Here is a 55,933-nt window from a genome sequence, read left to right as displayed (position 1 = left end):
TCGTGGACGGCGAAGCCTTCTGGGGCGCCGACCGCCTGTCGCAGATCGAGAAGTGGCTCGCCGAAGGAGGATTCTGAATCCGCACGGAACTTGGCCGCCGGCCTGTTGCCAATCTTGAGGCGCCGGCCATGGATAATGCGGGGCATTGAACGCCGCCCCACGACCCCGGAGACCTGGATGTCCGCCCCGATCGACTTTTATTTCGACTTTTCCTCGCCCTACGGCTACCTGGCTTCCGAGCAGATCGACGCCATCGCGGAGCGGCACGGCCGTGCCGTGATGTGGCACGCCATCGTCCTCGACGCCCATTTTCAGCCCCAGGGTGGCATGCGCATCCCGTCCGCGCTGATGCGCTCCGAATACGTGCGGCGCGACGTGGAGCGTTCGGCAGCCTTCTTCGAGATCCCCTTCAAGGAGCCCAGCCCCTATCCGCTGCACACCGAGCACGCGGCCCGCGCCTTCCAGTGGCTCAGCGACCGCAACCCGGACGAGGCGCGGGCGTTCGCCCACGCGGTGTATCGCGCCTACTTCGTAGACGGCCGCAACATCGCCGAGACCGCGGTGCTGCTCGAGATCGCCGATGCGCGGGGCCTTAACCGGGACGACATCTCGGCGGCCTTTTCCGACGCCGGCACCAAGGCCCGCCTGAAGGCCGAGGTCGACCTGGCCGAGGCGCGCGGCGTGTTCGGCTCGCCTTTCTTCATCGTCGAGGGCGAGGGCTTCTGGGGCAACGACCGCTTGCCCCAGCTGGAGCGCTGGCTGGCCAAGGGGCCGTATTGAGGAGCGGGGAGATGCGGCGTATCTGCGTGTTCTGCGGTTCCCGCATGGGTGTCCGGCCGGTGTACCGGGAAGTGGCGGAGCTGCTCGGTCAGACCCTGGCCGAGCGCAACGTCGAGCTGGTGTATGGCGGCGGTAACGTCGGCCTGATGGGCGCCGTTGCCGATGCCTGCCTGGCGGCCGGCGGCAAGGTGGTGGGGGTGATCCCGCGTGCGCTGCTGGAATGGGAAGTTGGCCACGAGGGCCTGACCCGCCTGGAGGTGGTGGACTCCATGCACACCCGCAAGGCGCGCATGGCCGAACTGGCCGACGGCTTCATCGCGTTGCCCGGTGGGCTCGGCACCTTCGAGGAGCTTTTCGAGATCCTGACCTGGGCTCAGCTGGGCTTCCACGCCAAGCCGGTCGGCCTGCTCAATGTGGAAAACTATTACTCGCCCTTGATCCAGATGCTCGACAGCGGCATCGCCGAGGGCTTCATGAAGGCCGAGAACCGCGGCCTGCTGCAGATCGAAGACAACGTCGTGGCGCTGCTGCGGGCCATGGGCCAGCACCATCCGCCGGCCGTCGGCAAGCGCATCCGCGACGAGAAACAGCTGTAAACGGCTACCCCAACCACGACCCGCCGCCACGCAGTGGCGGGCATGTCTTTACCCAGAGAGTGTGTCATGAGTCTTCCTTCCCCCTGTATCAACGTCTGCCGCATGGATGAGGCCAACGCCTATTGCGAAGGCTGTTTCCGCACCATTCCCGAGATCACCGAATGGAGCGGTGCCAGCGAGGCCCGCCAGCAGGAGATCATGGACCTGATCGCCACGCGCCAGGCGGCCCTGTTCGACGGCTCGACGGCCGGCACGCAGCCCGCCTGAGACGCCGCGATGAGCGACGACAATCCCTGCGTCGGCATCTGCCAGATCGACGAAAGCGGCTACTGCATCGGCTGCGGCCGCAGCGCCGACGAGATTTTCGGCGAGACCGACTCCGCGGCTGGCGGGCAGGACAGCGCGACCGACAGCCTGAAGCCCGTCGCCGGCCAGCCGGCCGACGAGTCCGACTGAGCGCCGGCCATGCCCGCCTGTGTGTTGCCACCCGGCATCCGGGTGCTGGAGCGGGGCTGGCTGTCCGCCAACAACGTGCTGCTTTTCGACGGTGACACGGCGACGCTGGTGGACAGCGGCTACGTGACCCATGCCGGGCAGACCGTCGCGCTGCTGCGCGAGGCCCTGGACGGACGGCGCCTCGGGCGCCTCATCAACACCCATTCCCATTCCGACCACATCGGCGGCAACGCCGCGGTGCAGCGCGCCTTCGGCTGCGCCATCGGCGTGCCGGCGGGCATCGCCGAGGCCGTCCACGCGTGGGACGAAGCAGCTCTGCTGCTCAGCGTCGCCGCCCAGCAGGGCGAGGCCTTCCGGCACGATCACGTCATCGAGGCCGGCGAGCATCTGCAGATGGGCGGCTACGAGTGGCAGGCCTTGGTGGCCCCCGGCCACGACATGGACGCGCTGGTCTTCCACGCACCCGACGCGCGCCTGCTGATCTCCGGCGACGCCCTGTGGCGGGACGGCTTCGGCATCCTGTTCGCCGAGATCATCGGTGCCGGTGGTGGCCTGGAGGGCGCGCGCTCCACGCTGGAGGCCATTGCCCGCCTGCCGGTGGAGCGGGTCATTCCCGGCCATGGCGCGCCTTTCGTCGAGGTGGAGGAGGCGCTGGAGTCCGCGTTCGCCCGTCTGCGCGCCTTCGAGGAAGACGGTGCGCGGATAGCCCGCAACGCGATCCGCGCCTGCGTCACCTTTGCGCTGCTGGAGCAGCGGAGCCTGGAAATCGACGGTCTGCCGGACTACCTCGCCGCGGTGCCCCTCTATCGGGAAGCCAACCGGCGCTTTCTCGGTCTAAGCTTCGGGGAGCTGGCCGAATGGCTGGTGCGCGAACTCCTGCGGGCCCGGGTGGCCAGGCTCGACGGCCGGCTTTTGATAGCCGGTTAATTTGATAAAATCAACGAGTTTTGCAAAATTGACGCGATTCGCGGGAGAGGCAGTATTCGCGCCGTTGCCGAGTCAGCGAACTTCTCGTCATAGGGCGTGTCAGGCTGTTGCCCGCCGCCATCCGTTGTTCTAGAAACAGGATCGTCTGAAGTCATGCAACTTGTTCTGATCAGTGGTCTGTCCGGTTCCGGCAAGAGCGTCGCGCTCAATGTCATGGAGGACTGCGGCCACTACGTGGTGGACAACCTGCCATCGGCGCTGCTGCCGCAACTGGTGTCCCACCTGCGGGGTGCCGGTTACCAGCGCATCGCGGTGGCCGTCGACGTGCGCTCGGGGGCCGGCATCGCCTCCCTGCCAAAGCAGGTCGAGGCGCTGCGCGGCATGGTGGACGACCTGCGCTTCCTGTTCCTCGATGCGCGCGACGACGTGCTGATCGCGCGCTTCTCCGAGACCCGCCGCCGCCATCCCCTTGGCGACGCCTACAGCACCCTCGGCGAAGCCATTGCCCGCGAGCGCGAAGAACTGGCGCTGATCGCCGAGCTGGGCCAGCGTATCGACACCAGCGACCTGGCGGCCAACACGCTGCGCAACTGGATCAAGAGTTTCATGGACCTGGAGGCCGGTAGCCAGATCGCCGTGCTGTTCCAGTCCTTCGGTTTCAAGCACGGCATTCCGGTGGACGCCGACCTGGTCTTCGACGTGCGCTGCCTGCCCAACCCCCACTACGATCCGCTGCTGCGGCCGCTGACTGGGCGCGACCAGCCGGTCATCGACTTTCTCGAAAAAGTGCCTGAAGTGGGGCAGATGGTGGATGACATCTATGCCTTCGTGGCCTCCTGGTTGCCGGCCTACGTCAATGACAACCGCAGCTACCTGACCATTGCCATCGGCTGTACCGGCGGCCAGCACCGCTCGGTGTATGTCGCCGAGCAGCTGGCCGCGCGCTTCCAGGACAATGTGCGGGTGCAGGTACGCCACCGTTCCTTCAAATGAACCGGGCCGTCGCCCTGCAGCGCTGGCTGGCCGCCTGGGCGGCCTACCTGCGGGCGGGCGACTTGCTGGTCCTCGGCGGTGCGCTGGCGGTGTGCGTGCTGTCGGCCATGACGCTGTGGCAGGGCGGCCATCCGGACAAGGCCGTCATCCGCGCCGGCGGTCGTGTGTTTGCCGAAGTGGATCTCCATGCGCCGCGCATCGTCGACGTGCCGGGCCCGATCGGCACCACCCGCATCGAGGTGCAGCCGGGCCGCGCCCGCGTCGCCTCCGACCCCGGCCCGCGCCAGTACTGTGTGCGCCAGGGCTGGCTGAACAGCGCCGGCGCGGTGGCGATCTGCGCTCCCAACGAAGTCAGCCTGTCCCTGTCCGGGCGCAATGCCGACTATGACTCCCTCAACTACTGAGATCGAACTCAAGCCGACGGCGGACGACCACCGGGTGGCTCGCCACGCCGCGGCGGCCATCGTGCTGACCGTCGCCGAGGCGGCCATTCCGCTGCCGCTGCCGGGCATCAAGCCGGGCCTCGCCAACATCATCACGCTGGTCGTGCTGGCCCGCTGGGGCTGGCGCGAGGCCGCCTGGGTGGCGCTGCTGCGGGTGCTGGTCGGAAGCCTGCTGCTTGGCCAGTTCCTGGCGCCGGGCTTCTTCCTGAGCCTGACCGGAGGCGTGATGAGCCTCGTCGTGCTGGGCGTTGCGATGCATCTGCCGAAGCGCTGGTTCGGCCCGGTCAGCCAGAGCGTGCTGGCGGCCTTCGCGCACATCGGCGGCCAGGTGCTGGTCGCGCGCGTGTGGCTGGTGCCCCATGACGGGGTGTTCTACCTGGTGCCGATCTTCGCGCTGGCGGCGACGGTGTTCGGCCTTGCCAACGGCCTGATCGCCGCCCGCCTGCTGTCCGAGGAGCTGGCCGACCCGGGCGTCAGCGCCGCCGCCGCGAAATAGGCCGCGGTGCCGGCTTGTCCGGCAGGCCCAGGGCGGCCCGCGACAGGCGGTCGGCGTCCGGGTTGCGGTGGCGCGGTACCCATTCCAGGCTGACGCTGGCGAAGGTCTCGAGCTGGGCCTGCAGCCGTTCGATGATGCAGCCGAGGCGGACGATGTCGGTATGCGCGTCGCCGTTCAGGTGGCGCACCACGAAGTCGCTGTCGCCGCGCACCCTCAGATGGGTGGCGCCCGCTTCCCGGGCCAGCTGCAGGGCCTGTTCGAGGGCCAGCAGCTCGGCTTCGTTGTTGCACCCCGTGCCGTGGACGGTGGTCGATAGTTCGATGTGCTGCCCGTCCGGGCCGCGCACGACCGCCCCCAGCCCCAGCCGCCCCGGATTGGGGTAGGCCGAGCCGTCGAACCAGAGCTGCCATTCGGTGCGGGGAGAGTGTGTCGGAACCATCGCGTGTGGGGGATTGATGCGCCTGCGGGACGGGGCGCAAGCATGCGGTAAAACGGGCCGTGCGGAAAGGCTGCTGCCCGTCATCCTCCCATCACTTCGCCGTAACACCGGTGCAGCATCGCGCCGTGACACTGGCGAAATGGACCGCGCCGGACTTATCTGCCAAGAACTCACGAGCCACCAGACTTCCCTCCGGGTTGCGGTGGTGACCGAGACTTATCCGCCCGAAATCAACGGAGTGGCGATGACCACCGGCCGCATGGTCGACGGCCTCGTTGCCGCCGGCCACCGGGTGGACCTGATCCGCCCGCGCCAGGCCCACGAGGGCGGCTCGCTGGCTGTCGATGGCGGAGCCGACGGTGTCGAGGAGATGCTGTCCCGCGGTATTCCGCTGCCGCGCTACGCCAACCTGCAGCTCGGTCTGCCGGCCCGCAAGGTGCTGCTGCGGCGCTGGTCGCACCAGCGCCCGGACGTCGTGCAGGTGGTCACCGAGGGCCCGCTGGGCTGGTCGGCGCTGACCGCCGCGCGCAAGCTGAACCTGCCGGTGATCAGCGAGTTCCACACCAATTTCCATCGCTACAGCGGCCACTACGGCGTCGGCTGGCTGAAGCGCCCGATCGCCGCCTACCTGCGCAAGTTCCACAACCGGGCCGACCTGACCCTGGTGCCGACCCGCGCCCTGTGCCACGAGCTGGCCGGGCAGGGCATTCCGCGTGTGGATGTGGTGTCCCGCGGCGTGGATACCCAGCTTTTCGATCCCGTCCGCCGTAGCGGCATCCTGCGTCACAGCTGGGGCCTGGCGCCGGACGACCTGGCCGTGGTGTATGTCGGCCGGATCGCCCCGGAAAAGAACCTGGCCCTGCTGGAAAAGGCCTTCGAGGCGATCCAGGCCCGCCAGCCGCGGGCCCGCCTGATCATGGTCGGCAGCGGCCCGGCGATGGCGGCCATCCGCGGCCGCCAACCGCGGGCCATCTTCACCGGCCCGCAGACCGGCGAGGCGCTGGCCGAGCACTACGCCAGTGGCGACCTGTTCCTCTTTCCGAGCCTCACCGAGACCTACGGCAACGTGGTCGCCGAGGCGCTGGCCAGCGGTCTGCCGGTGGTCGCCTACCGGGACGCCGCCGCCCAGGAGCTGCTCAGCCACCAGGTGCAGGGCTGGCTGGCCGCGCCGGGGGATGAGGCGGCCTTCGTGGAAGGCGCCGTGGCCCTTGCCGAAGCCCCCGAATTGCGTGCCCGCCAGCGTCTCGCTGCGCGGGAGCGGGTGGCCAGCCTGGCCTGGCACGCCATTGTCGACAGCCTGGTCGCCCTGCAGCGCCAGGTCATCCTGAGTTCCCCCGTCGCCGCCCGGAGGTAAACCATGTTCGTGCTGCCCGCCCGCCTGCAATTGCTCGACGACCGCCTGGCGGTTCGCTCCAACCGCCTGTCCCGTTACCGCGGGCTGCGCGACCTGATGCGTGCGGTCAGCCGGCTCGGCGACGGCGTGGCGTGGTACACGCTGGCGGCCTGCCTGTTCGCGCTGTTCGGCGCCGAGGCCCTGCCGGCGCTGCGTCAGATGCTGGCGGCCGGCGTGGCCGGGGTGATCGTCTACAAGATCCTCAAGACCCACACGCTGCGTCCGCGCCCCTTCGAGGTGGTCAGCGACGTGGTGTGCGCCGGCTCGCCCCTCGACAAGTTCAGCTTCCCGTCCGGCCACACGCTGCACGCGGTGAGCTTCTCCCTCGTGCTGGCCCAGCACTTCCCGCCGCTGGCGCCGGCGGTGTTCGGCTTTGCGGCGCTGGTGGCGGTGTCCCGCCCGGTGCTCGGCCTGCACTACCCCAGCGACGTGCTGGCCGGCGGCGCGATCGGCGCCACGCTGGCCTACGGCGCCATCACGCTGCTCTAAGCCTGGCTGCGCTTGCCGGCCGTGCCGCCGGCGAGGGACTAGACTGGAAGCATCCCCGGCAATCAGGAGATGCGCATGAGCACGCCGACCCGATCCGAGCGGGACGCCTTCGGTCCCATCGATGTTCCCGCCAGCGCCCTGTGGGGCGCCCAGACCCAGCGCTCGCTGCACCATTTCGCGATCTCCACCGAACGCATGCCGGCCGCGCTGATCGCCGCGCTGGCTGAGGTCAAGCGCGCCTGCGCGGTGGTCAATGGCGAGCTCGGCGTGTTGGCGGTGGACAAGGCGGCGGCCATCGTCGCTGCGGCCGACGAGGTGCTGGGCGGCGATCATCCCGACGCCTTCCCGCTGTCCGTGTGGCAGACCGGCTCCGGCACCCAGACCAACATGAACATGAACGAGGTGCTCGCCAACCGGGCCTCCGAGCTGCTCGGCGGCGAGCGCGGCATGGGGCGGCGGGTGCATCCCAACGACCATGTGAACCTCGGCCAGTCGTCCAACGACGTCTTTCCGACGGCGATGCACGTGGCGGCCGTGCAGGTGCTGGCCGACGGCGTGCTGCCGGCGCTGCGCGCGCTGTCGGCGACGCTGGCGGCGAAGGCCGCGGAGTTCGCCGACATCGTCAAGATCGGCCGCACCCATCTGCAGGACGCCACGCCGCTGACCGTCGGCCAGGAGATGGGCGGCTGGGTGGCCCAGCTCGACCTGGCGGAAGCGGCTATCGCCGCCAGCCTGCCGGCGTTGCAGGCGCTGGCCATCGGCGGCACTGCGGTGGGCACCGGGCTCAACGCGCCGCCGGGCTTCGGCGAGCGGGTTGCCGCCGAGTTGGCCGGGCGTACCGGCCTGGCCTTCCGCAGCGCGCCCGACAAGTTCGCCGCGCTGGCCGGCCACGATGCGCTGGTCGGTGCCCACGGGGCCCTCAAGCAGCTCGCCACGGCGCTGATGAAGGTCGCCAACGATGTGCGCTGGCTGGCCTCGGGGCCCCGTTCCGGCCTCGGCGAACTGCTGATCCCGGAGAACGAGCCGGGCAGCTCGATCATGCCCGGCAAGGTCAATCCGACCCAGTGCGAGGCGCTGACGATGCTGTGCTGTCAGGTCTTCGGCAACGACGTGGCGCTGACCCTTGGCGCCGCCTCCGGCAACTTCGAGCTGAATGTCTTCAAGCCGCTGGTCACCCACAACTTCCTCGGCAGCGCGCGCCTGCTGGCGGACGGCATGGCCAGCTTCGACGCGCACTGCGCGCGGGGCATCGATGTGAACCGCCCGCGCATCGCCGAGCTGGTGGAGCGTTCGCTGATGCTGGTGACGGCGCTGAGCCCGCACATCGGCTACGACCACGCCAGCGAGATCGCCAAGCTGGCCCACCATCGCGGCACCACGCTGCGCGAGGCGGCGCTGGCGCTGGGTTACGTGACGGCGGAAGAGTTCGACGCGTGGGTGCGGGCCGAGGCGATGGTCGGGCAGTAGTTCGCGTGGGCCTGGGCGACGAACAGGTCTTCCGGCAGCGGCAGGCAGGCGCGCAGCAGGCGGCGCGGTGCGGTGATCAGCTTGGCGCGGGCTTCGAGCGGTTCGACTTCGGCCAGCCAGCCGGGCTGCTCGCCCTCCAGCAGGCGGCCGAGCTGGCCGAGGCGGCGGCCGGTGTGGCCGAGGTAGAGGTTGAAGCGGCGCTGCACACGGCGGTCGATGAAGCGCGCGGCATGGTACAGGCCGGCGTGCAGGCCGCTGCTGCGCAGCCAGGTTTCGCCCTTGGTGAGGGTCGCCAGGGCCTGGCCGACCTTGTCCGGATGGCAGTGGAAGGCGCGCCCCATCAGCGGCGCGAGCACGTCCCGCTCGCTACGCATCAGGTCCGCCGGGCGGGCGAACAGCTGCGGCGCCACGTGGCGGTCCATGGCCCATTCCACGGCCACGTGGGTGGCCAGCTCCGACTCGAACCACAGCCGTTCGTGGGCGGGTACGAAGTGGTTGTGGGCGATGATGTCGGCCATCAGGTGGCTGGCGTAGCCGAGCACCGCGGCCTGCTCGGCATCGCCGCGGGCGGCGTCCATCAAGGCGTGCAGCTGGGGCCAGCGGTGGCTGGTGGCCAGCGCCTCGGCGCCGGCGCTGCGGGCGGTGAGGGCCACGTCGGGCAGGCAGGCGCCGGCCATCACCAGCTTCGGGTGGCGGCGCGCCAGGCGGCGCAGGGCCGGGTCGGCGAGGGGGATCGCCCACAGCAGCAGCTGGGCGAAATAAACGTGGGTGTACAGCCCCCAGGCCAGCGCGTCGGCACTGGTCAGCAGCAGGGCCGGCAGCCACAGCAGCATGTGTGCGGCGAGCCGCCAGCGGGCGGGGCGCAGAGGGAGGGTGTCCATGCGTGACAATGTGCACGCTGCCTGTGACGAAAGCGTGGTGTCAGGGTGTCAATGCCGTGACAACTGCCTTCAGACTTGCAAGGGCCTGCCGTTAGACGCCGGTGCGCCGTTTTGAACCTTGTCCGTAGCGGCGCTTTTTGGGTTTGCTCATGAAACTGCCGTCCTTCGCGTTCATTCCTGCTTCCGTTCCCGGACGGTTCCAGCGCCTGTTGTTGGTCGCCGTGGTCCTGACCAACGTGGCGGCGATCGCGCTGGCAAGCTTCAACCTGAGCCAGAGCCGCAACAAGGCGGAGGCGCTGGCGGCCCTGACGACGCGCAGCCTGGTCGAGGCCGTCGAGCACAGCCTGGTCGGCACCAGCCGGGCCGTCGACGTGACCTTGCTGGCGCTGGCGGACGAGATCGAGCGGGCCGAGCGCCAGGGCGCCAACTACCTGTCCAACGCGGAGGTGCTGGCCCTGCTGGCCCGCTACAAATCCTGGCTGCCCGAAACCGACGGCTTCCGCATCTTCGACGCCAGTGGCCGGCCGCGCTGGTGGTTCAGCCGAACCGGCTCGGCCGCCGGCATCGACGTGTCCGATCGGGATTATTTCAAGGTCCTGCGCGCCGAGCCCGAGCGTGGCCTGTTCGTCAGCCGCCCGGTACTGAGCCGGGTGACCGGCACCTGGGTGATCACCTTTGCGCGTCGCCTGCGCCATGGGGACGGATCCTTCGCCGGCGTCGTCACCGCGGTGGTGCCGCTGGAGCATTTCAACCGGCTGTTGCCGCGGCAGCAGTTCGGGGCGCTGGGCGGCGCGACGCTGCGCTACGAGGATCTGAGCCTGATCGTGCGGGCGCCCCCGGCCCCGGGGCCCGCAGGGGAGATCGGCAGCACCAAGGTGTCCGACGAGCTACGGGCTCTGGTCGCCAGCGGCCGGCCGGAGGCAAGCTACCGGACGGTCACCGTTTCCGACGGCATCGAGCGGCTCAACACCCTGCGCCGCGTGGCGGGCTTACCCTTCATCCTGGTGGTCGGCATGGCTACCGATGATTACCTGGCCGACTGGCGGGGGTCGGTACGTCATTCCGTCGAGTTGCTCGCGGTCTTCCTGCTCGTGTCGATGGGCTCCGCGGTGCTGATCTCCCGGCTCTACCGGCGCCAGTTCCAGAATGCCGAGCACCTGCGCCAGAGCCATGCGCGCCTGGAAGGGACCCTCGCCGACCTGGGCAATCGCGACCGGGTTCTCGGCGCCACCGAGCAGGTGGCCGGTCTGGGCGTGTTTTCCTTCGACCTGTCCAGCGGCGAGGCCTACAGCTCGGCGCAGTTGCGCCGGGTGCTTGGCGGGCAGCCCGAGGACGCACTGAGCGTCGATATCTGGGCCGAGCGCGTCCATCCGGACGACCGTGCCCGTGTCGTGCCGCGCTTCCGTGAGGGCCTGATGGAGCGCGGCGAGCCTTTCGACGAGGAATACCGGATCGTGATGCCGGATGGCGCGATCCGCTGGATCCACGGCATCGGCGGTGTGGACCTGGATGCCGGGGGGCGGCCGGTGAGTGTGTACGGTGTGTCTCAGGACATTACCGGGCGCAAGCAGGCAGAGGCTTCCCTGCAGGAGGCTCTGGACGAATACGAGAAGCTGGTGGAGCGCATGCCGGCAGGCGTCTTCAAGCAGCGGGTGTATGCCGGTGGTGATTTCAGCTTCATCTACGTGAGCCCGCGCTTCTGTGAACAGATCGGTATCGACGAGGCGACGATCCTGGCCGACCCCCGCAGCGTCACGCGGAAGATCCATCCTGACGACTATCCCGGCTACGCGGCGCGCTGCCGCACCGTGCGCGAGAGGCCGGGCCCCTTCGACTGGGAAGGGCGCGTGGAGGTGAATGGTGAGCTCCGCTGGATGTCGGTGCTGTCGCGCCCGACGCGCCTGCCGGATGGCGACATCCTGTGGGAGGGGGTGCAGTCCGACATCACCGACCGCAAGCGGGCCGAAATGGCCCTGCGCGAGAGCGAGGCGCGCTACCGCTTGCTGCTGCAGTTCTCGCCGGTGGGCATCCTGCAGTACGACAGCGAACTCAAGGTCAGCTACTGCAACGTACAGTTCGCCGAGATCATGCAGGTGCCCTACGACTACATGGTGCACGTGGACTGCAGCAAGCTCAGCGACCGGCGTGTGCAGCCGGCGTTGCAGGCGGCGCTGGAGGGGCGTCTCGGCGAATACGAGGGGCCTTACCAGACGACCTTTGCGGGCAAGGAACTGAACATCGCGATGCACTGCGCGCCGCTGCGTGGCGCTGCCGGAGGGCCGGTCGGCGGTATCGCGATCCTGCAGGACATCACCGAGCGGGTGGTGAAGGACCAGGAGCTGGCGCGTTACCGCGACCATCTGGAGGAGCTCGTCGAGGAGCGCACCGCCGACCTGGTGGCGGCCCGCGCCGAAGCCGAGCGCCTGGCCCAGGCGAAGAGCGAGTTCCTCGCCAACATGAGCCATGAGATCCGCACGCCGCTCAACGGCGTGCTCGGCCTGGCCCACATCGGTTACCGGGAAAGCCGTGGGCGTGACCGGGCACGGGACACTTTTGCGCGCATCGTGGCGTCTGGCCAGCTGCTGCTGGGCATCATCAACGACATCCTCGATTTTTCGAAGATCGAGGCCGGCAAGCTGCGCATCGAGGAGATTCCGGTGGAGCTCGCCGGCGTCATCGGCGAGAGCCTGGCCCTGATGGAGGGGCGGGCCCAGGTCAAGGGGCTGGTGCTGCGCTTCCGCCGGGCTACCCAGTTGCCGGAGCGCTGCATCACTGATCCGCTGCGGGTCGGGCAGATCCTGCTCAACCTGTTGTCCAACGCGATCAAGTTCACTGAGAAGGGCAGCGTCACGCTGGCTGCCGAGTTCGCCGACGGGCAGTTGGTTCTGCGGGTCAGCGATACCGGCATCGGTATGAGTCCGGAGGAGATCGCCAAGGTCTTCGCTCCCTTCGAGCAGGCCGACAACTCGGTCACCCGCCGCTTCGGTGGCACCGGCCTGGGGCTGGCGATCACGCACCGGCTGGTCGAGCTGATGGGTGGCACGCTCAAGGTGGACAGTCAGCCCGGCTGTGGCAGCACCTTCGAGGTGCGCCTGCCCTGCAAGCCGCTGTCCGGGGAGATGGCTCCGGTGCTCCCGTTGTTGCCCGAAGAGGTGTTGCCGGGCACCCGGCTGGCCGGCCTGCGGGTGCTGGTTGCCGAGGACAACGAGGTCAACCAGATGGTGCTGGAGGCCTTGCTGCAGGAGGATGGTGCCCGTGTGACGCTGGCTGGCAACGGCCAGGAGGCACTGGAGCGGGTGCGCGAGTGCGGCGGGGAGGGTTTCGACCTGGTGCTGATGGACGTGCAGATGCCGGTGATGGATGGTTACGCGGCGACCCGCGAGATCCATGCGCTGGCCCCCACGCTGCCGATCATCGGGCAAACCGCCCACGCCTTCGAGGAAGAGCGGACACGCTGCCTGGAGGCCGGAATGGTGGCCCACATCGCCAAGCCGGTGGATCCGGAGCTGCTGGTGCGGGTGATCCGCAAGCATGTCCGCAACCTGGTTGCAGCCACGCCGTAGCGCCCGTGGCGGCGCATGAGTCTGGCCCCGGAGGCGGGGGCCGCAGGTGGCTTATGAACGCGGCGCGAGCATGATGATGGCCATGCCGGCCAGGGCCACGCTGCCGCCAACGGCGTCCCACAGGGTCGGGCGGATGCCGTCCACTGCCCACAGCCACAGCAGCGCCACGCCGATGTAGACGCCGCCGTAGGCCGCGTAGGTGCGGCCGGCAGCGGTGGGGTGAAGGGTCAGCAGCCAGGCGAAGGCGGCCAGGCTCAGCGCGGCCGGCAGCAGCAGCCAGGCGCTGCGGCCTTCGCGCAGCCACAGCCAGGGCAGGTAGCAGCCGAGGATCTCGGCCAGCGCGGTAAGGGTGAACAGGGCCAGGGTCTTGAGTTCGGACATGTCGGATGGAGGCAGAAATGTGGATCAAGAGTAACCCGTCACAGCCGGAACCGCGCCCTTCGGCGACGATCCAACTCCTGCAGGCCGGCCCACCGGAGAGTCGTCCATGAACGAGAAGTCCCGTAGTGAGCTCTTTCCCGCCGGCGATGCGTCCTTCAGCCGGGTCGTCGAGTGGGTGCCGACTGCCATGGTGATGGTGGATCGCGAAGGCCGCATCGTGCTGGTCAATGCCCAGGCGGAACGCCTGTTCGGCTACAGCCGCGACGAGTTGCTGGGCGAGTCGGTGGACCGCCTGGTGCCGGCCCGCATGGCGGGCCATCATCCGGCCTACCGGGCCAGTTTCTTTGCCGATCCGCACTCGCGGCCGATGGGCAGCGGGCGCGATCTGTTCGCGCGGCGGCGGGATGGCAGCGAGTTCCCGGTGGAGATCGGCCTGACGCCCATCGAGGCCGGCGGCAGCTTCATGGTGCTGGCGGCGGTGGTGGACATCACCGAGCGCAAGCGCCAGGAGGAACGCTTCCGGCGCGTCGTCGAGTTTGCGCCGAGCGCGATGGTGATGGTGGACCGGGGCGGCCGCATCGTGCTGGTCAATGCGCAGACCGAGCAGCTGTTCGGCTATCCCCGCGAGGCGCTGATCGGCGAAGCGGTGGAGATTCTGGTGCCCGAGCGCCTGCGCAGCGAGCACCAGCACTTCCGCAACGGCTTCTTCCACACGCCGCTGGCGCGGCCGATGGGCGTCGGCCGCGACCTGTTCGCGCGGCGCGCCGACGGCAGCGAGTTCCCGGTGGAAATCGGCCTCAATCCCATCGATACCGACGAAGGGCCGATGGTGCTGGCCTCCATCGTGGACATCACCGAGAGGCGCCGCGTGCAGCAGACGCTGGAGAGCGCACTGCAGGAAAAGACCGTGCTGCTCAACGAGGTGCACCACCGGGTCAAGAACAACCTGCAGGTCATCTCCAGCTTGCTCAATCTGCAATCCACCCATGCCACCGATCCGCGCCTGCGCAACATCCTGGCGGAGAGCCAGAGCCGCGTGCGGGCGATGGCCCTGACCCATCAGCTGCTGTACGAGCGCAAGGATTTCTCGCGCATCGACCTGGGCGAATACCTCGACCGCCTCACTCAGTTGCTGCTCAGCAGCTACCGGGAGGACAGCGCCCGCATCGCGCTGCGCTGCGTGCTGCCGGGCGAGGCGCAGTTCCTTGACCTGGAGCGTGCGGTGCCCTGCGGTCTTATCGTCAATGAGCTGGTCACCAATGCCTTCAAGCACGCGTTCCCGGCCGTGCGCAGCGGCGCGGTGCAGATCGAGCTGAAGGCGGTGGGCGCGGAGCTCGACCTGGCGGTGAGCGACGATGGCGTCGGTCTGCCCGAGGGCTTCGACCTCGCCAGCGTGACATCCCTCGGCCTCCAACTGGTTCCACTGCTGGTGGACCAGTTGCGCGGCCGCTTTACCGTCGAGAGCGGAAAGGGCGCCCGTTTCGCGCTACGCTTTCCGCTGGCCCTGCCGACCCGGAGATCCCGATGATTGCCGAGAAGCCGATCAATCTGATGCTCGTCGAAGACGAGCGTGTCGTCGCCTTCGACCTCAAGAACCAGCTGCAGGCCCTCGGCTACCGCGTGGGCGCCATGGTCGGGAGCGGTGAGCAGGCGGTCAGCCAGGTGGCCGACGTGGCACCCGACCTGGTGTTGATGGACATCCACCTGGAAGGAGACATGGACGGCGTCGAGGCCGCCACCGAGATCCAGGCCCGCCACCGGATCCCGGTGATCTACCTGACCGCCTTCGCCGAGGACGACACCCTGCGCCGGGCCCTCGATAGCAGGCCTTTCGGCTACCTGGTGAAGCCCTGGGATGTGCGCGAACTGCATGCCTCGATCCAGATGGCGCTGGCCCGCCGGGAAGTGGAGGTGGCGGTGGAGCGCAGCGAGCTGCGTCTCAAGCTGGCGCTGGAAGCGGCGGCGCTGGGTGTGTTCGAATGGCAACCCGCGCAGCACCGCATCCAGGGCGACGGCTGCCCCAGTGCCCTGTTCGGCGAGGGCAGCCTGGTCACGGAGGGGGACCGGGAGGCGTCCTTCCTGGCCCGCGTCAGCCCCGACGACCGCGAACGGGTCGCCGCCGGCCTGAAGGCCGCCCTGCTCAGCGAGGACGCGCGGCGCATCGAGTTCCGCACCGCCCGCGACAACGGCGAGGCCCACTACATCGAGGCCCACGTGAAAGCCCACGCGTCGCGGCCGGCGCGCCGGGTGGTTGGCGTGCTGCAGGACGTGACCGAGAGGCACAAGACCGAAGAACGCCTGCGCCAGTCGAGCGTGGTCTTCCACACCGCCGCCGAGGCGATCCTGATCGCCGACCGGGAGCGGCGCGTGTGCGCCGTCAATCCCGCCTTCACGCGGATCACCGGCTACAACGAGGCCGAGGCGCGAGGCTTCGACGTGGATGTGCTGCTCCGCATCCAGCGCGGCGAGCAGGGCAATGCAGCCTTCTTCGCCGAGCTGGCGGCCAATCCGGACGGCTACTGGCAGGGTGAGGTGACTTGCCGCCGGCGCGGCGGCGAAGCCTTTCCGGCCTGGCAGAGCCTCAGCGTGGTGCGCGATGCCCAGGCCCAGGTCGGCAATTACGTGATCGCCTTTTCCGACGTCAGCGAGATGCATGTCGTCGAGGAGAAGCTGCATCACCTGGCCCATCACGACCCGCTCACCGGCCTGCCCAACCGCCTGCTCTTCGATGACCGCATCGAGCAGGTCATCGAGCAGGCGCGGCGGAGCCAGCAGCACTGCTTGCTGCTGTTTCTCGATCTGGACAGCTTCAAGGTGGTGAACGACACCCTCGGGCACGTGGTTGGCGACGAGCTGCTGCGCATCGTCGCCGGCCGCCTGCGCGGCGCGCTGCGCGGCACCGACACCATCGCCCGGTTAGGCGGCGACGAGTTCGTGGTGCTCACCGGCTGCAGCAGCCCCGAGTACGCCGCCGAGCTGGCCAGCAAGATCCTGCAGACCGTCAGTGCGCCGATCCGCCTCGGCCGGGACAACATCACCGTGTCGGGCAGCATCGGCATCGCCGTCTATCCGGAGGATGGTTGCGACCGCCACGCGCTGATGCGGGCCGCCGACATCGCGATGTATTCGGCCAAGGCGGCGGGGCGCAACCGCTACCAGTTCTATTCTCCGGAAATGGCGGAGCGCAGCAACGAGCGCCTGAACCTGGAGCAGGGCCTGCGCCGCGCCATCGAGGAAGACCAGCTGCTGCTCCACTACCAGCCGCAGGTGGAGCTGGCCGACGGGCGCATCGTCGGCGTCGAGGCGCTGGTGCGCTGGAACCACCCGCAGCACGGCATGATTCCGCCGGTGCGCTTCATCCCGGTGGCCGAGGAGAGCGGCGTCATCGACAGCCTCGGGCGCTGGGTGCTGGAGCGGGCCTGCCGCGAGGTGGCGGGCCTGTGCCAGCCCGGCGGCGAGCAGCTGCGCCTGGCCGTCAATGTGTCGGCGCGGGAATTCATGCGCGAGGACTTCATCGCCAGCGTGCTGGCCACGCTGGAGCGGACCGGCTTCCCGGCCTCGGCGCTGGAGCTCGAGATCACCGAGAGCACACTGCAGGCGATGGAGCGCAGCATGGAGATCCTCGCTGCCCTCCGCCAGCACGGCATCGCGGTGAGCATCGACGATTTTGGCACCGGCTATTCGTCCCTCAGCGTGCTGCGCGACCTGCCCATCGACCGCATCAAGATCGACCGCTCCTTCATCGTCCACCTCCCCGAAAAGCGGGAAGGCATGGCGATGATCGAGGCCATCGTGGCCCTCGCCGGCTCCCTCGGCATGGAGATCATCGTCGAGGGCATCGAGCGGCCCGAGCAGGCCACGCTGTTGCTGGAACTCGGCTGCGGCGGCGGCCAGGGCTACCTGTTCAGCCGCCCGGTACCCCATCCACAATTGCTCGACCTGCTGGCCGGCAAGGACTGAATCCCGTCGCTGGCGCGCACCGCCACCCGTACGCGAGCCCCGCCGCAAAAAAATGCGGCGGAATGCTTGCAAAGCGACGTTTGACGGCTATAATGCGCGCCCTTCCCCAGTGCAAAGCCATCAGCGCCGCGCACAGGCAGTCATTGCCCGGGTATGCGTCCTTAGCTCAGTTGGTTAGAGCGCCACGTTGACATCGTGGAGGTCGGCGGTTCGACTCCGTCAGGACGCACCAATCCTTCCCAGCAACTTCCCCCCGCTCACGCTCCCCGTTACAGTCCGGTTCCGTCTCCGCTGCGGCCCTGCCGACGATTCGCCATGACCCGTACTTCGACTTCGCCGAGCCCGCCTTCCGCGCCCCAGTTCGTGCCCGTCGGCATCGTGCCCACCGCTGAACAGCGCGAGATCCAGACCTGCCGCGCGCGCTACGTGATCGCCATGGCCAACGCCGGTGCGGCCAAGACCACCACGCTGGCCCTGCGCATCGCCGAGTCGATCAAACGCGGCGTGTGGCCGGAGAGCATCCTGGCGCTGACGTTTTCCGAAGAGGCGGCGCGGGTGCTGCAGGCCCGCCTGGTGGACATCGGCGTGGACGAGCGCAGCGCGCGGCGCGTCAAATGCCTGAGCTTCGACGAATTCGCCCGCCAGGTGCTGCTGAAGGCCGAAGGCGCGGAGGCGCCGCGGCTCGACACGCCGGAAGCCCTGGCGCCGCAGGTGCGCATCGCGGCGGGGCACTTGCGGGCCGAAAACGAGGAGAGGCGCCATCCGCGCGAGCTATGGTTGCCCGAGCACAACGAACCGATCTTCGAATTCCTCGAGCTGTCGCGCCGCCTCAAGGCGAGCCTAGTGGTGCCAGGAGGCGGCGAGGAGGAGAGCGCCGAGGACTGCGCCGAGCGCTGCGGCATCCCCCTCGCTGCCTTCCTGCTGCATGGCGCGCTGGAAGCCTGGCGTGCCGGCCCTGACGATGTGCCGCGCTGGCGCGCCGAGTTCGACGCGACCTACGACCTGGCCCGCCGCCTGAGCGACGTGGATCGCCCGATCGAGCTGCCGGCCTACCGCATCGTCGTGGTAGATGAGCTGCAGGACATGAACCCGGCCAGCTACGCGGTGCTGGAAGCGCTGCTGATGCGCGGCAAGGCCTTCTTCACCGGCGCCGGCGACTTCGACCAGGTGATCCACCGCTGGGCCGGCGCCGGCACCGATTTCCTGCATACCCGCTTCGGCCAGGGCTGGCCCGGCGTCGTGCGCCTGCCGCTGACCTGCAGCTACCGTTACGGTCCGCCGCTGGCGGCGGCCACCGCGGCATTGAAGAACAAGGTGGTGGATTCCGGCCGCGAGCACGAGACGGTGCTGCGCGTGCAGCCCTGTGCCGACCACCGGGCCGTCGCCGCGCAGGTGGCGGCGGACCTGGCCGACTGGAAGCGGCGCGGCGGCCGGCCGGCCGCCTGCGCGGTGATCCTGCGCGCGCCCTACCAGTCCATCCCGATCGAGAACGCGCTGCTGGAGGCCGGCATCGGCTGGCGCATGGAGGGCCTGGCGAGCTATCTGCTGCGCTCCGAGGTGCTGATGCTGCGCGGCGTCATCGCCTTTGCGCTGCAGGACTACGACTCCATCCCCGGCGTCGACAAGCGCCTACAGGTGCTGCAGGCCCTGCTGCAATGGCAGCAGTTCGAATGGGGCGCCGAACGCCTCGATGACGAGGCGCTGAAGACTGCTGCCGCCCAGCCCTCGCTGTTCGAGGACTTTCTCAACGGCACGCTGCTCAAGCCGCAGACCCGCGCCGACAAGCGCGCCGCCGGCAAATCGGGCGAGGCCCAGCTGCAGGAGGAATTCCGCTTCCTCGACAAGCTGAAGGCCCTGCGCCAGAGCGGCCAGCACCACGAGGCCAATGCGCTGCAGCACTTGCGCGAGGCGGAGGCGACGAGCGTCGATGAAAGCCCGGCCCAGCGCAGCGCCCGCGAGCGCCTCGGCCTCACGCTGGCCGCCTTGCGCGCCGCGCCGCCGGATACGCCGGCCGCCACGCTGCTCGAACAGGCGGTGACGTTGCTCGACCTCAAGGGCGTGGCCCGCCGCCTGTTCCTGGCGCCGGCCACTGCGGCACTGGTGGCCCGCTCCATCGACGGCTTCATCGACGTGGCGCGCCGCCAGAACCTGCCGCTGCGCGATTTCGCCCGCTGGCTGCACAAGGCGGAGACCAAGGCCGAGCGCCTGCGCAAGTCCGACACTGTGCTGCTGTGCTCCGTCGAGGCGGCCAAGGGCCAGGAGTTCGACGCCGTGCTGCTGCCCTTTCTGGAAGAAGGCGCCTTCCCGCTGGCCGGCAGCGACGCCCAGGAGGAGAGCAACCGCTTCTACGTGGCGGCGACCCGCGCGCGCGACGAACTGCACCTCTACGTGCCGGAGGCGGCCGAGCGGGTCAGCCGCTACGTGAAGGCGATGCGCATCGACAAGGCGGTGCTGCGCGGCCGCCACCAGCTGGCCAGCGGCCAATGGAGCTGAAGGACGCGGATCTGGCGCTGGCGCCGGGCGTCGTCATCGTGCATGCCGACGACGCGCTGATCGTCGCCGACAAGCCGTCCGGCCTGCTGACCATACCGGCCCGCGGCGAGGACCGGCAGGACTGCCTGGTGGCCCGCGTACAGGCGCTGTTCGCCGATGCGCTGGCGGTGCACCGCCTCGACATGGCGACGTCGGGCCTGATCCTGCTGGCCCGCGGCGCCGAGATGCAGCGCCGCCTGAACCTCGCCTTCGAGCAGCGCATCGTCGGCAAGCGCTACGAAGCGCTGGTGCATGGGCACATAGGGCCGGATGCCGGAGAGATCGACCTGCCGCTGGCCGCCGACCCGCAGCGCAATCCGCAGCAGATCGTCGACCGGCAGCACGGCCGCCGCGCGCTGACCCGTTACCGGGTCGTCGAACGCCGTGGCGCCGGGCCGGACGCCGTCACCCGCGTCGAGCTGAAACCGGTCACCGGCCGCACCCACCAGCTGCGCGTGCATCTCCAGTCCCTCGGCCATCCCATCCTCGGCGACCCCCTCTACGCGCCGCCGGCCAGCGCCGAGCGCCACCACCGCCTGCACCTGCACGCCGCTGCCATCACGTTGATTCACCCGCTACGGCGCGTGCCGCTGGGCTTCGACAGCGTGGTGCCGTTTTGAACCCATTCCCCGCCGGCCGGTCCGACACATGCTGTTTCAAAAGTTCACTTGAAGCAGGGAGGGGGGGCTAGCACTCTCGCCGGTCTGGCGCGGGGCCGTTTTTCCGTGCATTGGCGAGCGGGCCCTGTCCCCGGCGCAGTCGAAGGTAAGAAGTTCAAGAACATGCTGTTTCAAGCCCTGAAGGACATTCGCTGGACCTCGCTGGCCTGCTTGTGCGTGCTCGGCGGATGTACGGCGGTGGGGCCCAATTACAAGTCTCCGGAGCTGTCGGCGGCCGACGTGCCGAACAAATGGACGTCCCGCTCGGACGTGCCGGCGCCGGCATCCGTGAAGGGCGCCGGGGTGAAGGACATGCCGGTCAACTGGTGGGCGGAGCTGTCCGACCCGGTGCTCGACCACATGGTGGACAAGGCCTTTGCGAGCAGCCCGACGCTGGAGGCGGCAATGGCCAAGCTCAACCAGTCCCGCTCGCTGACCGGGCAGGCCAACGCGGCGGCCTCGCCGACGGTGGATGGTTCCAGCGGCGTGCAGGCCTCCGGTGCGTCGAACAGCAGGACGTTCACGCAGTCTTGGCTGTCGATGAATTCCTCCTGGGAGATCGATCTCTTCGGCTCGGTGCGCCGCGGCCGGGAAGGGGCGCTGGCGCGCGAAGCGGCGCAGGCGGCGACGCTGGCCGACGCGCGGGTCAGCCTTGCCGCCGACGTTGCGGACGCCTATCTGAGCTACCGGGCCTGCCAGTCCTACGCGGCGCTCAGCGAGCAGGACGTGGCCTCGCGGGAAGCCACCGCGCGGCTGACCGAGGCCAGCGTGAAGGAAGGTTTCACCGCGCCCTACCAGGCCATCCGCAGCACCGCCTCGGTGGCCGAGGCGCGCACCCAGTTGGCGGCGACGCGGGCCCAGTGCGAGCGCCTGGAGAACCAGCTGACGCGCCTGACCGGCATTCCGCGGCCCGAGCTGATGTTGGCGATGGCCGACAAACCGACCGGGCTGGAACGCCTGCCGGTGCCCAAACACTTCGACATTTCCATCCCCCGCGACGCGCTGATGCAGCGGCCGGACGTGCGTTCCGCCGAGCGCAGCCTGGCGGCGGCGTCGGCGGACATCGGCCTGGCCGAGGCGGATCGTTACCCGCGCCTGACCCTCAATGGGGATTTCGGCTTCACGGCGAACAAAAGCGGTGGCAGCGGCAGCGTGTCCTTCGGCTCGTGGTCCTTCGGGCCGTCGGTGAGCCTGCCGATCTTTGACGGCGGGCGGCGCAAGGCGGCGGTGGAGTTGGCCAAATCCCGCTACGACGAGGCGCTGGCCGACTACAAGGCGCGGATCCGCCAGGCCATCCAGGAGATGGAGGACGCCCTGACCCGGTATGCGGCGGCCCACGAAAGGGCGGAAAATGCGCGTATTTCCGGCAGCGAGTACCAGCGCTTCTTCGAATCCGTCGAGGTCCGCTTCCGCGAGGGGGCCAGCAATCTGCTCGAGCTAGAGGATGCCCGGCGCTCCATGCTCACGGCCCAGCAAACCTATCTGAGCGTCCAGCAGGAGCGTCTGCAGGCGTGGATCGCGCTGAACCGGGCGACCGGGGGCGGGGCGCACTATGCGTCGGCGGCCGACCCGGCCCACCGCACCGTGGCGGCCGATGCACCGGCTCCGAATTGAGGTTCCAATCTTGTCTTTCGCGAATCAATCCTTCCTGAAGAAATGCACCGTCTCGGCGCTGGCGCTGGCCACGCCGATGGCTTTGATGCTCGGTTCGGCGTCGTTCTCGAGCGCCGAGCAGGCGGTGGCGTCCCAGTCCGCAAATCCTGCCCCGCCGGCCAAGGTCGCACCTGCCGCCCCGGTGGTGGTTGCGCCGCCGCCCCCACCGCCGGCGCCACGTGTGGTGTCCTGCCTGCATCCCAAGTCAGCCGTGTGGCCCGACCTGATCCGCGCCAGCGGCAACGTGATGCCGTGGCAGGAGACGCGCATCGGTGCCGAAGTGGGCGGGCTGCGCCTGTCCAGCGTGATGGTGAATGTCGGCGATCAGGTCAAGAAGGGGCAGGTGCTGGCGCGCCTGGATACGGCCACGGTGGAAACCGATATCGACGCAGCCAAGGCCCAGGTGGCCGAGGCCGAGGCGACGCTGGCCCAGGCGGTCGCCACGCTGGAGCGCGGCAAACGCCTGGCGCCGTCGGGCGGCGTCAGCCAGCAGGAGCTGACCCTCTACGAAACCCAGAAGCACACCGCCGACGCCCGTGTGAACGCCGCGCGGGCGCAGGAAAGGCGCCAGCAGCTGCGCATGCAGTACGCGACGCTGGTGGCGCCGGATGACGGCCTGATCTCGGCCAGCTTCGCCGCCGAAGGCACCATCGTGCAGGCCGGCAGCGAGTTGTTCCGCATGATCCGCCAGGGGCGCCTGGAGTGGCGCGCCGAAGTGAAGGGCGAACTGCTCGGCAAGCTGGCGCGCGGGCAGGACGTGACCGTCGACAGCCCCCTCGGGCCCGACGTGAAGGGCCACATCCGCCTGGTGTCGCCGACCATCGACCTGACGAGCCGCAACGGCCTGGTCTATGTGGATCTGCCTGCGGATACCGATCTCAAGGCCGGGCTGAACGTCTCCGGCAGCATCCTGCTGGGCCGCCACAAGGTACTCGCCGTGCCGGTCGCTGCGGTGCAGCGCCAGAAGGGCAGCGCGCGGGTGTTGATCGTCGATGCGGACAACAAGATCCAGGCGGTCGAAGTCGGTGTCGGCCGGACCAAGGATGACTGGATCGAGATCACGTCCGGGCTCGATGAGCGCAGCCGCGTCGTGACCAAGCCCCAGGGCGAGCTCCATGTCGGCGACGTGGTCAAGCCGGTGTCCGATGATCAGGCTTAGAATCACGCCTTCGCAATCAATCCTCCGGCGTTTGCCCGCGTTCCGTGCGGGAATCGACGCCATCTTCGTGGCCCGGGGCCTGTTTCTGGCAGCTCAGGCGGCCCGCACCTAAACGCTTGCACAAGAAGTCCATGCCTTATCGTCACATCCTTCCAGGCCTGGCGCTGGCCGTCTCCCTTGGCGCCCAAGCCGCTACGCATGAAGCCGCACATCACGCGGCAACCCCCGCCACCAAGAGTGCTGCGGCCAGCAAGGCTGCACCGAAGAAGGCGGCCGTGAAGCCCGCTGCCCACAAGGAGCACAAGGAAAAGGCGTCCCCGCCCGTCGCCAGGAAGAGTATTCCGGCGCCGGCCCCGGCGATTCCGCCGGAAGTCGTCCGGCGGATGACCGAACTGGAAAACGCCAATCGGCAACTGGAGAGTCGCGTCGAGGAACTGGGCCGTCAGGTCGGTGGCCTCAGCCAGGCCCACTCCGAGCTGAAGCGCGCCCATGCGGCGTCGGCAACCCCGGCCATGCAGCCGGCCTCGCCGGTGCCGATCATCGGCTCGCTGGTGGCCAGCGTGTTCGGTGGTTTGTTCGGCTTTTTCGGTGCGCGCCTGGGGCGCGGCCTGAAGCTCCCGGCCAGGCCAAAGGCCGCGGACAAGAAGCCTGTGCCGTCCAAGGCCCAGGTGGCCGCGCGCATGGAGTCGACCGGCGAGCGCATCGAACCAGTGTTGATGTAGGTCGTCTGCCCGGGCTCTTGTGACCCGGGCTGCGCCGATTTGGGCGCCCGTGTGTCCGAAGCGGCTGCGCCGGGGGCGGCTGGGGGCTTATTCCGCGTGGGCGGAACTGCTGCGCTTGCGATCCTGCATGTAGGGGCTGCAGGCGGCGTCCGACACCAGCAGGTGATGCGTCGTCCAGTCTTCCATGACGCTCAACAGCCCGCTGCGGTCGAGATTCCCGGCCATGGCCTTCATCAGCAGGTCGAGGATCCGTTCGCTGAACGCGGCGTGTTCCTTCTGATGCGCCTCGAGCGTCGGGCAGCCGTTGCGGCGCAGGAGGGCTTCCTCGGTATGAAAATGCCTGGCGGCCAGCGTGGCCAGGTTATTGAGCAGGGTGTGAAACTCGCTCGAGTTGCCGCCACGGCTCTCGTCGAAGCGGCTCATCGCTTCGCGGGCGAGGGTCAGTATCTCCTGGTGCTGCTGGTCGATGATCTTGTTTCCGGTGATCAATCCCGGTCTGACGATTTCCATTTTTCTGTCCCCTTATTTGTTTTGGTATGTCTCATTCTTCCACGTGAGGATACATGGATACAAATCCATGGGGAGGATGGATTTGTATCGAAAATGGACAGTTTGGGTATGGAAGCGTTGTTTCACCAATCCTTCGTGGCGACGATGGCCTGGCACTTCGGGCAGCCTTCCCACGGCAGGCAGTCGCAGTCGAGTTCGAAGTAGCGCACCCCGACCTTCACCATAGCCGATGCCGTGGCGGGTTTGCTGCGAGGGGTGGGCTTGGATGGCGGCGCTGCTGCGGCGTCCCCGGGTGCGGGAAGCCAGCGGGCGAAGGCGGCCAGATCCTCGGTGTCCTTCACGTACCAGGTCTTGTTGACCGGGTCCCAGCGCGCGCCAAGGCGCTTGGCATCGTCCTTTTCGGCAAATGGTACTTGGAGGTTGGTGCGCATTGGCGTGGGTCCTTGTCTGTGATCCGGGTTGCCTGGCCTGGTGGATTGCCAAAGATTCTGTGGTCACGGTCGGCGCTTCCGGGTCGGCATCTTTTCTCCATCGATTGTACGTCCTCGCATCAGCCGGGCTGCATTCCGACTGATATTTCATGGTCGAATTGAATTCAGTGTTCAAAAAATTCCGCACTTTTGTTGCACTCTGAATTCAGAGTTTGTATAGTCGCTAAAAAACGGCCGTACCCAAAAGGAGAACAGCCCAGTGCCGCAGGTGGCGTCAGGGCTTGACATGGAGACATCGGAATGAACGCGAAAGACTGCAGTTGCGCCTGCTCGAGTCAGGCCTTGGGAAATGAAGATCGCCGCAGGGTCCTCCGTCTGGCTGCCGGTGGATTGGTGGCCGGCTTGACGTTGGCCGGGCGGAGCGCCCACGCGGGCCAGGGAAGTGTGGTTGCACGAGTGGTCCCTGGCGACCTGCTGGTGGAAGACGATGCCGACGGCGAGCCGACGCCGCTCAAGGTGGCGGATCTCAAGCCGGGCAAGCCGCTGCTGGCCTTCCCTTTCGATGCTGCCAAGAAGCAACCCCGCTCCGAGACGCGATTGAACAAGGTGGTGCTGATCCGCTTCGCCGAGTCGGAGCTGGATGCCAGGCTGAAAGCCGTTTCCGCAGGCGGCGTGCTGGCCTTTTCCTCCGTGTGTACCCACAACGGTTGTGACGTGAAGACCTGGATGGCCAAGGAGCAAGTGCTCGCCTGCTTCTGCCACGGTTCCAAGTTCTCTCCGACCCAGGCTGGCGCCGTGATGGGCGGACCTGCGCCGCGGCCCTTGCCCTTGCTTCCCCTTTCCCTCAAGGGCGACACCCTCGTCGTTGCTGGCGATTTCACCGCACCTCCCGGTTACGCGCCGGCGGGCTGACACCCTCAGATTTTTCGCACTGGCGGCCACCAAGAAGCCGCTCTAATCACAACTGGAGACAAACAAATGAAGCGAATCGTGACGCGCCTGGCTGTCGGTACGGCCTGTGTTATGTCATCGGCATTGGCGGTGGCGGCCCTTGGCGATTACCGGCCAGTGACGGATGCCCGGCTGAGCAACCCGGAGCCGGCCAACTGGTTGCAGTATCGCGGCAACTATGCGGGTTGGGGCTACAGCCCCCTGGCATCGATCACCGACGCCAACGTCGGCAAGCTGACCCTGGCCTGGGCTTTCGCCACCGGCCAGACCGAGGGCCATCAGTCGCCCCCGATCGTCAACAACGGCTATATGTTCGTCACGACGCCGGGCGCTCAGGTAATCGCGCTCGATGCCAAGTCGGGCAAGGAGCTCTGGCGCTACAAGAAGGAGCTGCCAGCCGAGCTGCTGCAACTGCATCCGACCAACCGGGGGGTGGCCCTGTACGGTGACAAGGTCTATGTCGCCACTGTCGATGCCTATCTGGTGGCACTGGACGCCAAGACCGGCAAGGAAGTGTGGAAGAAGGCGGTGGGCGACTGGAAGGCGCTCAACTACGTCACCCTAGCGCCGCTGGCCGCCAAGGGCAAGATCATGATCGGCTCCTCGGGCGGCGAAACCGGCGTCCGTGGCTTCGTCGCTGCCTACGATGCGGAAACCGGTACGGAAGCCTGGCGTACCTACACGACGGCGGCCCCGGGTGAGCCGGGCGGCGATACCTGGCCGGAAGGCGCCTACAAGAACGGTGGTGGCAGCATCTGGGTGACCGGCTCCTACGATTCCAAGACCAACCTGGCCTACTGGGGCACCGGCAACCCGGCGCCGTGGCCGACCGAAGGTCGCAAGGGCGACAACCTCTACACCGGCTCGACCATCGTGCTCGACGTGGATACCGGCAAGCTGCAGGGCCACTTCCAGTACAACCCGAACGATGCCTGGGACTGGGACGAAGTCTCCGCCCCGCTGCTGATCGACCAGGAAGTCAAGGGTAAGAAGCGCCAACTGGCGGTGCATGCCGGCCGCAACGGCTACCTGTGGGTGCTCGAACGCAATGGCCAGAAGCTGAACTTCGTCGATGCCTACCCGTTCGTGAACAACAACACGATCAAGTCCATCGATCCGAAGACCGGCCGTTCGACCTATTTCGAGAATCGTCGTCCGGGCGTGGGCAAGGGCGATGTGCATTTCTGCCCGTCCCTGTGGGGCGGCAAGGACTGGACGCCGGAGGCCTACAACCCGCAGACCGGCCTGCTCTACGTGCCGGCCAACAACAACCTGTGCGCGGAGCTGCCTGAGCCGGAGCCGACCAAGTACAAGAAGGGTGACCTGTACATCGGTTACCCGATCGAGGCGATCCTGACCGGCCTGCGTTGGGCCAAGGGTAGCGATACGGCGCCCAAGACCATCGGGGAAATCCAGGCCTGGGACCTTAAGACGGGCAAGCAGGTGTGGACGCATAAGTTCCCGACCTTCAACTGGGGCCCGCTGCTGACTACTGGCGGCAATCTCCTCTTCGCCGGCGGTACCAACGACCGCATGTTCCGCGCCTTCAATGCCAAGACCGGCGAGAAGCTGTGGGAAGCTGCCACGCCGTCGGGTGTCACTGGCGTGCCGACGACCTTCGAGGTGGATGGTGAGCAGTACATCGCCGTGCAGTCCGGCTGGGGTGTGGATTCCCAGCGCATGCAGGGCGGCATCGACCGCCTGCTGGGTGAAAAGACCAACGTTCCGCAGGGCGGCACCGTGATGGTCTACAAGCTCTCGAAGTAAGCCTCTAACTCCGTCGGCCCGGCGTCACGCCGGGCCATCCTGGATCGTGTTCATGGGCCCTGTGCCCAGGTGTCGTTACGCCCGGAGGTAATCCAAAATGAATAAAGTCTGTCTCAACTACATCGACAACCAGTTCGTCGGCGCGCTCGGCGGCGGTCAGATCGAAGTCCGTAACCCAGCCACCCATGAAGTCCTTGGCAGTGTTCCCGACTCCACCCAGGAAGATGTGGATCGTGCCGTCGAGGCGGCCCGTCGCGCCCAGCCGGCCTGGGAAAGGCTGCCCGCGATCCAGCGTGCCACCCACCTGCGCAAGATCGCCAATAAGATCCGCGACAACAAGGAGCGCCTGGCCCAGACCATCACCCAGGAGCAGGGCAAGATCCTCGACCTGGCGCGCGTCGAGGTGGACTTCACTGCCAACTATATCGACTACATGGCCGAATGGGCGCGCCGCATCGAGGGCGAGATCGTGCAGAGCGATCGTCCGGGCGAGACAATCTTCGTGCATCGCAAGCCCATCGGTGTGGTGGCCGGCATCCTGCCGTGGAATTTCCCGTTCTTCCTGATCGCCCGCAAGCTGGCGCCGGCGCTCGTCACCGGCAACACCATCGTGATCAAGTCCAGCGAGGAAACCCCGCTGAACGCCTATGAGTTCGCACAACTCGTGGCGGAGTGCGACCTGCCCGCCGGCGTGTTCAACCTGGTGAGCGGTGGCGGCAAGACCGGCGCGATGCTGTCCTCCCACAAGGATGTCGGCCTGGTCACCTTCACTGGCAGCGTCGATACCGGCATCCGCATCATGGAAGCCGCCGCGCGCAACCTGACCCGCGTCAATCTGGAACTGGGTGGCAAGGCGCCGGCCATCGTGCTGAACGATGCCGACCTGGATCTGACCGCCCGCGCCCTGCATGCCTCCCGCGTGCTCAACACCGGGCAAGTCTGCAATGCCGCCGAGCGCGTCTATGTGCAGCGTGGCGTGGCCCAGGCGCTGGCCGAGAAGGTTACGGCGCTGATGGCCGAGACGCGCTACGGCAACCCGATGAGCGAGACCGACCTGCATATGGGCCCGTTGGTGAACCGCATCGGTCTGGACAAGGTCGCGGCCCTCGTTGAAAGCGCCCGTCAGCAAGGTGCCGAAGTGCTGACCGGTGGCAAGGTGGCCGATCGTGCCGGCTTCCACTTCGAGCCAACCGTGCTCGTCGGCTGCACTTCCAGCATGGACGTGATGAGAAAGGAAATCTTTGGACCGGTCCTGCCGATCCAGATCGTCGAGGACCTGGACGAGGCCCTGGCGCTGGCCAACGACTCCGAGTACGGCCTGACCTCCTCCATCTTCACCCGCGATCTGAACGCCGCGATGAAGGCCACTGCGGAGCTGCGCTTCGGCGAGACATACATCAATCGCGAGCACTTCGAGGCCATGCAGGGCTTCCACGCCGGCCGCCGCAAGTCCGGTATCGGCGGGGCCGACGGCAAGCACGGTTTGTACGAGTTCACCGAAACCCACGTGGTCTATCTGCAGACCCACTGATCCGCATTGCTGCCAGGTCCCAGCGCAGCAATTCCAAAGCCGTATCCAGCACCAGCCAGCCCGGGCGATCGCATGCCGATCGCCCGTCAGGGCGGTGTTGTCCCAAATTTTTGGCAGAGAACCACAGAGGAGACACAAGAAATGGCAAATCACATCAACAACAAGCAGCGCAAGTCGAAGGCCCTGCTGAAGGGCGCTGTACTGGTCGCCCTGGCCGCCATCGGCACCGCCGCCAACGCGCAGGTCGATCGTCGCTTCATCAGCCCCCACGAGTACGCCCTGCCGGTGGACTTCAAGCCGTTCAACATCTTCGTGCAGTACGCGACGCTGCAAAACACGCGCGATGTGTGGGATTCCGGCAGCCACAAGAATCGTTCCGCCAACAGCTCCGACACCATGGTCGGCCTGACCAAGTATGTCCGCCTGTGGACCCCGGAATTCAGCTCCAAGGTGGGCCTGGCCTGGGAAGTGATCGTTCCTGAAGTGGGTGTCCGCGACAAGACTGCGCGTACCTCCACCGGTGGCATGGGCGACCCGATCACCGGTTTCGCCGCCTGGTACAAACCGGCGGACAACTGGACCCTGGGTACCGACCTGTTCGTGTCCGTGCCGGTGGGTGACAAGGCGGTCGGCGGCGGTGATCGCTGGGATGTGCTGGGTTCCATCTTCTGGGATGCCCAGTTCGACAAGGTCAACTACGTCGGCAACTTCGGTTACCACTTCAATGGCGATTCGGTGACCGGTTCGCGTCCGGCCGACTACTGGCACCTGAACAACCGTCTGGGCTACCGCGCCACCGGCCTGCTCGAGCCGTACATCGGCCTGGATTATCAGAACAACCAGTCCGTCAATGGCAATCCGGGCGGTCATGAAACCGCTGCTGTGTTCGGGGTCATGTTCCACACCTATGACCATTCCTCCATCGCCGTGCATTACTCCAAGGGTATCGAGGGCTCCAACGCCCCGGTCTCCAACAACCTCAACGTGAAGTTCGCTTACGTCTTCTGATCGATTGTTTTAGCCGGGCCGGTCGTCTCTCCTGACCGGCCCATTCCGCAGGGCTCCTCTTGGAGCTCTGCGGACCCCGATTTTCTGGGAAGGCGTCGTGAACGCCTGGTGATTCTTCTTCTCCGGAAACCTCCCTTCTTCCACCGGAGCGGGCGCCTTCCCTTTCCTTATTCGAATAGCGATGACCAGCAAGACGAGCATAACGATCGGTATCCCGAGGACGTTCCGTCCCGGGGAACGCCGCCTCCCGTTGACCCCGGAGGTGGCCGGCAAGTACCGGCAGTTGGGCGCGCGGGTGCTCATGCAGCGTGGCGCCGGACAGACAGCCCATTTTGCCGACGAAGCCTTTGCCGGCATCGATCTGGTCGATACGGCGGCGCAGTTGTACGCGGAGTCGGATGTCCTTCTGTGCATCCAGCCGCCCGCTGTTGACGTACTGCAAACGATGAAGCCGAGCAGCGTGCTGATCGGCAGCCTGCAGTCCTGGAATGATGCCTCGCGCGTCGGCGAACTGGCACGGCGCGGGCTGACGAGCTTTGCAATGGAGCTGTTGCCGCGTATCAGCCGCGCCCAGAGCATGGACGTGCTGTCCAGCCAGGCCGCGGTGGCTGGTTACGAATGCGCACTGATCGCCGCCGACCATTGCCCGAAGTTCTTTCCGATGCTGACCTATGCGGCAGGCACGATCCGGCCGGCCAAGGTGCTGGTCATCGGCGCCGGCGTCGCCGGCCTGCAGGCCATGGCGACCGCCCGCCGTCTCGGCGCGATGGTGTCCGGCTACGACGTACGGCCGGAGACCCGCGAGCAGATCGAATCCCTGGGTGCCCGCTTCGTGGACGCCGGCGTTACCGCCAGCGGCGCCGGCGGCTATGCACGGGAGTTGTCGGCAGACGAGGTGCGTCTGCAGCGGGAAAGGCTCACCAAGGCGATTGCCGATTGTGATGCGTTGATCACCACCGCCGCCGTGCCCGGCAAGCGGGCGCCGCTGATCGTCGATGTCGACATGCTGCGCGCCATGCGTCCCGGTGCGGTGGTCGTCGACCTGGCGGCGGAAAGCGGCGGCAACGTGGCCGGCACGCAGCCGGGTGAAAAGATCCGGGTCGGCGAGGTGCTGCTCATCGGCCCGATCGACATCGCCAGCCGCATGCCGGTGCATGCATCTGAAATGTATGCACGCAACCTGTTCAATTTCCTGTCCCCGCTGATCAAGGATGGTGAGCTGGTGCTCGACTGGAATGACGAAGTGGTCGCGGGGACCTGCCTGACCCATGACGGCGAGATCCGTCATGAAGGAGTACGGCGGGCGCATGGCCTTTGCCTTTGATATGGGAGCGTTGTCTTGGAAGGCTTGATTGCAGTTTATATATTCATGTTGGCGGCATTCACCGGTTATGAGGTCATCTCCAAGGTGCCGGTGATCCTGCATACCCCGTTGATGTCCGGTTCCAACTTCGTGCACGGTGTGGTGCTGGTCGGCGGCATGATCGCGTTGGGCGAGGCCCATGGGCCGCTCGAGCAGGCCATTGGCTTCATCGCCGTGCTGCTGGGGGCGGCGAATGCCGCCGGCGGCTACGTGGTGACCGAGCGCATGCTGGGAATGTTCAAGGGCAGGGGAGAGCGCTCATGAGCACGCTGCCCTTGATCGAGGCGAGCTATTTTGCGTCGACGGTGCTGTTCATCCTGGGTCTCAAGGGGATGAGCTCGCCGGTCCGGGCCCGGCGCGGCATCGTCTGGGCCGGCGCCGGCATGCTGCTGGCGACGCTCGCCACCTTCCTGTGGCCGGGCATGTCGAACTATGGGTTGATCATCCTGGCCATTGCGCTGGGGGGTAGCTCGGCATGGATCTCCGGCAAGAAGGTGGCGATGACCGACATGCCGCAGATGGTGGCCATCTACAACGGCCTCGGCGGTGGCGCGGCGGCAGCCATTGCGCTGCTGGAGTTCTATCGCGGCGGGCTCAGTGCGCCCTCGGTGACGCTGCTGGCGACCTTCGGCGCCTTGATCGGCGCGGTGTCCTTCTCCGGCTCCGTCGTGGCCTGGGCCAAGCTGCGTGGGAGCCTAAACAGCGCGATCCGACTGCCGGGGCAGAACGGCATCAATGTTGGCCTGGCCTTATTAGCGGGTGGCCTCGGGGCTGCCATCATGCTCTATCCAGATCTCCGGCCCCTGCTGGTCATGGGCTTCTTCCTGGTGGCGCTGCTGCTCGGCGTCGTTGTCACGCTGCCCATCGGCGGGGCGGACATGCCGGTGGTGATTTCCTTGTTCAACGCCTTCACCGGACTGGCCGTGGGCTTCGAAGGTTATGTGCTGGGCAATCCGGCGCTGATCGTCGCCGGCATCGTCGTCGGTGCCGCTGGCACCCTGCTGACCCAGCTAATGGCCAAGGCCATGAACCGTCCTCTCGCCAACGTGCTGTTCGTGCCGGTGGCGGGGGGCGACGGTGAGGCCGTCAGTGGTGAGCAGAAGCCGGTTTCCGCAATGGATGCGGCCTCACTGATGAGCTACGCGCAGAAAGTCATCATCGTGCCGGGCTACGGCATGGCGGTGGCGGGCGCCCAGCACAAGGTGTGGGAGATGTCGGAGCTGCTGGAAGAGGCCGGTGTCGAGGTGGTGTTCGCCATCCACCCGGTGGCGGGCCGCATGCCGGGGCATATGAACGTGCTGCTGGCCGAGGCGGGCGTGCCCTACGAGAAGATCCTCGATCTTGAGGAGGTCAACGGTGACTTCGCCCAGGCCGACGTGGCGCTGGTGATCGGTGCCAACGACGTGGTCAATCCGTCGGCACGAACCGACAAGTCCAGCCCGATCTACGGCATGCCCATCCTCAACGCCGACCACGCGCGCAACGTCATCGTCGTGAAGCGGGGCAAGGGGACGGGCTACTCCGGTATCGACAACGCCTTGTTCTACGGCGACAACACGCGCCTGCTCTATGGTTCCGCCCAGCAGGCGGTAGCCGAGATGATCCAGCAGATCAAGCTGCTCGCGCAGTAAGGGCAGGGCGCCTGTCGCCCGCCTGTTCTTCCCGGCCTGAAGTCGATGCCGCCGGTCTGCTCAAGAGGAGCGGGCCGGCGGCATCGTGCATTTGGGCGCCCATTTCAGCGGCGGCGACGCATTGCAGGAGCTTCGCCGGAGTCCGGACACATGATGGGCAAAACAGATATTGACAAACTCTGAATTCAAAATACACTGACCATGTCTTTAAGAATTCTGAATTCAGAGTTTTGCCCGGGGAAGTCGATCATCTGATCCTGGCGATGTCCCGGAAAGTCCGCGCACGGACCACGGCGCGAAAAATACTATACGAGGAGACAAGACATGGCCACTTTCACCCGCAGGCAGTTTCTGGCCGCCGCAAGCATCGCTGCCGGAGCCGCGGCCCTGAGCCGCCCGGTGCTGGCGCAGACCGGCAAGGCGCCCGAGTTCAAGCTGAAACTCGGCACCGATCTCCCGATGACGCACTCGGTGAATGTGCGCCTGAAGGAGGCCATCGATGCGATCACCGCCGAGACCCACGGGCGCGTGGCCATCCAGCTGTTTCCCAACAACCAGCTGGGCAGCGACTCGGACATGATGTCGCAGATCCGCTCTGGCGCGCTCGAAATGGCCACCTTCCCGGGCACCGTGATGTCCACGCTGATCCCGGTTACTGCGATCACCGGCGTCGGTTTCGCCTTCTCCGGCTACGACAAGGTCTGGGCGGCGATGGACGGCGCGCTGGGCAAGCACATCCGCCAGGGGATCGAGAAGGTCAACCTGGTGCCCTTCGATACCGTCTGGGACAACGGCTTCCGCCAGATCACCAGCAGCACGCGCCCGATCCGCACGCCGGAGGATCTGCGCAACTTCAAGATCCGCGTGCCGGTGGTGCCGCTGTGGGTGTCGATGTTCAAGGCCGTCGATGCCGCGCCGGTCAGCCTGCCGCTCAGCGAGGCCTATCAGGCGCTGCAGACCAAGGTTGCCGACGGCCAGGAAAACGCGCTGGCGACTGATCGAGTCGGCCAAGTTCTACGAAGTCCAGAAATACTGCTCCCTCAGCAACCACGCGTGGAGCGAGTTCTGGTTCGTCGCCAACGGCCGCGTCTGGAAGTCCCTTCCGGCGGACGTCCAGCAGGTCATCGCCAAGCACATCAACGCCGGGGCGCGGCGCCAGCGCGAGGACATGGCGCGGGCCGGCAACGAACTGCGCAAGGTGCTCGAAGGGCGCGGCCTGGTCTTCAATGATGTGGACACGATGGCTTTCCGCAAAGCCCTGAGCGCCCGCGGCTTCTACGCCCAGGCGCGGGACAAGTTCGGGCCGGAGGCCTGGGCCTTGCTCAAGCAGTACGCGGGCGACCTCGCTTGAGCAAGGGAGACCATCATGAACACCCTGGTGCAATCCCTGGCGCCGGCCAATGGGGCGTCGCCCAATGGCTGGGCGAAAGGGGCCTTGTGGGCTGAGCGCCTGTTGGCGGGGGCGATCGAGGCCGTCGCCGCGCTGCTCATCGTTGCGGAGATCGGTGTGCTGTTCGCCGGCGTGTTGTCGCGCTACTTCCTGAGCGCGCCGCTGGTGTGGACGGACGAACTGGCTTCCATCCTGTTCCTGTGGCTGGCCAGCATGGGGGCGGTAGTCGCCTTCCGGCGCGGCGAACACATGCGGATGACGGCCCTGGTCAGCAAGATGTCGCCGCACCGGCGGGCCTTCCTGGATACCGTCGCCATCGCGGCGGCCGTGGCCTTCCTGCTGCTGATCCTCGGGCCGGCCTACGAGTACGCGGCGGACGAGGTCTTCGTGACGACGCCGGCGCTGGAGTTGTCCAATGCCTGGCGCGCCGCAGCCTTGCCGGTCGGGCTGGTGCTGATGGCGCTGATGGCCTTCATCCGCCTGCTGCGCACGTCCCATTGGGGGCTGGTGCTGGCGGCGGCGGCGACGACGCTTGCCGCGTGCGGCGCGTTCTGGCTGGCCGGACCGCTGTTGAAGGAATTGGGCAACTTCAACCTGATCGTCTTCTTCGTCGGCGTGACGGCGACGACGGTGCTGATCGGCGTGCCGATCGCCGTGTCCTTTGGCCTGGCCACCTTCGGCTTCCTCGCGTTGACCACCTCCATGCCGGTGAGCGTGCTGGTGGGGCGCATGGATGAAGGCATGTCGCACCTGATCCTGCTGTCGGTCCCGCTGTTCGTGTTCCTAGGCCTGCTGATCGAGATGACCGGCATGGCGCGGGCGATGGTGGCTTTCCTGGCCAGCCTGCTCGGGCATGTGAAGGGCGGCTTGCACTACGTGTTGCTCGGCGCCATGTACCTGGTGTCCGGCATCTCCGGCTCGAAGGTGGCCGACATGGCGGCGGTCGCCCCGGTGCTGTTTCCGGAGATGCGTCAGCGTGGCGCCAAGCCCGGCGACCTGGTCGCGCTGCTGGCTGCCACCGGGGCGCAGACGGAGACCATTCCGCCCAGCCTGGTGCTGATCACCATCGGCTCGGTCACGGGGGTGTCGATCGCCGCCTTGTTCACCGGCGGCATGCTGCCCGGCGTGGTGCTCGGACTGACCCTGTGTGCGGTGGTCTGGTGGCGCTATCGCAACGAGTCGCTCGAGGGGGTGCGCAAGGCCAGCCGTGCGGACATCGGGCGGGCCTTCGTGGTCGCCCTGCCGGCCCTGGCGTTGCCCTTCGTGATCCGCGCCGCGGTGGTGCAGGGCGTGGCCACCGCCACCGAGGTGTCCACCCTCGGCATCGCCTATGCGCTGCTGGTCGGCCTGCTGATCTACCGCGGCACGCAGTGGTCGCGGCTATATCCGATGCTCGTCGAGACGGCGGCCTTGTCGGGCGCGATTCTGCTCATCATCGGCACGGCCACCGGCATGGCCTGGTCCCTGACCCAGTCCGGGTTTTCCGCCAGCCTGGCGGACTTCATGGTGTCGTTGCCCGGTGGCCGCGCCATGTTCCTCGCCGTCTCCATCGTGGCCTTCGTGATCCTCGGCTCGGTGCTCGAAGGTATTCCGGCCATCGTGCTGTTCGGCCCGCTGCTGTTCCCCATTGCGCGGGCGGTCGGGGTGCATGAAGTGCATTACGCGATGGTCGTCGTGCTGTCCATGGGGGTCGGACTGTTCGCGCCGCCCTTCGGGGTCGGCTACTACGCGGCTTGTGCAATCGGGCGGGTCCGCCCGGAGGAGGGGGTGAGGCCGATCCTCCCGTACGTGTTCGCCTTGCTCGTTGGCCTGGTCGTCGTTGCTGCCGTGCCGTGGCTGTCGACCGGGCTGCTGTGAAATGAACGGGCTCGCGGGCCCGAGTTGTCAGAACAATCGAAAAGGGTAAAACCATGGATTTTTCACTGTCTCCCAAACTGAAGGAGCTGCAGGAGCACGTGCGGCGCTTCATCGCCGATGAAGTCATTCCGCTGGAGCGCGATCCGCGCCAGACGCCGCATGGCCCCACCGAGGAACTGCGTACCGAGCTGGTCGAGCGGGCGCGTCGGGCAGGGCTGCTGACCCCGCATGCCGGGCGTGAATTCGGCGGTATGGGCCTGACCCACGTGGAGAAGGCCATCGTCTTCGAAGAGGCGGGTTATTCGACACTGGGGCCGACTGCGCTGAACATCCACGCGCCGGACGAAGGCAACATCCACCTGCTGGAAGCCGTCGCGTCGCCGGCCCAGAAGCTGCGCTGGCTGAAGCCGATGGTCGAAGGGCGGACACGCTCCTGCTTCGCGATGACCGAGCCGCCCCCGGGCGCCGGTGCCGATCCGTCCATGCTGGCCACGACGGCGGTGAAGGACGGCGACGACTACCTCATCAACGGCACCAAGTGGTTCATCACCGGCGCCGAGGGCGCATCGTTCGCCATCATCATGGCGCGGATGGAAGACGGCACCGCCACGATGTTCCTGGCTGACATGGACCAGCCCGGCATCGAGCTGGTCCGCACGATGGATGCTCTCGACTCCTGCTTCACCGGTGGGCACGGCGTGCTGCGCTTCAACAACCTGCGCGTGCCGGCGTCGGACGTTCTGGGCGAGATCGGCAAGGGCTTCCGCTACGCCCAGGTCCGCCTGGCGCCGGCCCGTCTCACCCACTGCATGCGCTGGCTCGGCCAGGCGCGCCGGGCCCATGACGCGGCGCTGCAGCATGCCCGTACGCGGCAAGCCTTCGGGCGTACCCTCGGCGATCACGAGGGCGTCGGCTTCATGCTCGCCGACAACGAGATGGACCTGCAGACGGCCCGCCTGCACATCTGGCACACCGCATGGCTGCTCGATCAGGGCGAGCGCTGCAACTTCGAATCGAGCCGGGCCAAGGTGGTCTGCTCCGAGGCGGAATGGCGCGTCGTCGACCGCAGCGTGCAGATCCTGGGCGGCCAGGGCGTGACCCACGAAACCATCGTTGCGCGCATCTTCGCCGACATGCGGGCCTTCCGCATCTACGATGGTCCGAGCGAGGTGCACCGATTCAGCCTGGGCAAGAAAATCCTCGCCGGCCGCAGCAACGCGTCGGTTCGCCAGGGCGGGGAGGCATGATGGACAAGGGCTTTCTGCAACAGATGTTCAGCCTGGAAGGCCGGGTCGCGCTGGTGACTGGCGCGTCGAGCGGCCTCGGGCGGCATTTCGCCAAGGTGCTGGCCCGTGCTGGCGCTGAGGTGATCGTCACCGCCCGGCGTGCCGACAAGCTCGTCGACACCGTCAATGAGATCGCCGCCCTCGGCGGGCGTGCTCATGCGGTGGAGATCGACGTGACCGACGGCGCCTCCATCGTGGCCGCCTTCGACCGTGCCGCCAGCGTGGCCGACGTGCCGGACATCATCGTCAATAACGCCGGCCAGACGGTCACCAAGCCGCTGCTCCAGCAGACCGAGGAAGACTGGAACCAGGTCATCGATCCCAACCTGAAGGGTTGCTGGCTGGTCGCCACGGAAGGCGCGCGGCGCATGGTGGCAGCCGGCAAACCGGGCAGCATCGTGAACATCGCCTCGATCCTTGGCGAGCGGGTTGGTGGCGGCGTGGCGCCCTATGCGATCTCCAAGGCCGGCGTGCTCCAGGCGACCAAGGCGATGGCCCTGGAGCTGGCCCGCCACGGCATTCGCGTCAACGCGGTGCTGCCCGGCTACGTCATCACCGACCTGAACCGGGACTTCCTGCTCAGCGAAGCCGGCGAGAAGCTGCGCATGCGCATCCCGAGCCGGCGTTTTTCCGAGCTCGACGATCTGAACGGCACCCTGCTGTTGCTCGCGTCGGACGCCGGCAAGGCGATGTCGGGGGCCTGCGTGGCGGTGGACGGCGCGCATCTGGTCAGCGGCCTGTGAGGTAAGAAGAGCATGGATGATATTTCCAAGAAGGCGCTGGCCGGTTTCGTCGCCCAGGCTGCTGGCGCATCGGCAGCGGACATCGCCAGCGCCAGGCTGCTGTCCGGTGGGGCGGTGCAGGAGAACTGGCTGCTCGAGATCGAGCTGAGTGGCGGCGCCCTGTCCGGGCGCCTGGACTGCGTGCTGCGCTGCGACTCGCCGACCGCCGGGGTGGCGATCAGCCACGGGCGTGCGCAGGAGTTCGCGCTGTTGCGTACGGTCTTCGAGGCTGGCGTGACGGTTCCCGAGCCCCTGTGGCTGTGTGACGACCCGGCGGTGATCGGCCGCCCGTTCTTCCTGATGCGGCGCATCGGCGGCACGGCGGCGGGGCATGTCCTCGTCAAGGACGCCCGCTTCGGCGGCGACCGCGTGCAACTGGCCGAACGCCTCGGCCGGGAACTGGCGCGCATCCACTCGGTGCAGCCGCCGCAGGCGGCGCTGGATTTCCTCCCTTGGTACGAGGACGCGCCGGCGCTGCACAGCATCCGTCTTCACCGCAGCTACCTGGACGCCCACCACACCGCCTATCCGGCCCTCGAATGGGGCCTGCGCTGGCTTGAGCGCCATGCCCCGCCGCGGGACCGGATGGCCTTGTGCCACCGGGATTTCCGCACTGGCAACTACATGGTCGATGAGCAGGGCCTGACGGGCATCCTCGACTGGGAGTTCGCCGGTTGGAGCGATCCCCTCGAGGATATCGGCTGGTTCTGCGCCAAGTGCTGGCGCTTTGGCAAGCTGGACGCGGAAGCCGGCGGTGTCGGCGCGCGGGAGGACTTCTACCGGGGCTACGAGCAGGAGTCCGGGTGCGCCCTCGACCGCGACGCGGTGCGCTACTGGGAGGTGATGGCCCACATGAATTGGGCGATGATCGCCATCCAGCAGGCCGAGCGCCATTGCTCGGGGCGCGAGAACTCCCTGCTGCTGGCCCTGACCGGGCACATCGTGCCCGAGCTGGAGTGGGAAATCCTCAACATGACGGAGAACGACTGATGCGCGAACAACCTAAAGGAGACGCGCTGCTGGCTTGCGCCCGCCAGGTCCTGCGCGAGGAGATCCTGCCGACGCTGGCGGCGGATCGGAAGCATGCGCTGCTGATGGTGATGAATGCGCTGTCCATCGCCGAACGGCAATTGCAGTACGGCGACGGCCCGGAGGCCGAGGAACTGGCTGCCCTGCGCAACCTGCTCGACGATTCCCGCGTGGATGCCGCCGAAGGCGCCCGCCGCCTGAGCCGCCTGCTGCGTGAAGGCAAGGGCGACCCCGGCCAGCCCGCGCGCGAGGTGCTGTTCGGCCACCTGCGCCAGGTGGGCCTGCAGCGCCTGCGGGAGAGCAATCCCAAGGCCTTGCCGAAGTAAGCCACTCGGGTTACACGGGCTGCCGGTGTTGCACCGGTAGCCCGTCGGACGGAAATAAAGAAGCCCCCGGAGCCCAGTTGGCATCGGGGGCTAATGTTTTGCAGTTCGAGCGTGCCGATCTGGCCAAACTCGCAGTCACCGCCACGTTAGTGGCGGCTTTTGGGGCAATTTCAGACGCGGCTGGTGGCCGCCATTTCGTCGCTCTGCGAGGCGCCGGCGCCATTCACTTCGCGCAGGCGCTTGATCATGAAGTCGGCGGCTTCGGAGATATGCCGGCGGCCAAGGGCCTCGGCGGTCTCGCCGTCGCCGGTGCTGATGGCCTGCAGCATGGTGTCGTGCTGGTCCCAGATGTTGCGCGGCTGCTCGTCGCGCATCAGCACTTCGCCCATCACGCGCTGGGTGCTCGTCCAGTGGGTTTCCATCGTCGGGGCAATCAGCGGGTTTTCCGACAGTTCGTAGATGAAGGCATGGAAGGCCATGTCGGCGGCGACCATCGCCGGCACGTCGTTGTTGGCGACGGCCTTGCGGCCGGCGCGGATCAGCGCCGGGCCCTTGCTCTTGGCAGTCTTGGCGTTCAGTTCGGCGGCCCGCCGGCAGGCCAGGCCCTCGATGACAGCGCGCATGTCGTACATGTTGCGCACGTAGGTGAGGTCCAGCGGCGCGACGAGAAGACCGCGCCCAGGCGCATCCTGGAGGATGCCCTGGTTGCGCAGCAGCAGCAGCGCCTGCTGGATGGGCTGACGGGAAACGCCGAGTTCCTTGGCGATCTGCTCCTGGATGATGCGGGTGCCCGGCCGCAGCCGGCCACCCGAGATCTCCTCGAGGATGGCTTTGGTAACTTGTTCGACCAGTTTTGGTTGTGCTTCGATGGTTCTCATGGCGTTTCCGTCGTTTGGCGGCCTAATGCAGTTAGACCGCATTTTCCCCCAAGTTGCTTTCATTTCTCCAGCGGCGTTCAGCTTCGTCCCAGGATGCCAGTGCTTGCAGGTCGGGCACCCAGGCCAGCCCGGACTTGGCGTCGGACGACGCGGCGTCGGGGGTGACCAGCACATCCAGCAGCGCCGGGCGGTTGGCCAGGGCGCGTTCGATGGCCGCCGGGAGGTCTTCGGGCTTGCTCACCCGCTCGGCGTGCATGCCGAAGGAGCGGGCCATGCCGGCGTAATCCGAGAATTGAAGATGGGTGCCGCAGACCTTGCCGTGGGTCTCCCGCTGGTCGCGCACTTCGATGGCCCACGAGCCGTTGTTGGCGACGACGACCAGCAGCGGCGCCTTGTGGCGGACTGCGGTGTCGATCTCCATGGCGTTGAAGCCGAAGGCGCCGTCGCCGGTGGCGACGACCACGGTGCGGTCGGGGCAGGCCAGGCTGGCGGCAACGCCGAAGGGCGTGCCGACGCCGATGCAGCCAAGGGAGCCGGGATCGAGGTAGGTGGAAGCCGGCAGGCCGACCCGCGCGAAGCTGAGGAAGTCGCCGCCATCAGCCACGACCACGGCGTCGTGCGGCAGGGCGTCGCGCAGGGCGGCCAGCACGCGGTTGGGGTGCATCAGGCCGTCCGGGCCTGCCGGCGCTTCGCGCATGCTGACGGCCAGCTTCGCCGAGCGTTCCTCGTGCTTGGCACGCAGGGTGCGGCTCCAGTCCGTGTCAGTGGCCGGCTGGCGGTCGCCGGCTGCCTTGAGGATGGCGTCCAGCGTCAGGCGCGGGCTGGCCAGCAGCTCGATGGCGCCGCGTCGGTTGTCGCGCAGTTCAGCCGCGCAGTCGGCGATCCGCAGGAATTGCGCCTGGCCGAAGACGGCGGGTGAGCCGTAGGCGAGCTGGAAGTCGAGTCGGCGGCCAACCGTCACCACCAGGTCGGCCTGGCCCATCACCGCGCCGCGCATCGCGGCGACGACCGAGGGATGCTCGTCGGGGACGAGGCCGCGGCTCTCGCCGGTGTCGAGATAGGGCGCCTGCAGTCGTTCCAGCAGTGCACACAGCTCGGGCCCGGCGCCTTGCGCACCGCGTCCGGAGATGAACAGCGGGCGCTTGGCCGACCACAGCAGATCCACTGCGGCGCGCACCGATGCTGGGTCCGGCAGCGCTTCCGGCAGCGTTTTCGGCGCGAAGTGCTCGGGCATCTGGACGGTGAGGGGCACCTCGGCACGCAGGGTATCCACCGGGAAATCCAGGTACACCGGGCCCGGCGTATCGCCGCCGTGGCCCTGGGCGCGGGCGACGGCCTCATCGAGTTCCTGCAGGACCAGTGCCGGCTGCCGCACGGTGCGCGCGTAGCGGACGATGGAGCGGACCAGGTCGGTGTGCACCATGTCCTGCAGCGCGCCGCGGTTTTCCTGGGCCTGCGGCGGCGTGCCCGACAGCACCAGCACCGGCGTCCGCGCCACATGGGCGTTGGCGATGCCGGTCATGGCATTGGTGACGCCGGGGCCGGCGGTGACCAGGGCGACGCCGATCTTGCCGGTGAGCTGGGCCTCGGCATGGGCCATGTAGACCGCGGCGCGTTCGTCCCGCACATCGACGATGCGGATGCCTTCGGCGTCCAGGCGCATCCACAGCGGCATGATGTGCCCGCCGCACAGGGCATAAACGCGCTCCACGCCGCGTTGTTTCAGAAAGCGGGCGATGACCGCCGCTGCAGAGTGTTCCGAAATCGGTTGAATGGCCACGATGTCTCCTGTTCTTCGATGAGGCCTGGACTCGAAATCCGCGCGGCAGAGGGCCCGCCGTCCGTCCCGGACCATGGCTCAAGGGTGTTGTGCGAATCGAGTTGCTACACTGGCGATCCTATCGTATTCTGAATTCAGAAGTCCATAATTTCTTCGACGGCCGACAGGTAGCAGGCACGTAAAACCAATCTGAGGAGACCCTAGACATGAGCCACCTACTCACCATTTCCGATGCAATCGCCACCCACGCCCGGCTCACGCCGAACAAGCTCGGCACCCGTGATTCCAGCCGGGAGCTGACCTACGCCCAGTGGGATGAGCGCGCCAGCCGGCTGGCGGCTGGCCTGGTGGATCTCGGTTTGAAGAAGGGTGACCGCGTCGCCGTCCTCGCCTACAACTGCATCGAATGGATGGAGATCTACGTCGGGTTGGCGCGGGCCGGCCTGGTCGCTGTGCCGCTGAATTTCCGCCTGACGGCGCCGGAGATCGCTTATATCCTCGAGGATGCTGAAGCCGCTGCGCTGATCTGCGGCGCCGAGTTCGTCGACACCGTCAATGGAATCCGCGCCGGGCTGCCGCTGCTGCAGGGGCGCTGTGTTGTCATCGGCGACGGTATTGAGGCGTGGACTGGCTATGAAAGCCTTGTTGCCCGCGGCCGTCCGGACCTTGAATTCGAGGCGGTCCGGCCGGAGGACATGTGCGCGCTGATGTACACGTCCGGGACCACCGGACGCCCCAAGGGGGCGATCCGCAACCACGCCGGCAGCACCCTGATTGCGCTGGCGACGGCGCTGGAGATGGGCTTTACGCGGGATGACAACGCGCTGCTGGTGATGCCCCTGTGCCACGCCAACTCCCTGTATTTCGGCACGACCTTCATGCATATGGGGGCCACCGTGGTCGTCGATGACCGCCGCAGCTTCAGTCCGGAAGCCCTGCTGGCCACCCTGGTCAAGGACCGGATCACCTTCACATCCCTGGTGCCGACCCACTACATCATGGTTCTGGCGCTGCCGGAGGAGGTGAAGGCCCGCTACGACATGGGCAGCGTCGGCAAGTTGATGATCTCCTCCGCGCCGGCGCGCAAGGACACCAAGCTGGCCATCATGGAGTACTTCCGCAATGGCAAGCTCTACGAGCTGTACGGCTCCACCGAGGCCGGCTGGGTGACCCTCCTGCGTCCGGACGAGCAACTGGTCAAGCTGGGGTCGGTGGGGCGCGAGTGGGCCGGCAGCGGCGCCATCCGCCTGCTCGATGTGGACGGCTGCGAAGTGCCGGACGGCGAGGTGGGCGAACTGTTCTCCCGCACGACCTACGTCTTCGACGGCTACTGGAAGAACGACGCCAAGACCCGCGAGGCCTTCCGCGGCGAGTGGTGTTCGGTGGGCGACATGGCCCGCCGCGATGCGGATGGCTACATCTGGCTGGTGGACCGCAAGAGCAACATGATCATCAGCGGCGGCGAGAACATCTATCCCTCCGAGGTCGAGGGCGTCATCGGCAGCCATCCGAAGGTGAAGGACGTGGCGGTGATCGGCATTCCTCACGAGAAATGGGGCGAAACCGTCCAGGCGGTGATTGTGCCCCACGACGGCCAGCAGATCGCCGTCGAGGAGATCGAGGAGTGGTGCCGCCAGCGCCTGGCCGGCTTCAAGTGTCCGCGCTCGGTGCTGTTCATTGCCGACCGCGACATGCCGCGCACGGCCACTGGCAAGATCCTGCATCGCCACCTGCGCCAGCGCATGCTGGAGTCGGAGTCCGCGATCGCCGCCTGAGCAGCTTTGACACGCAAAAACGCCCTGGCATGCCGCGGATCGTGATCCGGCGGCGCCCGGGCCCGCTGCGGCAAGTCCGAGGACTTGCCGCATGTCTTTTGGGGGTGCTGGGATGCAGCAAGTACTGAACCTGACCTTTCCTTTCTTTGCGCTGGTCCTGTGTGGCTATGCGGCGGCGCGCTGGCGTCTGCTGCCGCTCGACGCCATTCCGGGACTGAACGTGTTCGTGCTGTTCTTCGCACTGCCGTGCATGCTGTTCCGCTTTGCCGCCAACACGCCCATCGAGCATCTGCTCGATACCAGCGCTTTCCTGACTTATCTGGTGTGTGCGCTGGCGATGGTGGCGATCACCATCGTGGCGACCCGCTGGCGCAAGATCGGCTGGAACGACGCATCCTTCGGCGCACTGGTGGTCGCCTTTCCCAATACCGGCTTCATGGGCATGCCGCTGCTGGCGTCACTGCTCGGCGGGCGCGGCCTGGCGCCGGCCGTGGTGTCGCTGGCGGTGGACATGGTCGTCACCACATCGTTGTGTATCGGGCTTTCGCGCCTGAACGCGGCGGGTGACAGCAAGGACCCGGCAGTTGCCCGCAAGGTGCTGAAGGGGGTGCTGGTCAATCCGCTGCCGTGGGCGATCCTGCTCGGCGGGCTGTCGTCGTATGCGGAGCTGTCCCTGTACGGGCCGTTGGCGCGGATGGTGGAGATGATGGCCAATGCGGGCTCGCCGGCAGCGCTGTTCACGATCGGGGCGGTGCTGGCCCGATCGCAACTGCACGCGGCGGCGGCGGGCGGAAAGTCGGCGGGGAGTCGGGATGTGCCACGGATGGTGCTCTTCAAGCTGGTCCTGCATCCTTGCCTGGTTCTGCTGGTCGGCAAGCTGGCGATGTTCGTCGGCTTGCCGCTGAGCGCGTCGGCGCTGACCGTCCTGGCCCTGGTGGCGGCGCTGCCCAGCGCCAGCAGCATCCCGATGCTGTCCGAGCGCTATGGTGCGGATACCGGCCGGGTCGCCCAGGTGGTGTTGGTCACAACGGCCTGCGCGTTCATCAGCTTCTCCGCGTCCGTCGCATTCCTGCTGGGCGAAATGTCGAAGGTGTAAACGGCCGATGCCGTTCCGGACCCCAGGGTGCCCGGAACGGCATCGGCTTTCAGTCCGGATGGGTCAGCGCTGGCCCAGCCGGATGCTGCCGAACAGCAGCTTCTGGTCGGAGGGCTGGGAGCGCCAGTACTGGGGCGGTGCGCTCACCTGGGCACCCAGCTTGGCAGCAGCGTGCCACGGCCAGCGCGGGTTGTAGAGCATGCCGCGACCGATGGCGACCAGGTCGGCCTGGTCCTCGGCGATCACGGCTTCCGCTTGCTCCGCTTCGGTGAGGAGACCCACGGCGATGACCGGCAGCTTGGTTTGACGCTTGATCTCGGTGGCGAAGGAGAGCTGGTAGCCGGGGCCGATGCTGATCTTCTGCTGGCTCGACAGGCCGCCGCTGGAGACGTGCAGGAAGCTGCAGCCATGGGCTTCCAGGGTCTGACAGAAGCTCACGCTCTGCGGCAGGTCCCAGCCGCCCTCTACCCAGTCGGTGGCGGACAGGCGCACGCCGACTGGAATGTGGGCCGGCACAACGGCACGCACCGCGTCGAACACCTGCAGCGGGAAGCGCATGCGGTTTTCCAGGTCGCCGCCGTAGGCGTCGCTGCGCTGGTTGGACAGGGGAGACAGGAACTCGTGCAGCAGGTAGCCGTGGGCGCCGTGCAGCTCGATCAGGTCGTAGCCGGCGCGCACGGCGCGCTGCGCCGCATCGACGAAGCCAGCGAGGATGCGGGCGATGCCAGCTTCGTCCAGCGCTTCCGGCGCGGCTTCGCCAGGACCATGGGGAATGGCCGACGGGGCAACCGGAACCCAACCTTGCTCAGGCGGCAGTAGAGCACCACCTTCCCAGGGCACGGCGCTGGAGGCCTTGCGTCCGGCGTGGGCGAGCTGAACGCCGATGGGTATCTGCGAGTACTTGCGCGCGCTGCGCAGCACCTGGCTGATGGCAGCCTCGGTTTCGTCGGACCACAGGCCCAGGTCGTTGGCAGTGATGCGTCCTTCAGGGGTGACCGCGGTGGCTTCGACGATCAGCAGGCCGGCCCCCGACAAGGCCAGCTGGCCCAGGTGGATGGTGTGCCAGTCGGATGCGCAGCCGTCCTCGGCGGAGTACTGGCACATGGGGGGAATCACGATGCGGTTGGGCAGGTCCAGCTGCCCGATGCGGAAAGGCGAGAAAAGCTGACTCATTGGGTCTCCATGAAAAGGGGCGTCTGGTGTGATCAGGCGACCAGGTGGATGCGTTCTGTCTGGCATTGATGATCTTCGCCAAATGCGGCCTGGAAGGAAGGACGTTCCTGCCAGCGCCGCCTGAATGTGCCCAGGTATTCGAAGCGCGCATCCAGCGAGGTCTGGTCGGTGGCCAGCCTGGATACCGCGATGGCCGAGTAAAGGGCGATGTCCGCGAAGGTCGGTTTCGCGCCGCCGAGCAGCCAGGCCCGGCCGTCGGCGAACTGCCGGTCCATCACCGCCGCGTGGTACAGCGCCTCCCGCCAGTAATACGCGCTCCACTGGGCGTCCGGCGGGGGCGTGAACTGCAGTTCGGGGTCGCCATGGACGATGTTGATCGCCATCATCAGGCGGTCGAGCATGTGCAGGAAGATGCGCCGTTCCCACATGGCGTCCTGGCCCTGTTCCAGATCGCTCTTGCCGAGCACCTTGCGCCCCGGAAAGCGCTGGTCGAGATAACGGGCGATGGCGCCCGCATTGGTCAGGTAGCTCCCGTCTTCCAGCGCAAGGCTGGGTGCTTCGCCCCACGGCGTGGCCGCAGCGTAGGGGCAGCGGTGCAGCTCGCCGCCCTGAGGCGCGTCGTAGATCACCTCATCGACGTGCGCGGCGATCCCTTTCTCATGAATGAAGAGGCGCAGCTGCAGGTGCTCGGGGTTGGGGAATTCGGATTCGGAAGCGTACAGGCACAACATGTCAGTCATGGCGAACTCCTTCGGCGGATCACGCGAACAGCCACGGTTCCTGACGACGGCGCTGAGCCTCGTAGGTGCGGATGGCGTCGGACTGGGCCAGGGTCAGGCCGATGTCGTTGAGACCATTCACCAGACAGTGCTTGCGGAAGGCGTCCACCGCGAAGGGAATCACGCTACCGTCCGGCAGCTGCACGGTCTGTGCCGGCAGGTCGATGGTGAGACTGTAGCCTGGTGTGGCGTCGACCTCGGCGAACAGCCGGTCGATCAGCGCGGCGTCGAGCACCACCGGTAGTATGCCGTTCTTGAAGCAGTTGCCGAAGAAGATGTCGGCGAAACTGGGTGCCAGCACCGCGCGGAAGCCGTGGTTCTCCAGGGCCCATACGGCATGCTCGCGGCTTGAGCCGCAGCCGAAGTTCTCGCGGGCGAGGAGGATCTGGGCGCCGGCATAGCGAGCCTGGTTGAGCACGAAGTCCGGGTTGGGGCGGCGCGAAGCCGGGTCCTGGCCGGGCTTGCCGTGGTCCAGGTAACGCCATTCGTCGAACAGGTTGGGGCCGAAGCCGCTGCGGCTGATCGACTTGATGAACTGCTTGGGGATCAGCGCGTCGGTGTCCACGTTGGCCCGGTCGAGTGGGGCGACCAGGCTGCTGAGGGTGGTGAAGGCTTGCATCAGTGGGCTCCCAGGCTGTCGGGTGCGACGAAATGGCCGGCGATCGCGGCGGCGGCGGCCATCACCGGGCTGACGAGGTGACTGCGCCCGCCTGCGCCCTGGCGGCCCTCGAAGTTGCGGTTGGAGGTGGAGGCACAGCGTTCGCCCGGTGCCAGGCGATCATCGTTCATGCCGAGGCACATCGAGCAGCCGGGTTCGCGCCATTCGAAACCGGCGTCGCGGAAGATGCGGTCCAGTCCTTCCGCTTCGCCCTGGGCCTTGACCAGGCCGGAGCCGGGCACGGCCAGCGCGAGCTTGATGCCGGGAGCGATGCGCTTGCCCTTCAGCACCGCAGCGGCGGCACGCAGGTCTTCGATGCGGGCGTTGGTACACGAGCCGATGAAGATCTTGTCGAGTGGCAGGCCGGTGATCGCGGTGCCGGCCTCGAGGCCCATGTAGGCGAGGGCGCGTGCCATGCCGGCGGCCTTCACCGGATCGCGCTCGTCGGCGGGGTTGGGCACCTGGCCGTCTACCGGGATGACCATCTCCGGGGACGTACCCCACGTCACCATCGGGCGCAGCCCGGCGGCGTCGATCGCCATCACGGCATCGAAGCGGGCGTCCGTGTCGCTGACCAGGGTGCGCCAGTAGTCGGTGGCGACGTCCCACTGCTCGCCGCGCGGGGCGAAGGGGCGACCGCGCAGGTAGTCGATGGTGGTGTCGTCGACTCCGATCAGGCCGACCCGGGCGCCGGCCTCGATGGCCATGTTGCAGAGGGTCATGCGGCCTTCCATGCTTAGGCCACGGATCGCGCTGCCGCCGAATTCGATGGCGTAGCCGGTGCCGCCGGCAGTCCCGATGCGGCCGATGATGTCGAGGATCAGGTCCTTGGCGGTGACGCCAGCCGGCAAGGCGCCGTCCACCTTCACCAGCATGGTCTTCATCTTGCGCACCGCCAGGCACTGGGTGGCCAGCACATGCTCCACTTCCGAGGTCCCGACACCGAAGGCCAGCGCGCCGAAAGCGCCGTGGGTGCTGGTGTGGGAGTCGCCGGCCACCACCGTCATGCCGGGCAGGGTGGCGCCCTGTTCGGGGCCGATCACGTGGATGATGCCCTGGCGGCGGTCGCCGAGGCCGAACTCGGTGATGCCGAATTCGGCGCAGTTGCGGTCGAGCTGCTCCACCTGGATGCGCGAGAACGGATCGGCGATGCCCTGGTCGCGGGCGGTGGTGGGCACGTTGTGGTCGGCGGTGGCGATCACCGTTTCGGGCCGCCAGGGTTTGCGCCCGCTCAGGCGCAGACCCTCGAAGGCCTGCGGGCTGGTCACTTCATAGACGAGGTGGCGATCGATGTAGAGCAGGGTCGGGCCGTCCTCGCTGGCGGGCGGTTCGGACACCACGTGACGCTGCCAGAGTTTTTCGAAGAGGGTACGGGCGATCATCTCAGTGGCTCCCTTCGGTGGCGAGGGCTGGGGGCACGCCGGGCGTGCACGGGTTGGTACCGGCCAGGCGCTGCTGGGTGTCGCCACCGGGCAGCGGGTAGCGGCGGGTGGATGGGCCGGCCTTCATCACCTGCCCGGGGACGGCATGGCCGACCAGCTTGGGCAGCGTGAGGGCGGAGTCCACCAGCGCGGACAGGTCGACGCCGGTGTCGTAGCCCATCGCGTCGAGCATGTGCACCAGGTCTTCGGTGCAGACGTTGCCGCTGGCGCCGGGGGCGAAGGGGCAGCCGCCGAGGCCGCCGAGCGACGCGTCGAAGCGGACCACGCCGGCATCCAGCGCGGCCAGCGCATTGGCGAGGCCCATGCCGCGGGTGTCGTGGAAGTGGGCGGTCAGCGTGATGTCCGGTAGCTCGCGCAGGACCAGGCCGCACAGGCGCTCCACCTGGGCCGGGTTGGCCACGCCGGTGGTGTCGCACAGGGTGACGCGCAGGATGCCCAGATTGGCGATGCGCTCCACCAGCGTCAGCACACGGGCGTCGCTGACCGAGCCTTCGAAGGGGCAGCCGAAGGCCGTGGACAGGGATACATTGACGGCGGCGCTGCCGTGGGCGAGGGCGGCGATCGGGGCGAACTGGGCGAGGGAGTCCTCGCAGCCCATGCGCAGGTTGGCGCGGTTGTGGCTTTCGCTGGCGGACATCACCACGTTGAGCTCATCGACGGCGCAGCCTAGGGCGCGTTCGGCGCCACGCAGGTTGGGCACCAGCGCGGCATATTCCATGCCGGGCTGGCGGGTGATGCCGCGCATCACCGTTTCGGCGTCGGCGAGGGCGGGGATGGCCTTCGGCGAAGTGAAGGAGGTGACCTCGATCTTGGCCAGCCCGCTGGCGGACAGGCGGTCGATCAGGGCGATCTTGTCGGCGGTCGGAATGAAGCGCGGCTCGATCTGGAAGCCGTCGCGGACTGCGACGTCGTGGATGTAAATGCGTTGGCCGTGGGCTTGTTTCATGGGCGTGTTCCTCGCGTAGCGGCTCAGACGATGCCTTGCTCGTGCAGGCTGGTGCGGGCATCCGCGTCGTAGCCGAGGCTGGCCAGCACTTCGTCGGTGTGCTCGCCGAGGCGCGGCCCCAGCCAGCGGGTCCGGCCCGGGGTGGCGGACAGCTTGGGAATGATGCCGGGGAAGTCCACCTGGTCGCCGTTGGGCAGCCCGTGGGCCTCGATCATCCCGCGGGCCTGGTAGTGGGGATCGGCGTGGATGTCGGCGGCGGTGTAGATGCGGCCGCTGGGCACTGCGGCCTCTTCCAGCACGGCGAGCACGTAGTCCAGGTCGTGCTGGGTGGTCCATCCGGCGATGGCGCCGTCGAGCAGGTCGGTGAATTGCACCCGACCGTCGTTGCGGGCCAGGCGCGGGTCGTCCGCCAGATCATTGCGGCCGATGGCGTTCATCAGGCGCTTGTAGATGCTGTCGGAGTTGCCGGCGATGATCACGTAGCGGCCGTCCTTGCACGGGTAGGTGTTGGACGGGGCGATGCCCGGCAGCGAGGCGCCGGAGCGTTCGCGGATGTGCTCGAAGGCCGAGTATTCGGGGATCAGGCTTTCCATCACGCCGAACACCGCTTCGTACAGGGCCACGTCGATGAACTGGCCGGTGCCGCCATTCACCTTGTGGTGATGCATGGCCAGCAGCGCGCCGATCACGCCGTACAGGGAGGCCAGCGTGTCGCCGATGCTGACGCCGACCCGCACCGGCGGACGGTCCGGGTAGCCGGCCAGGTAGCGCAGGCCACCCATGGATTCGGCGATCGCGGCGAAGCCGGGGCGGTCCTTGTAGGGACCGCTCTGGCCGAAGCCGGAGACGCGGACCATGATCAGCCCGGGGTTGAGGGCACTCAGATCGTTCCAGCCGAGGCCCCAGCGCTCCAGCGTGCCAGGGCGGAAGTTCTCGATGACGATGTCGGCGTCCTTGACCAGCTCGCGCACGATCTCCTGGCCGCGGGCCTCCTTCATATTGACGGTGATCGACTTCTTGTTGCGGCTCTGGGAATACCACCACAGGGAGGTGCCCTCGTGGAGCTTGCGCCAGTTGCGCAGGGGGTCGCCGTCGCCCGGCGACTCGATCTTGATGACCTCTGCGCCGAACTGGGCAAGCAGGCTGGCCGCGTAGGGGCCGGCGATCAGCGTACCGAGTTCGATCACCTTCACCCCGGCAAGGGGCAAGGGCTGGTCGGCGCCGTTTTCCTTGGTGTTCATGATGCTTCCTTGGGGAATCGCCGGGCGAGTGTGGTCCTCGGGCCGCCCGGCCGATACAGTGGATTGGGGTGAGGGGAGGGCTTACTCGGGTAGCTCTTTGCCGCGTGTTTCAGGCATGAACCAGGGTATGACCAGACCGAGCAGGTAGATCAGCCCGATGCTCATCGCCGCCTGCGGAATGCTGCCGAAGGTCTTGACGATGGAGCCGGCGAGGATCGGGAACAGCCAGGCGATCAGGCGTGCCGCGTTGAAGATGAAGGAGGCCGCCGTGGCGCGTACGCTGGAGGTGAACAGCTCGGCCGGGTAGATGGCCATCCAGGAGTAGGCGCAGCCCAGGGTGAAGAAGCCGTTGATGAAGGCGGCCACCATCAGGCCCTCGATGGAGTGGGTCCAGAGGTAGGTGATGGCGGTGGTGAGCAGCGCACCGGCATAGGTGAAGGTCAGGAACAGGCGCCGACCGAGGCCGTCGGCGAGGAAGCCGGACAGCAGGTAGGCCACCACGGCGCCACCGGTGTAAAGCAGTGCGGCGCGCAGGCCCCACACGCCCGGCGTCGCTTCGCCGACCGCCTTGGCCATGGACACCGCATACTCCGGCAGCAGCGCGGAGATGGCCCACCAGCCGACGGTGGTGGTCAGGGACAGCAGGAAGGCGAGCAGCGTACGCTTGCGGCTTTCCGGTTCGCGGAAGATTTCGGTCAGAGTGAAGGGGCGCTTGGCAACCGGCGCGCCGGTGCCGGTGGCAGCTTCGGTGGCGGCCCAGCGCTGGGCGCGGATGGCTTCGACCCACTTCTCGGACTCATCCACCGCGCGGCGGATGTACAGGCAGAAGAAGGCGGGCAGGGCGCCGACGATGAAGACCAGACGCCAGGTGTCCTCGCCCATCGGCATGGTTTGCGAAAGCACCAGCCAGACCAGCGCGGCGAGCAGGGTGCCGAAGCCGAAGCCCGATTGCAGGAAGCCGGCGCCCTTCGGACGGGCACGGTTCGGCCAGGTTTCGGCCAGCAGGGCGACGCCGGTGCTCCATTCGCTGCCCATCGCAAAGCCAGTGATGAAGCGCAGGAAGCAGAAGGTCCAGAAATCGTTGGCGAAGGCGGTGAGGCCGGTGAACAACGCGTAGAAGAACACCGAGTACAGCATCATCCGCTTGCGGCCGATGTAGTCGGCCATGATGCCGCCAGCCAGACCGCCGATGCCCCAGCCGAGCAGGGTGATGCCGATGGCGATACCGGCGAAGACTGCCTTGTCGGCCATCTGGGTCGGCAGCAGCATGGCCTTCAGGATGAAGGGCATCACGATGAAGAGGGCGTAGGCCTCGTAGCCGTCGAATACCCAGCCCAGCCAGCTGGCAGTGAGCACACGCCAGTGCTTGGAATTGAGGCCGGCGTGCCAGGGAAGGTCGCGCGCGCCTTCCGATACTGCGATGGAACTCATCTTGTCTCCTTCATTATGATTGTCCGGGGGCGGTTGCCGTCCCCTGCCCCCGCCGACGCTATGAATGCGTTTACGGACGGGGTTCGAGTGAAGTCTAGTTGGCGGCTGGAGCGGTGGATTCGGATGTCGTTGACTCATCCTTAACCAATGGTTAAGGATAGGTCCATGCCATCGCCGATCAATCTGAACCGCCTCGACCTGATCTCCCTGCGCCTATTTGTGGCGACCGTGGAGGGCGGTAGCCTGACCGTCGGTGCCGAGCGTTGCAGCATGAGTTTGCCGGCGGCCAGCAAGCGCATCTCCGAGCTGGAAGCCCACATCGGCTCCATACTTCTTGAGCGCTGCAAGCGTGGGGTTGCGCCGACCCCGGCCGGGCAGACGCTGATGCGCCACGCGATCGAGATCGTGGCCGGGCTGGAGAACCTGTCGGTGGTGATGGCCGATTTTCACCGCGGCGCCGGCGGCCATCTGCGTCTGTGGGCCAACACCTCGGCCTTCACGGGTTTCCTGCCAGCCTTGCTGGCCCGGTACTCGTCGACCTATCCGTCGGTGATGCTGGATCTGGAAGATGCGCTGTCGGAAGAAGTAGTGCGCGCAGTCGCGCGTGGCAATGCCGAACTGGGCATCGTTGCCGACAATATCCCGGTCGACGGGCTGAAAAGCCTGCAGTGCGACTCCGACGAGCTGGTGCTGGTGATGCCCCCCGGCCATCCGCTGACCGGCAAGGCGGTGGTCAGCATCGACGAGATGCTGGATTACGACATCGTCGGCCTCAACCGCGCCACCTCGCTGATGCGCCACGTTTCTGCGGCGGCGGACATGGTCGGCAAAGCCCTCAAGATCCGCGTGCAGGTGCGTGGCTTCGACGAAGTGTGCCGCATGATCGCCGCCGGCCTCGGCATCGGCGTCCTGCCCCGCGCCAGCATCGCCCCGCAGATCAAGGCGCTGGACCTGCGCATTGCGCGGCTGTCTGGCATGCGTACGAATCGTGGCCTGTTGCTGATCATGCGTGGGGAGGTCTCCCTGTCGCTGCCGGCGCAGGGTTTTGTTGACTTGGTGATAAGCCGGATGGCATGACTTGTTGGCGTGTGTCCGATGTGCCGGCGTTGGAAAGCAAAAAGGCCAATCCGTAAGGATTGGCCTTTTTGCTTGAATTCTGTGGAGCGGGCGATGGGAATCGAAAACGTCGAGCGGTCGCTATCGGGTGGCCCTGTCATCGCTCCAAGATCCTGAAAGTAAAACAACTTTCTTCGCCGGTTAAGGCGCATCTCGGCTTTCAGCAGTCCCCACATCTGGATCTGATTGGACCGACTTTGACGTAGCGCTGACCAGAACGTGACCAGACGGTCCAGCTTGGTATGCTCGTCAGGCGACTTCCGCCATCAGGCTGATGCGCTGTGCGGTTGCCCGGACCTCCTTCATCCGGCCGTGGCCCGGCAGCACCTTCTCCGAGACCGTGACCAGCCCCGCCCGCGCCAGCTCATCCACATCCCGCTTGACCGCGCTGCGATCCCGGTGGAGGCGTTCGGAGATCTGGGTGATTGAGCCGGGCATCTCCTTGATGGCACGAAAGAGGGCGAGCCTCGCGGCGGTGATCAGCTTCACCACATCCGCCGGGTCCTCGAAACTGATCGTGCTCTCGCTGGGTAGCGCCTCACCGCGATCCGCTGCGCGCGCCAGTTGTCGGCCACGCTGGAAAAAATCGTCCTCGGTCGCCGTTTTGATCGTCAGCTTGCTCATTTGCAATCCCTCAAGGTGATCCAGTCCTGCTCGAAGCGTTCTTCGATGTCTTCGAAGCTCACGAACTCCACAGGTTCCACCACTCCGAAGTAATGGCGGTGGTGGCCGTCATGGGCGTTGTCGTAACCCACGACCCGGCCGTTATCTCCGGCATACAGGTTGTGGTTGATGTAAGCGAGGTTGTAGCGGGTGACCTTGCCCGTTACCGAATCGACCCAGATCTCCCGGCGCAGCTTCCCGTTGCCCCGTTTATCGGAAATCTTGTGGGACTCGTCGATGATCTTCGTATCAGCCATGACCTAATATAGCATGGCTGCCTTTGCTGGGACGGTCCCATTCAGACGGTGTCCCCCTCGAAGTAGTCCGAGTCGACCCGCTTGATCTCAAAGCGGCTAACGGGTGAAACTCCGACATTGTGATCGACCATCAAGGCGGCCAACTGCTCATGAATCGCCCCGGGTTTCCTAGACGGTCCCGTTCCTCAAAAGATATCGCTGTTCAAACTCGACCGGCGAGAGCTGGTCGTTGTGACTGTGCCTGCGTTTCGGGTTGTAGAACAGCTCGATGTAATTGAACACATCCGCACGCGCCTCGTCCCGGGTCAGGTAGATCCGGCGCTTGATTCGTTCGCGCTTGAGCAACTGAAAGAAGCTTTCCACCACGGCGTTGTCGTGGCAGGTCCCACGCCGGCTCATGCTGGGCTTGAGTCGATGGGCTTTCAGGAAGTCCTGCCAATCGTGGCTGCTGAACTGGCTACCCTGGTCGGAATGTACCAGCACCTCCTGCACGGGCTTTCGGCGCCAGACAGCCATCAGTAAGGCGCCGATGGCCAACTCCCGGGTCATCCGCTCGCCCATCGACCAACCGACGATCTGCCGCGAGAACAGATCCAGTACCACCGACAGGTACAGCCACCCTTCGTGGGTGCGGATGTAGGTGATGTCGGTCACCCAAACGGTGTTGGGTTCGGCGACGTCGAACGCCCGCTTCAGGTGGTTCGGTGCCACCACGGCCGGCTTCCCGCTGCGAAACCCCGGCCGACGCGCGTAGCCTGTCTGGGACTTCCAGCCGGCCTGGCGCATCAGCCGGGCGATGCGGTGCTTGCCGCAGCACTCGCCCAGGTCGCGCAGATCGTTGCAGACT

The 55,933-nt window shown here is 67.1% G+C and carries 52 protein-coding genes, 1 tRNA gene and 2 pseudogenes (2 of these 55 cut by a window edge); 38 read left to right on the top strand and 17 right to left on the bottom strand.

The window, feature by feature from the left end:
- The 9 genes from AC3QL2_RS09085 to AC3QL2_RS09045 form a co-directional block, all read left to right on the top strand.
- Positions 1–77, top strand: the final stretch of a protein-coding gene (locus tag AC3QL2_RS09085) for a 2-hydroxychromene-2-carboxylate isomerase (protein WP_493233209.1). It extends 544 nt beyond the left edge of the window; only the last 77 of its 621 coding nucleotides appear in the window; the start codon falls outside the window, past its left edge; it ends in the stop codon at positions 75–77.
- A 100-nt stretch (positions 78–177) separates the two neighbouring features.
- Positions 178–780: a 2-hydroxychromene-2-carboxylate isomerase gene (locus tag AC3QL2_RS09080; protein WP_493233208.1), complete on the top strand. Its 603-nt coding sequence runs from the start codon at positions 178–180 to the stop codon at positions 778–780.
- Positions 781–791: 11 nt separating this feature from the next.
- Entirely contained in the window at positions 792–1,376 is a 585-nt protein-coding gene (locus tag AC3QL2_RS09075; protein ID WP_493233207.1) for an LOG family protein, read from the top strand.
- Between the two features lie 66 nt (positions 1,377–1,442).
- Positions 1,443–1,643 carry a DUF1289 domain-containing protein gene (locus tag AC3QL2_RS09070; RefSeq protein WP_493233206.1) on the top strand — a complete coding sequence of 67 codons (201 nt, stop codon included), beginning with the start codon at positions 1,443–1,445 and terminating at the stop codon, positions 1,641–1,643.
- Between the two features lie 9 nt (positions 1,644–1,652).
- Positions 1,653–1,832: a DUF1289 domain-containing protein gene (locus AC3QL2_RS09065; protein WP_493233205.1), complete on the top strand. Its 180-nt coding sequence runs from the start codon at positions 1,653–1,655 to the stop codon at positions 1,830–1,832.
- A gap of 9 nt (positions 1,833–1,841) precedes the next feature.
- Entirely contained in the window at positions 1,842–2,759 is a 918-nt protein-coding gene (locus AC3QL2_RS09060) for an MBL fold metallo-hydrolase (protein ID WP_493233204.1), read from the top strand.
- Between the two features lie 153 nt (positions 2,760–2,912).
- Positions 2,913–3,752 (top strand): RNase adapter RapZ, encoded by an 840-nt coding sequence (rapZ, locus tag AC3QL2_RS09055; protein WP_493233203.1) that lies wholly within the window; start codon positions 2,913–2,915, stop codon positions 3,750–3,752.
- Positions 3,749–4,156 (top strand): NusG domain II-containing protein, encoded by a 408-nt coding sequence (locus AC3QL2_RS09050; protein ID WP_493233202.1) that lies wholly within the window; start codon positions 3,749–3,751, stop codon positions 4,154–4,156. The genes rapZ and AC3QL2_RS09050 overlap by 4 nt, the downstream gene beginning before the upstream one ends.
- The gene (locus AC3QL2_RS09045; protein WP_493233201.1) at positions 4,137–4,691 is read left to right on the top strand and encodes a Gx transporter family protein; all 555 of its coding nucleotides are present in this window, start codon (positions 4,137–4,139) and stop codon (positions 4,689–4,691) included. Before AC3QL2_RS09050 ends, AC3QL2_RS09045 begins: the two co-directional genes overlap by 20 nt.
- On the opposite strand, the gene AC3QL2_RS09040 is transcribed toward AC3QL2_RS09045, so the two are convergent.
- Positions 4,669–5,130 carry a ribonuclease HI family protein gene (locus AC3QL2_RS09040; RefSeq protein ID WP_493233200.1) on the bottom strand — a complete coding sequence of 154 codons (462 nt, stop codon included), beginning with the start codon at positions 5,128–5,130 and terminating at the stop codon, positions 4,669–4,671. The two genes, AC3QL2_RS09045 and AC3QL2_RS09040, sit on opposite strands and share 23 nt — an antisense overlap.
- A 244-nt stretch (positions 5,131–5,374) precedes the next feature.
- Between AC3QL2_RS09040 and AC3QL2_RS09035 the strand changes: the two genes are divergently transcribed.
- The 3 genes from AC3QL2_RS09035 to fumC all read left to right on the top strand — a co-directional run bounded on the left by AC3QL2_RS09035 (position 5,375) and on the right by fumC (position 8,479).
- On the top strand, positions 5,375–6,484 hold the full coding sequence (locus AC3QL2_RS09035) for a glycosyltransferase family 4 protein (RefSeq protein ID WP_493240377.1): 1,110 nt from the start codon (positions 5,375–5,377) through the stop codon (positions 6,482–6,484).
- Positions 6,485–6,487: 3 nt separating this feature from the next.
- Positions 6,488–7,012 (top strand): phosphatase PAP2 family protein, encoded by a 525-nt coding sequence (locus AC3QL2_RS09030; RefSeq protein ID WP_493233198.1) that lies wholly within the window; start codon positions 6,488–6,490, stop codon positions 7,010–7,012.
- 75 nt (positions 7,013–7,087) lie between these two features.
- Positions 7,088–8,479 carry a class II fumarate hydratase gene (gene fumC / locus AC3QL2_RS09025; protein ID WP_493233197.1) on the top strand — a complete coding sequence of 464 codons (1,392 nt, stop codon included), beginning with the start codon at positions 7,088–7,090 and terminating at the stop codon, positions 8,477–8,479.
- On the opposite strand, the gene AC3QL2_RS09020 is transcribed toward fumC, so the two are convergent.
- On the bottom strand, positions 8,419–9,360 hold the full coding sequence (locus AC3QL2_RS09020) for a zinc dependent phospholipase C family protein (RefSeq protein WP_493233196.1): 942 nt from the start codon (positions 9,358–9,360) through the stop codon (positions 8,419–8,421). The genes fumC and AC3QL2_RS09020 overlap by 61 nt on opposite strands.
- Positions 9,361–9,509: 149 nt before the next feature.
- Between AC3QL2_RS09020 and AC3QL2_RS09015 the strand changes: the two genes are divergently transcribed.
- Positions 9,510–12,923: an ATP-binding protein gene (locus tag AC3QL2_RS09015; protein WP_493233195.1), complete on the top strand. Its 3,414-nt coding sequence runs from the start codon at positions 9,510–9,512 to the stop codon at positions 12,921–12,923.
- 51 nt (positions 12,924–12,974) lie between these two features.
- Here AC3QL2_RS09015 and AC3QL2_RS09010 read toward each other — a convergent pair whose 3' ends face one another.
- Positions 12,975–13,304, bottom strand: coding sequence for a YnfA family protein (locus AC3QL2_RS09010; RefSeq protein WP_493233194.1), 330 nt, complete (start codon positions 13,302–13,304; stop codon positions 12,975–12,977).
- A 106-nt stretch (positions 13,305–13,410) separates the two neighbouring features.
- Here AC3QL2_RS09010 and AC3QL2_RS09005 point away from each other — a divergent pair, with 106 nt between their 5' ends.
- The 8 genes from AC3QL2_RS09005 to AC3QL2_RS08970 all read left to right on the top strand — a co-directional run bounded on the left by AC3QL2_RS09005 (position 13,411) and on the right by AC3QL2_RS08970 (position 23,989).
- Entirely contained in the window at positions 13,411–14,832 is a 1,422-nt protein-coding gene (locus AC3QL2_RS09005; RefSeq protein WP_493233193.1) for a sensor histidine kinase, read from the top strand.
- Positions 14,829–17,264: a two-component system response regulator gene (locus AC3QL2_RS09000; protein WP_493233192.1), complete on the top strand. Its 2,436-nt coding sequence runs from the start codon at positions 14,829–14,831 to the stop codon at positions 17,262–17,264. Before AC3QL2_RS09005 ends, AC3QL2_RS09000 begins: the two co-directional genes overlap by 4 nt.
- 155 nt (positions 17,265–17,419) lie before the next feature.
- Positions 17,420–17,496 (top strand) — tRNA-Val (locus AC3QL2_RS08995).
- Positions 17,497–17,579: 83 nt separating this feature from the next.
- Positions 17,580–19,757 carry a UvrD-helicase domain-containing protein gene (locus AC3QL2_RS08990; RefSeq protein ID WP_493233191.1) on the top strand — a complete coding sequence of 726 codons (2,178 nt, stop codon included), beginning with the start codon at positions 17,580–17,582 and terminating at the stop codon, positions 19,755–19,757.
- Positions 19,748–20,416 carry an RluA family pseudouridine synthase gene (locus AC3QL2_RS08985; protein WP_493233190.1) on the top strand — a complete coding sequence of 223 codons (669 nt, stop codon included), beginning with the start codon at positions 19,748–19,750 and terminating at the stop codon, positions 20,414–20,416. The genes AC3QL2_RS08990 and AC3QL2_RS08985 overlap by 10 nt, the downstream gene beginning before the upstream one ends.
- 162 nt (positions 20,417–20,578) lie before the next feature.
- Positions 20,579–22,069, top strand: a complete 1,491-nt coding sequence (locus AC3QL2_RS08980) for an efflux transporter outer membrane subunit (RefSeq protein ID WP_493233189.1) — start codon at positions 20,579–20,581, stop codon at positions 22,067–22,069.
- Between the two features lie 10 nt (positions 22,070–22,079).
- On the top strand, positions 22,080–23,267 hold the full coding sequence (locus AC3QL2_RS08975) for an efflux RND transporter periplasmic adaptor subunit (RefSeq protein WP_493233188.1): 1,188 nt from the start codon (positions 22,080–22,082) through the stop codon (positions 23,265–23,267).
- Between the two features lie 131 nt (positions 23,268–23,398).
- Positions 23,399–23,989: a hypothetical protein gene (locus AC3QL2_RS08970; RefSeq protein WP_493233187.1), complete on the top strand. Its 591-nt coding sequence runs from the start codon at positions 23,399–23,401 to the stop codon at positions 23,987–23,989.
- Positions 23,990–24,076: 87 nt separating this feature from the next.
- On the opposite strand, the gene AC3QL2_RS08965 is transcribed toward AC3QL2_RS08970, so the two are convergent.
- Together AC3QL2_RS08965 and AC3QL2_RS08960 are read right to left on the bottom strand one after the other, a co-directional pair.
- The gene (locus AC3QL2_RS08965; RefSeq protein ID WP_493233186.1) at positions 24,077–24,499 is read right to left on the bottom strand and encodes a bacteriohemerythrin; all 423 of its coding nucleotides are present in this window, start codon (positions 24,497–24,499) and stop codon (positions 24,077–24,079) included.
- 122 nt (positions 24,500–24,621) lie between these two features.
- Positions 24,622–24,930: a DUF5710 domain-containing protein gene (locus tag AC3QL2_RS08960; protein ID WP_493233185.1), complete on the bottom strand. Its 309-nt coding sequence runs from the start codon at positions 24,928–24,930 to the stop codon at positions 24,622–24,624.
- 456 nt (positions 24,931–25,386) lie between these two features.
- Here AC3QL2_RS08960 and AC3QL2_RS08955 point away from each other — a divergent pair, with 456 nt between their 5' ends.
- The 14 genes and pseudogenes from AC3QL2_RS08955 to AC3QL2_RS08890 all read left to right on the top strand — a co-directional run bounded on the left by AC3QL2_RS08955 (position 25,387) and on the right by AC3QL2_RS08890 (position 39,851).
- The gene (locus AC3QL2_RS08955) at positions 25,387–25,842 is read left to right on the top strand and encodes a QcrA and Rieske domain-containing protein (RefSeq protein ID WP_493233184.1); all 456 of its coding nucleotides are present in this window, start codon (positions 25,387–25,389) and stop codon (positions 25,840–25,842) included.
- Between the two features lie 66 nt (positions 25,843–25,908).
- Complete coding sequence (locus tag AC3QL2_RS08950) at positions 25,909–27,648, top strand: PQQ-dependent dehydrogenase, methanol/ethanol family (protein ID WP_493233183.1); 1,740 nt, start codon at positions 25,909–25,911, stop codon at positions 27,646–27,648.
- 97 nt (positions 27,649–27,745) lie between these two features.
- A complete protein-coding gene (aldA, locus tag AC3QL2_RS08945; protein ID WP_493233182.1) occupies positions 27,746–29,179 on the top strand; it encodes an aldehyde dehydrogenase in 1,434 nt (477 codons plus the stop codon).
- 141 nt (positions 29,180–29,320) lie between these two features.
- The gene (locus AC3QL2_RS08940) at positions 29,321–30,187 is read left to right on the top strand and encodes a transporter (RefSeq protein ID WP_374485122.1); all 867 of its coding nucleotides are present in this window, start codon (positions 29,321–29,323) and stop codon (positions 30,185–30,187) included.
- A gap of 181 nt (positions 30,188–30,368) precedes the next feature.
- Positions 30,369–31,511 (top strand): NAD(P) transhydrogenase subunit alpha, encoded by a 1,143-nt coding sequence (locus AC3QL2_RS08935; RefSeq protein WP_493233181.1) that lies wholly within the window; start codon positions 30,369–30,371, stop codon positions 31,509–31,511.
- Positions 31,512–31,556: 45 nt separating this feature from the next.
- Positions 31,557–31,814, top strand: a complete 258-nt coding sequence (locus AC3QL2_RS08930; protein WP_493233180.1) for an NAD(P) transhydrogenase subunit alpha part 2 — start codon at positions 31,557–31,559, stop codon at positions 31,812–31,814.
- Positions 31,811–33,181 (top strand): NAD(P)(+) transhydrogenase (Re/Si-specific) subunit beta, encoded by a 1,371-nt coding sequence (locus AC3QL2_RS08925; protein WP_493233179.1) that lies wholly within the window; start codon positions 31,811–31,813, stop codon positions 33,179–33,181. The genes AC3QL2_RS08930 and AC3QL2_RS08925 overlap by 4 nt, the downstream gene beginning before the upstream one ends.
- A gap of 324 nt (positions 33,182–33,505) precedes the next feature.
- Positions 33,506–34,117 (top strand): annotated as a pseudogene (locus AC3QL2_RS08920) (TRAP transporter substrate-binding protein); the annotation flags it as partial.
- Positions 34,089–34,385, top strand: a pseudogene (locus AC3QL2_RS08915) (hypothetical protein); the annotation flags it as partial. The pseudogenes AC3QL2_RS08920 and AC3QL2_RS08915, both read left to right, overlap by 29 nt.
- Positions 34,386–34,547: 162 nt before the next feature.
- Complete coding sequence (locus AC3QL2_RS08910) at positions 34,548–36,428, top strand: TRAP transporter large permease (RefSeq protein WP_493233177.1); 1,881 nt, start codon at positions 34,548–34,550, stop codon at positions 36,426–36,428.
- A 53-nt stretch (positions 36,429–36,481) separates the two neighbouring features.
- Positions 36,482–37,675 carry an acyl-CoA dehydrogenase family protein gene (locus AC3QL2_RS08905; protein ID WP_493233176.1) on the top strand — a complete coding sequence of 398 codons (1,194 nt, stop codon included), beginning with the start codon at positions 36,482–36,484 and terminating at the stop codon, positions 37,673–37,675.
- Complete coding sequence (locus AC3QL2_RS08900) at positions 37,675–38,457, top strand: SDR family NAD(P)-dependent oxidoreductase (protein ID WP_493233175.1); 783 nt, start codon at positions 37,675–37,677, stop codon at positions 38,455–38,457. The genes AC3QL2_RS08905 and AC3QL2_RS08900 overlap by 1 nt, the downstream gene beginning before the upstream one ends.
- 12 nt (positions 38,458–38,469) lie before the next feature.
- Positions 38,470–39,486, top strand: coding sequence for a phosphotransferase family protein (locus tag AC3QL2_RS08895; RefSeq protein WP_493233174.1), 1,017 nt, complete (start codon positions 38,470–38,472; stop codon positions 39,484–39,486).
- A complete protein-coding gene (locus AC3QL2_RS08890; RefSeq protein WP_493233173.1) occupies positions 39,486–39,851 on the top strand; it encodes a DUF6285 domain-containing protein in 366 nt (121 codons plus the stop codon). Before AC3QL2_RS08895 ends, AC3QL2_RS08890 begins: the two co-directional genes overlap by 1 nt.
- 170 nt (positions 39,852–40,021) lie before the next feature.
- On the opposite strand, the gene AC3QL2_RS08885 is transcribed toward AC3QL2_RS08890, so the two are convergent.
- Complete coding sequence (locus AC3QL2_RS08885; RefSeq protein ID WP_493233172.1) at positions 40,022–40,729, bottom strand: GntR family transcriptional regulator; 708 nt, start codon at positions 40,727–40,729, stop codon at positions 40,022–40,024.
- A 31-nt stretch (positions 40,730–40,760) separates the two neighbouring features.
- Positions 40,761–42,509 (bottom strand): 2-hydroxyacyl-CoA lyase, encoded by a 1,749-nt coding sequence (locus AC3QL2_RS08880; RefSeq protein WP_493233171.1) that lies wholly within the window; start codon positions 42,507–42,509, stop codon positions 40,761–40,763.
- A 206-nt stretch (positions 42,510–42,715) separates the two neighbouring features.
- Here AC3QL2_RS08880 and AC3QL2_RS08875 point away from each other — a divergent pair, with 206 nt between their 5' ends.
- Positions 42,716–44,284, top strand: coding sequence for a class I adenylate-forming enzyme family protein (locus AC3QL2_RS08875; RefSeq protein WP_493233170.1), 1,569 nt, complete (start codon positions 42,716–42,718; stop codon positions 44,282–44,284).
- Between the two features lie 112 nt (positions 44,285–44,396).
- Positions 44,397–45,380 (top strand): AEC family transporter, encoded by a 984-nt coding sequence (locus tag AC3QL2_RS08870; RefSeq protein WP_493233169.1) that lies wholly within the window; start codon positions 44,397–44,399, stop codon positions 45,378–45,380.
- Positions 45,381–45,443: 63 nt separating this feature from the next.
- Here the strand turns inward: AC3QL2_RS08870 and AC3QL2_RS08865 are convergent, their stop codons facing one another.
- The 7 genes from AC3QL2_RS08865 to AC3QL2_RS08835 form a co-directional block, all read right to left on the bottom strand.
- A complete protein-coding gene (locus AC3QL2_RS08865) occupies positions 45,444–46,553 on the bottom strand; it encodes an NADH:flavin oxidoreductase/NADH oxidase (RefSeq protein ID WP_493233168.1) in 1,110 nt (369 codons plus the stop codon).
- Positions 46,554–46,585: 32 nt separating this feature from the next.
- Complete coding sequence (locus AC3QL2_RS08860; RefSeq protein ID WP_493233167.1) at positions 46,586–47,293, bottom strand: glutathione S-transferase family protein; 708 nt, start codon at positions 47,291–47,293, stop codon at positions 46,586–46,588.
- Positions 47,294–47,312: 19 nt separating this feature from the next.
- Complete coding sequence (leuD, locus tag AC3QL2_RS08855; RefSeq protein WP_493233166.1) at positions 47,313–47,951, bottom strand: 3-isopropylmalate dehydratase small subunit; 639 nt, start codon at positions 47,949–47,951, stop codon at positions 47,313–47,315.
- On the bottom strand, positions 47,951–49,372 hold the full coding sequence (gene leuC / locus AC3QL2_RS08850; RefSeq protein ID WP_493233165.1) for a 3-isopropylmalate dehydratase large subunit: 1,422 nt from the start codon (positions 49,370–49,372) through the stop codon (positions 47,951–47,953). The genes leuD and leuC overlap by 1 nt, the downstream gene beginning before the upstream one ends.
- Before the next feature lies 1 nt (position 49,373).
- Complete coding sequence (locus AC3QL2_RS08845) at positions 49,374–50,378, bottom strand: hydroxymethylglutaryl-CoA lyase (RefSeq protein WP_493233164.1); 1,005 nt, start codon at positions 50,376–50,378, stop codon at positions 49,374–49,376.
- 23 nt (positions 50,379–50,401) lie between these two features.
- Positions 50,402–51,619, bottom strand: coding sequence for a CaiB/BaiF CoA transferase family protein (locus tag AC3QL2_RS08840; RefSeq protein ID WP_493233163.1), 1,218 nt, complete (start codon positions 51,617–51,619; stop codon positions 50,402–50,404).
- Positions 51,620–51,700: 81 nt separating this feature from the next.
- Entirely contained in the window at positions 51,701–53,050 is a 1,350-nt protein-coding gene (locus AC3QL2_RS08835; RefSeq protein WP_493233162.1) for an MFS transporter, read from the bottom strand.
- Between the two features lie 165 nt (positions 53,051–53,215).
- Between AC3QL2_RS08835 and AC3QL2_RS08830 the strand changes: the two genes are divergently transcribed.
- Entirely contained in the window at positions 53,216–54,127 is a 912-nt protein-coding gene (locus AC3QL2_RS08830; RefSeq protein ID WP_493233161.1) for a LysR family transcriptional regulator, read from the top strand.
- Positions 54,128–54,415: 288 nt separating this feature from the next.
- On the opposite strand, the gene AC3QL2_RS08825 is transcribed toward AC3QL2_RS08830, so the two are convergent.
- The 3 genes from AC3QL2_RS08825 to AC3QL2_RS08815 form a co-directional block, all read right to left on the bottom strand.
- A complete protein-coding gene (locus tag AC3QL2_RS08825; RefSeq protein ID WP_334169986.1) occupies positions 54,416–54,790 on the bottom strand; it encodes an HVO_A0114 family putative DNA-binding protein in 375 nt (124 codons plus the stop codon).
- Positions 54,787–55,086 (bottom strand): hypothetical protein, encoded by a 300-nt coding sequence (locus tag AC3QL2_RS08820; RefSeq protein ID WP_493233160.1) that lies wholly within the window; start codon positions 55,084–55,086, stop codon positions 54,787–54,789. The genes AC3QL2_RS08825 and AC3QL2_RS08820 overlap by 4 nt, the downstream gene beginning before the upstream one ends.
- 168 nt (positions 55,087–55,254) lie before the next feature.
- Positions 55,255–55,933, bottom strand: a protein-coding gene (locus AC3QL2_RS08815) for an IS3 family transposase (RefSeq protein WP_493233159.1); it runs 484 nt beyond the window's last position. Within the gene, positions 55,255–55,933 belong to an annotated coding region that runs on past the window's edge; the region does not span the whole gene.

Source organism: Zoogloea sp. GW822-FHT05C07, assembly GCF_058800215.1.
Note: the sequence above shows the minus strand (reverse complement) of the source record. Positions and strands in the feature narration are given on the sequence as shown.

Coding starts and splice junctions, on each gene's coding strand:
- AC3QL2_RS08925 (WP_493233179.1), top strand. CDS start 31,811: ATGAGCACGCTGCCCTTGATCGAGGCGAGCTATTTTGCGTCGACGGTG.
- AC3QL2_RS08885 (WP_493233172.1), bottom strand. CDS start 40,729: ATGAGAACCATCGAAGCACAACCAAAACTGGTCGAACAAGTTACCAAA.
- AC3QL2_RS09035 (WP_493240377.1), top strand. CDS start 5,375: ATGACCACCGGCCGCATGGTCGACGGCCTCGTTGCCGCCGGCCACCGG.
- AC3QL2_RS08895 (WP_493233174.1), top strand. CDS start 38,470: ATGGATGATATTTCCAAGAAGGCGCTGGCCGGTTTCGTCGCCCAGGCT.
- AC3QL2_RS08905 (WP_493233176.1), top strand. CDS start 36,482: ATGGATTTTTCACTGTCTCCCAAACTGAAGGAGCTGCAGGAGCACGTG.
- AC3QL2_RS09020 (WP_493233196.1), bottom strand. CDS start 9,360: ATGGACACCCTCCCTCTGCGCCCCGCCCGCTGGCGGCTCGCCGCACAC.
- AC3QL2_RS08950 (WP_493233183.1), top strand. CDS start 25,909: ATGAAGCGAATCGTGACGCGCCTGGCTGTCGGTACGGCCTGTGTTATG.
- AC3QL2_RS08860 (WP_493233167.1), bottom strand. CDS start 47,293: ATGACTGACATGTTGTGCCTGTACGCTTCCGAATCCGAATTCCCCAAC.
- AC3QL2_RS09010 (WP_493233194.1), bottom strand. CDS start 13,304: ATGTCCGAACTCAAGACCCTGGCCCTGTTCACCCTTACCGCGCTGGCC.
- AC3QL2_RS08820 (WP_493233160.1), bottom strand. CDS start 55,086: ATGGCTGATACGAAGATCATCGACGAGTCCCACAAGATTTCCGATAAA.
- AC3QL2_RS08900 (WP_493233175.1), top strand. CDS start 37,675: ATGGACAAGGGCTTTCTGCAACAGATGTTCAGCCTGGAAGGCCGGGTC.
- AC3QL2_RS08960 (WP_493233185.1), bottom strand. CDS start 24,930: ATGCGCACCAACCTCCAAGTACCATTTGCCGAAAAGGACGATGCCAAG.
- AC3QL2_RS09045 (WP_493233201.1), top strand. CDS start 4,137: ATGACTCCCTCAACTACTGAGATCGAACTCAAGCCGACGGCGGACGAC.
- AC3QL2_RS08985 (WP_493233190.1), top strand. CDS start 19,748: ATGGAGCTGAAGGACGCGGATCTGGCGCTGGCGCCGGGCGTCGTCATC.
- AC3QL2_RS08865 (WP_493233168.1), bottom strand. CDS start 46,553: ATGAGTCAGCTTTTCTCGCCTTTCCGCATCGGGCAGCTGGACCTGCCC.
- AC3QL2_RS08835 (WP_493233162.1), bottom strand. CDS start 53,050: ATGAGTTCCATCGCAGTATCGGAAGGCGCGCGCGACCTTCCCTGGCAC.
- AC3QL2_RS09075 (WP_493233207.1), top strand. CDS start 792: ATGCGGCGTATCTGCGTGTTCTGCGGTTCCCGCATGGGTGTCCGGCCG.
- AC3QL2_RS09050 (WP_493233202.1), top strand. CDS start 3,749: ATGAACCGGGCCGTCGCCCTGCAGCGCTGGCTGGCCGCCTGGGCGGCC.
- rapZ (WP_493233203.1), top strand. CDS start 2,913: ATGCAACTTGTTCTGATCAGTGGTCTGTCCGGTTCCGGCAAGAGCGTC.
- AC3QL2_RS09040 (WP_493233200.1), bottom strand. CDS start 5,130: ATGGTTCCGACACACTCTCCCCGCACCGAATGGCAGCTCTGGTTCGAC.
- AC3QL2_RS08825 (WP_334169986.1), bottom strand. CDS start 54,790: ATGAGCAAGCTGACGATCAAAACGGCGACCGAGGACGATTTTTTCCAG.
- leuC (WP_493233165.1), bottom strand. CDS start 49,372: ATGATCGCCCGTACCCTCTTCGAAAAACTCTGGCAGCGTCACGTGGTG.
- AC3QL2_RS09080 (WP_493233208.1), top strand. CDS start 178: ATGTCCGCCCCGATCGACTTTTATTTCGACTTTTCCTCGCCCTACGGC.
- AC3QL2_RS08910 (WP_493233177.1), top strand. CDS start 34,548: ATGAACACCCTGGTGCAATCCCTGGCGCCGGCCAATGGGGCGTCGCCC.
- AC3QL2_RS09065 (WP_493233205.1), top strand. CDS start 1,653: ATGAGCGACGACAATCCCTGCGTCGGCATCTGCCAGATCGACGAAAGC.
- AC3QL2_RS08845 (WP_493233164.1), bottom strand. CDS start 50,378: ATGAAACAAGCCCACGGCCAACGCATTTACATCCACGACGTCGCAGTC.
- AC3QL2_RS08890 (WP_493233173.1), top strand. CDS start 39,486: ATGCGCGAACAACCTAAAGGAGACGCGCTGCTGGCTTGCGCCCGCCAG.
- AC3QL2_RS08840 (WP_493233163.1), bottom strand. CDS start 51,619: ATGAACACCAAGGAAAACGGCGCCGACCAGCCCTTGCCCCTTGCCGGG.
- AC3QL2_RS08980 (WP_493233189.1), top strand. CDS start 20,579: ATGCTGTTTCAAGCCCTGAAGGACATTCGCTGGACCTCGCTGGCCTGC.
- AC3QL2_RS08940 (WP_374485122.1), top strand. CDS start 29,321: ATGGCAAATCACATCAACAACAAGCAGCGCAAGTCGAAGGCCCTGCTG.
- AC3QL2_RS09000 (WP_493233192.1), top strand. CDS start 14,829: ATGATTGCCGAGAAGCCGATCAATCTGATGCTCGTCGAAGACGAGCGT.
- AC3QL2_RS09015 (WP_493233195.1), top strand. CDS start 9,510: ATGAAACTGCCGTCCTTCGCGTTCATTCCTGCTTCCGTTCCCGGACGG.
- AC3QL2_RS08935 (WP_493233181.1), top strand. CDS start 30,369: ATGACCAGCAAGACGAGCATAACGATCGGTATCCCGAGGACGTTCCGT.
- AC3QL2_RS08870 (WP_493233169.1), top strand. CDS start 44,397: ATGCAGCAAGTACTGAACCTGACCTTTCCTTTCTTTGCGCTGGTCCTG.
- AC3QL2_RS08875 (WP_493233170.1), top strand. CDS start 42,716: ATGAGCCACCTACTCACCATTTCCGATGCAATCGCCACCCACGCCCGG.
- AC3QL2_RS08930 (WP_493233180.1), top strand. CDS start 31,557: ATGTTGGCGGCATTCACCGGTTATGAGGTCATCTCCAAGGTGCCGGTG.
- aldA (WP_493233182.1), top strand. CDS start 27,746: ATGAATAAAGTCTGTCTCAACTACATCGACAACCAGTTCGTCGGCGCG.
- AC3QL2_RS09070 (WP_493233206.1), top strand. CDS start 1,443: ATGAGTCTTCCTTCCCCCTGTATCAACGTCTGCCGCATGGATGAGGCC.
- fumC (WP_493233197.1), top strand. CDS start 7,088: ATGAGCACGCCGACCCGATCCGAGCGGGACGCCTTCGGTCCCATCGAT.
- AC3QL2_RS08970 (WP_493233187.1), top strand. CDS start 23,399: ATGCCTTATCGTCACATCCTTCCAGGCCTGGCGCTGGCCGTCTCCCTT.
- AC3QL2_RS09030 (WP_493233198.1), top strand. CDS start 6,488: ATGTTCGTGCTGCCCGCCCGCCTGCAATTGCTCGACGACCGCCTGGCG.
- AC3QL2_RS09005 (WP_493233193.1), top strand. CDS start 13,411: ATGAACGAGAAGTCCCGTAGTGAGCTCTTTCCCGCCGGCGATGCGTCC.
- leuD (WP_493233166.1), bottom strand. CDS start 47,951: ATGCAAGCCTTCACCACCCTCAGCAGCCTGGTCGCCCCACTCGACCGG.
- AC3QL2_RS08965 (WP_493233186.1), bottom strand. CDS start 24,499: ATGGAAATCGTCAGACCGGGATTGATCACCGGAAACAAGATCATCGAC.
- AC3QL2_RS08990 (WP_493233191.1), top strand. CDS start 17,580: ATGACCCGTACTTCGACTTCGCCGAGCCCGCCTTCCGCGCCCCAGTTC.
- AC3QL2_RS08830 (WP_493233161.1), top strand. CDS start 53,216: ATGCCATCGCCGATCAATCTGAACCGCCTCGACCTGATCTCCCTGCGC.
- AC3QL2_RS09060 (WP_493233204.1), top strand. CDS start 1,842: ATGCCCGCCTGTGTGTTGCCACCCGGCATCCGGGTGCTGGAGCGGGGC.